Origin of the sequence: Corynebacterium sp. HMSC14H10 (genome assembly GCF_001807105.1) — a bacterium.
Classification (GTDB): domain Bacteria; phylum Actinomycetota; class Actinomycetes; order Mycobacteriales; family Mycobacteriaceae; genus Corynebacterium; species Corynebacterium jeikeium_D.
Genome location: NZ_KV787425.1, coordinates 44085 through 101755 on the forward strand (window position 1 = coordinate 44085; position 57671 = coordinate 101755).

A 57671-nucleotide genomic window follows, 5' to 3' on the forward strand; every position below is an offset into this window, starting at 1 on the left:
TTCCACCGACAAGGTCGACACCGAAATTCCATCTCCGGTCGCCGGTGTTCTCACCGAGATTCTCTTTGAAGAAGACGACACCGTCGATGTTGGCGAGGTCATCGCAAAGGTCGGCGAGCCGGGCGAAGAGCCGGAAGGCACTGACGATTCCGCTGAGGAGACCGAGGAAGAGGCTCCGAAGGAAGACGCTGAAGAGCCAAAGAAGGAAGCACCGAAGGCTGCCTCCGGTTCCGCTACTGATGTTGAGATGCCGGAGCTCGGCGAGTCCGTCACCGAAGGCACGATTACCACTTGGCTGAAGAAGGTCGGCGACACCGTCGAGGTCGACGAACCGTTGCTCGAGGTTTCCACCGACAAGGTCGACACCGAAATTCCTTCCCCGGTCGCAGGCACCCTGCTCGAGGTCCTCTACGACGAAGACGACACCGTTGACGTCGGCGAAGTCATCGCTCGCGTTGGCGATGCAGACGCTGCTCCGGCCGCCAAGGAAGAGGCCGAGGAGGCATCTGCCGCAGTCGAGAAGGACGAGGAGCCAGTAAAGGCTAACGAGGAGACTGAGGAAGACTCCACTGACGTTGACGCTGGCGACGCTACTGACGTTGAGATGCCGGAGCTCGGCGAATCCGTCACCGAAGGCACCATCACCACCTGGCTGAAGAAGGTCGGCGACACCGTCGAGGTCGACGAACCGTTGCTCGAGGTTTCCACCGACAAGGTCGACACCGAAATTCCTTCCCCGGTCGCAGGCACCCTGCTCGAGGTCCTCTACGACGAAGACGACACCGTTGACGTCGGCGAGGTCATCGCTCGCGTTGGCAGTGGCCAGCCAAAGAAGGCTGCACCGAAGAAGGAAGCTCCAAAGGCTGAATCCAAGCCGGAGCCAAAGAAGGAAGAGCCGAAGGCAGAGTCCAAGCCGGAGCCGAAGAAGGAGACTCCGAAGGCTGAGGCTCCGAAGGCTGAATCCAAGCCTTCCGCTAACAAGGACGTTCCTTACGTCACCCCGCTGGTCCGCAAGCTGGCTGACAAGCACGGCGTTGACCTGACTAAGGTCGAGGGCTCTGGAATCGGCGGCCGCATTCGTAAGCAGGATGTTCTGCGCGCTGCCGAGGGCGGCCAGGAGACTACTGCTGAGTCCGGCTCCAACTGGTCCACCAAGGGCGTTCGCCCTGAGCTCGCTGAGCTGCGCGGCACCACCCAGCGTGTCAACCGCATCCGCGAGATTACCGCTGCCAAGACCCTCGAGTCTCTGCAGACTTCCGCACAGCTGACCCAGGTCCACGAGGCCGATATGACTGCCATCTGGGATCTGCGCGCTACTAAGAAGGCTGAGTTCGAGAAGAAGCACGGCGCGAAGCTGACCTTCCTGCCATTCTTTGCAAAGGCAATCGTTGAGGCTCTGGTCAGCCACCCGAACGTCAACGCTTCCTGGAACGAAGAGACCAAGGAGATTACCTACCACGAGCAGGTCAACCTGGGTATCGCTGTCGATACCGAGCGGGGTTTGCTCTCCCCGGTCATCCACAACGCTCAGGATATGTCCCTGCCGGAGCTGGCTGCTGCTATTGCGGACATCGCAGACCGCGCTCGCAACAACAAGCTGACCCCGAACGACCTGTCCGGCGGCACCTTCACCATTACCAACATCGGCTCCGAGGGCGCTCTGACCGACACTCCGATTCTGGTTCCGCCGCAGGCCGCAATGGTCGGCACCGGCGCGATTAAGAAGCGCGCAGTAGTCGTCACCGAGAATGAGGCAGATGCCATTGGTATTCGCGCCATGGTCTTCCTGCCAATTACCTACGATCACCGCCTGATCGACGGCGCTGATGCAGGTCGCTTTATGACGACCGTTGTTGACCGCCTCGAGGTTGCTAACTTCGAATCGGATCTGCAGCTCTAAGCAGCTTGCTCCCTTCCTGGGGTAGTAGCGCCGCGGGAATCTAGCTGGCTTGCTAGCAGGAGGTTCTGCCTCTTCCCTGCCCGCGTTAGTCGCACTTTGCGGCTGACGCGGGTATTTCTTTTGCCGCATTCGTCCCGCAGTTGAACCTAATCAGCGATTCCTTCAAATGCGCAGGCCCCCTATTCTTGGCTAGTGCTCAGATTTCACGTAGCCACACATAGCTAGCAAAGGCTCCATCAGCACAAAGAATTAACGTGCTGTTATTGCGCCGTTAAGCCATTAGCAGACAGCGGGAGGGTCGAACCGAAAGCAAAGCTGCAAGTAGCAAATGTGCATACTTTTTGTCCTGCCGAAATGCGAGAACACCACACACCCCCGCACACAGTTCCGGCTATCGCTTTCAGCTACACCGACGAGAGCTGAAGATAGCGATAATTAAATTCATTATTTGTTAACCTAGCCGTCACCTAGTTAGCAATTAGCCTTTACCAATCTAAGAAATCATTAGACAGCAGGCTTCTTTGGCGTGCCTATTTTTGCTCTCTGTACGTAACTTAGAAAGGTGGAGCATGTCCTCGGCTCCAGCGAATACTAGTTCGTCGACCGGGACCACATCATCTGAGCAATCGAGCTCCTCAGATAAGTGGTGGCACCTCTTCTTCGGCGGGCTTCTCGCAATCAACATCGTAATTTTTGTCTTCTGGGCTTATGACTTTGTGGGCCCGCAGGCAAATACGGCAATCCTTCTGATTACCATCGCGTTCGCCGTCTTCATGGCGTTCAACATCGGCGGTAACGACGTTGCTAACTCCTTCGGTACTTCAGTCGGTGCCGGCACCCTGAGCATGAAGCAGGCGCTTGTTGTCGCTTCAGTCTTTGAGGTTTCGGGCGCCGTCCTCGCTGGTGGCGAGGTTACTGACACCGTCCGTTCCGGCATTGTGGACCTGAACGCAATCCACGGTTTGGACCCGATGGAGTTCGCCTTCATCATGATGTCCGCGCTTCTCGGCGCGGCAGTGTGGCTCCTCGTTGCCACCCGCATGGGTTGGCCAGTCTCCACTACCCACTCCATCGTCGGCGGTATCGTCGGTGCCGCACTGACGGTCGGTTTCATCACCGGCAAGGGTGGCTGGAGCATGGTCCAGTGGGATCAGATTGGTCAGATCGCCGTTTCCTGGGTCCTCTCTCCGCTCCTCGGCGGTTTGGTCGCGTTCCTCCTGTTCGGCGGCATTAAGAACTCGATTCTCGTCTACAACGACAAGGCTTCCAAGCAGCTGCAGGCCATCCACCAGGAAAAGGCGGACCTCAAGGCGCAGCACCGCGACGACTTCGAAAAGCTCCCTGAGCACGATCAGATCTCGTACACCAACGCGATGCTTCGCGACGCTACGACGATGCGTGACAACGACTGGACTCCGGATGACCTGGAGTCTGAGTACTTCCGCAAGCTCGTCCACATCGAATCCAAGGTTGATGATGTCCGCGCTCACCGTGCGCTGGAAGCTTGGGTTCCGGGTCTAGCAGCCCTGGGCTCTATTGTCATCTCCGCGATGATGCTGTTCAAGGGTCTGAAGAACCTTCACCTAGGGCTTTCCAGCCTGGACAACTTCCTGATTATGGGCATGATCGCCACCGCAGTGTGGCTTGCCGTTTACATCTTCGCGCGTACTTTGAAGCGTCAGGATTTGGATCGTTCCACCTTCCTGCTGTTCAGCTGGATGCAGGTCTTCACCGCTGCTGCGTTCGCTTTCTCCCACGGCTCGAACGACATCGCTAACGCGCTTGGCCCGTTCGTGGCAATTCTGGATGTTCTCCGTACCAACGAGATCTCTTCCGAGTCCGGCGTCCCGCTGGCAGTCATGACCACCATGGGTGTCGCTCTCATCTCCGGTCTGTGGTTTATCGGCCGCTTCGTTATCAAGACCGTCGGATCCGGCCTGACTGAGATTCACCCAGCATCGGGTTTTGCCGCAGAGCTTTCCGCTGCTGTGGTCGTTATGATTGCTTCCCTGCTGGGTCTGCCGGTTTCCTCCACCCACATTCTGATTGGTGCCGTTCTCGGTGTCGGTATCGTTAACCGTGCCGCTAACTGGAACCTGATGAAGCCGATTGGTTTGGCCTGGGTTATTACCCTTCCGGCCGCTGCAGGTATCTCGGCAATCACCGTTTCCATCCTCCGCGTCGTCTTCGGCTAAGCCCACAAAAGCACGCCACTTTTACCCCGGCGGTCACTTTCTAGTGACCACCGGGGTATTTTTACGTCTGGCGCTATCCAAGTAAGTTTGGCGCTATCCAAGTAACAAGTAATCTGAGGCCTACAGAATTTCGGCGTATCCTATAGGCCACCATGACTGCCCCAAGAAAACCTTTTACTCGCGCAGATAAATCCATTCGGGAATCAAGCTCCGACATCGAGATTCAACATCTCGGCCTTGTCGACTACGAAGAGACCTGGCACCTACAGGCAGACCTTGCTGCCAAGCGTGCGAAAGACCTAATTCCAGATCAGGTTCTCGTGCTTGAGCACCCGAGTCTTTACACAGCAGGAAAGCGCACCCAGCCGGAGGACCGTCCTACCAATGGGTTGCCGGTCGTCGATGTCGACCGCGGTGGCCGCATCACCTGGCACGGCCCGGGCCAGCTTGTGATGTATCCCATCATCAAGCTCGCTCAGCCGGTCGATGTGGTGGACTACGTCCGCAGACTGGAAGAAGCCCTCATTCAAACCGTTCGCCGAGCCGGCATCGCGGCTGCTGGCCGCATCGATGGCCGCTCGGGGGTATGGGTTCCCGCATCAAACGGACTGAGCGACCGAAAGATTGCGGCACTGGGAATCCGCGTGACCCATGGTGTAACCATGCACGGACTCAGTCTGAACTGCGACAACTCTATGGAGTTCTACAACTACATCATCCCGTGTGGCATCTCCGACGCTGGAGTGACCACCCTATCCCGGGAGCTTGACCGAGATGTTAGCGTGTCAGAGATGACAGAGTCGCTTCTGGCAGATTTGCAAGATGCTTTGGAAGGCCGTTTGACCGTTGCCGACCATTCCTTCGGCTCCGCGCCCGACCCCACGAAGGACCTGCCACACCGGGTGAAGCACAACTCCACCACCGGCATATTCGAGTACTCATCAACAAAAGAGTAGGATGAAACTGTGACTGTTAAGCCAGAAGGACGTAAGTTACTGCGCGTCGAGGCACGAAATGCCGAGACCCCTATCGAGAACAAGCCCCGGTGGATTCGCAACCAGGTTCGTCCGGGCCCCAGCTACAAGGACATGAAAAACCGTGTCTCGGGTGCCTCTTTGCACACGGTCTGTCAGGAGGCTGGCTGCCCGAACATTCACGAATGTTGGGAAGACCGCGAGGCCACCTTCCTCATCGGCGGCGATAAGTGCACCCGCCGCTGCGACTTCTGCCAGATTAACTCAGCCAAGCCCGACCCATTGGATAAGGATGAGCCGCGTCGTGTTGCGGAATCCGTCCGCGAGATGGGTCTTCGTTACGCCACTATCACCGGTGTCGCCCGCGACGATCTGCCCGACGGTGCATCCTGGCTCTACGCTGAGACCTGCCGTCAGATCCACGAACTCAACCCGAATACCGGAGTCGAGCTCCTTGTCGATGACTTCCGTGGCGACGAATCTGCAGCACAGCAGGTATTCGACGCCAAGCCCGAGGTTTTCGCCCACAACGTGGAAACGGTGCCGCGTATCTTCAAGCGCATCCGTCCCGCATTCCGCTACGAGCGTTCCTTGGAACTCATCACTCGCGCTCGCGAAGCTGGGCTAGTTACCAAGTCCAACCTCATCCTGGGCATGGGCGAATCCTACGACGAGATCATCTCCGCTATGCAAGATTTGCACGATGCCGGCTGCGATATTCTGACAATCACTCAGTACCTCCGCCCCACTCCACTGCACCATCCAATTGAACGTTGGGTTAAGCCGGAGGAGTTCGTCAAACTCTCCAAGACCGCTGAAGAGATGGGCTTTGCCGGCGTCATGTCCGGCCCGCTGGTCCGCTCTTCCTACCGCGCTGGACGGCTCTACGCCCGCGCACTGGCGCACCGCGGTCAGGAGCTGCCTGCGCATCTGTCCGCGCTTGCCGACGAAAACGACAACAACCTCGCACTTCAGGAAGCCTCGACTCTGCTTGACCGCTATGGCGCATCGGAGGATACGCCAGTCACTTCGGCTATTCCGGCTTCCTAGAGGCTGACGGCCGCAGCGCCGTCGTAAAGCGAAACGGCGCTACGGCGCGGTCTATTGCCTAAAACTACATCGCATGCCCTAAAGTTGGTGATTATGGCGACCAATGATGCGAAAGAAATGAAGAAGGCGAACCGCGCCGCCAAGCGCGCTCAGCGTAAGCAGACTCGTAGCCAGATGTGGCAGGCGTTTAAGCTGCAGCGCTCGCGGGACAACAAGCTCGTGCCTTACATGGCGCTGGGCTTCTTCGGTCCAATTATCCTGCTGTTACTGCTTGGTCTGCTCATTGGTGGAGTCTGGCCCTGGATTCTGACGATTATTGGTATCTCGATCGGCTTTATGGTCGCGATGTACATCTTCTCTAAGCGTCTTGAGGCGTCCTTCTACACAGAGGCGGAAGGCCAGGCCGGCGCTGCAGCGTGGACGCTGGACAATATGCGTCAGGGCGTTGGCTATGTCTGGCACGTCAAGACCGGTGTTGTCGCTAATCAGCACATGGATGCTGTTCACCGTGTTATTGGTAACGCCGGTGTTGTGCTGGTCGGTGAAGGTGATCCGAACCGCGTCAAGCAGATGATTGCTCGTGAGAAGAAGTCGCTGGCACGCATTGCGGGCGAAGCGCCGATTTACGACATGATTGCTGGTAGCGACGAGGGCCAGGTCCCGCCGAAGAAGCTGCAGCGCGAACTCATGCGTTTGCCGCGCAACCTGAATAAGGATCAGGCCAACGCTCTGAATGAGCGCATCCAGTCGATGGACCGTATTCGCGATGCGCGCGCGAACATGCCCAAGGGGCCAATGCCGAAGGGCGCTAACCCACAGGCCGGCATGAACCGTCGTGCGCGCCGTGCCGCCAATCGCGGCAAGAAGCACTAGAGGTTTTAGCTAGGTTTCACCAGGGTCGGTTGCTCGGGCAACCCGCCGAGGGGCAATCTAGGTTGAAGCAGAAAAAAGGGGCTTTCGGGCCCCCTTTTTTTTGTGCTTTAAAGCTTTAAAACGATGCCTAAAGCCATGTCTTCACACACAGTTATTGATGTCTTGTTGAAGTGATTGCTCTCACTTATCACGCTGTCAGCAAAGGTCGTATCCTTGCTGGAAACAATGCTTAATGAAGATTACTGCTAGTTGTGCCACCATGGGATATGTGCAACTCTTGGCTGAAAATGAACTCTTAGCGCTTCTAGTGATTTTGTTTCTTGGCCTGGCAATTGGCCAGATCAAGATCTTCGGCTTCAAGCTTGGCGTGGCTGCCGTCCTCTTCGTCGGCCTTATCCTCGCGACTATTGAGCCGGAAATTCAAATCTCCCCGTTGATTTACATCGTGGGCCTGGCATTATTCGTCTACACCATCGGGTTGGAGGCGGGCCCCGAGTTCTTCAGCTCGTTACGCTCGCGCGGTATCAAGCACAACCTGTTCGGCATTGGTGTGCTCGCAGTTGTCACTATCGAGTCTTTCTTGCTGATCAAGTTTTTGCCTATCGACCCGGTGGAGGGCGCAGGCGCCTTCACAGGCGCCCTGACCAACACCCCGGCTATGGCCGCAATCGTCGATGCTCTTCCTAGCCTCATTTCGGATAAGGGCGAGCTGGCCGCTGCCCACGATATGCCGGTGATTGGTTACTCCCTGGCCTACCCAATCGGCGTGCTGGCAGTGATTGCCTCTATCGGTATTATGTCGAAGGTCTTCCGCGTCGATCACGACCAGGAAGCTATTGACGCAGGTGTCGCCGCGCTTCCGCTACATACTCGGGACATCAAGATTCTCAAGGACGACCTGCCTTCCATCACTGACCTTCCGTCGAAGTTCGGTTTGGACATCACGGTTTCGCGCATTGAGTACAAGGGCCACCTCTACATTCCGTCTCCGGGTGACACTGTCTCCGTCGGCGATATTATTTCCGTCGTCGGTACAGAGGAAGAAATTGCTCGTGCCGCCGAGTACATTGGCGAGCTTATGCCGGGTGATCCGACACACGACGGTCGCCTGGACTTCCGTCGCATCTTCGTCTCTGCATCTGACGTGGTCGGTGTACCCATTGCGGAACTTCAGACTCGCATGGACGGCATAATCATTACGCGTATTCGCCGCGGCGACCACGACATCGTCGCAGAGCCAAACATGCGCCTAGAGCTTGGTGATCGCGTCCGCGTGGTTGCACCGCCAGAGAAAATCAAGGACGCAACAAAGTTCTTCGGCGACTCCTACAAGAAGCTTTCCGACGTCAACCTCTTGCCCCTCACCCTTGGGCTTACGCTGGGTGTCTTGGTGGGTCTCATCAAGATTCCGCTTCCGGGCGGCAGCTCGCTCGCCCTGGGGTCCGCTGGTGGTCCACTGGTTGTGGCGCTGATTCTGGGTGCTGTCGGTCGCACTGGCCCGTTGGTTTGGCCTATCCCCTACTCGGCCAACCTGGCGTTCCGCACCATGGGTCTAGCACTGTTCCTGGCTGGTATCGGCACCACTGCTGGTAAGGGATTCCAGGCTGCGTTGTCTGACCCGGCATCACTGACAGTTCTGGGTCTTGCCGCCATCATCGCGTTTAGCTCCGCACTGTTGACCCTCATTGTCGGTCACCGTGTGCTGAAGATTCCATTCGGCCAAACTGCGGGTATCCTCTCGGGCTTGCAGACTCACCCGGCAGTGCTCTCATACGTCAACGACCAGGCCAAGAACGAGTTGCCGGCAATGGGATACACAACGGTGTATCCAATGGCCATGATCATGAAGATTATTCTCGCCCAGGTCCTGGTCGTGTTGGTGCTATAGCGCTAACCCAAAATGACGGCCGTGCCAGTGGCACGGTCGTGCATGCCGCGCATATCCGAGTCGGTGATTGCTGGCGGCAGCAAGAAAAGAGTAAGCAAGCTGCGGAAGAAGGCACGAACAAAGCCAACTCGCTCGCCGGGCTTGTCCACGCGAGCGACACCCATCTTCATCATCCACTGGCCCGGAGTGCGGGCGAACAGCCAAACCGACACCGTGCCAATAATGAGGAAGACAACTGGCGAATAGGTCGCAAGGAATGACTGCCAGGCGATAAACGAATCCCCGAACTGGTCAATCTGCGCCTCGCTCGGGCCGAAGAACATCGAAAAAGCGCCGGCAATCATCAAGGAAATAATCCAGTCAATGAGAATGCCGCCGACGCGACGCATCAACGTCGCTTGCGATCCTGGGCCATCGGGGGCAAGACCCAATGCCTGGCCGGGATAGTCCGAGAGCTTGTCCGGATTATCGAACTCTCCCGGAATCTGAGGGCCATCTAGCCAACTGTGCTTTTCTTCCATGGGTTCATAGTCTAATGCAGCAATCCGGCTATCAAATCACGGGCTGGGACAGCCATTCAGCGCGTGCGGGGGTAATCCGGGGGCGATGTTGCGTCGCCTTTTCCATTTTCTTATCAGCATGGGAGCTAAAGGCTCGTCGTAAAGCGTGTGTGGCATGAATGCGCAGGGTATTGCCTCGTTTCCATAAACAGATAACCCGCTCCCTATTTGCGTAACCCATTCCGTATTGGCGAATTTCTCACGCGCCATGCCAGAAATTCGTGGTTCTAATTCCAGAATGAATGCGTGGTTCGTTAAGCTTGAAGGCGTCAACCGGCCAGTCCTTGACAGCGCGGCAGGTGCACGAAACATCGTGCAAGAATTCCCTACTGCGTACTAAACAAGGCCAACTAAGGAGACCGCACATGTCCTTCAAAACTCCCGAGGAAGTAGTCGCGTATATCAAGGAAGAGGGCGTCGAGTTCGTAGACGTCCGCTTCACGGATGTTCCCGGCATCGAGCAACACTTCACCATCCCGGCATCCGCATTTGACGAGGACGCGATGGCCGAAGGCCTGGCATTCGACGGTTCCTCGATTCGTGGATTCACTTCCATCGACGAGTCCGACATGGCACTGCTACCCGACCTGAGCACTGCGCGCATTGACCCGTTCCGCAAGGCAAAGACCCTGAACGTCAAGTTCTTCGTCCACGATCCGTTTACCCTCGAGCCGTTCTCCCGCGACCCGCGTAACGTCGCGAAGAAGGCGGAGGAATACCTCATCTCTACCGGCATCGCCGACACCTGCTTCTTCGGCGCTGAGGCGGAGTTTTACATCTTCGACAACGTCAAGTTCGAGACCGACACCAACCGCGGCTTCTACGAAGTTGATTCCATCGAAGGCTGGTGGAACCGCGGCAAGGACCAGAACCCGGACGGCTCTGCAAACCTGGGTTACAAGACCCGTCTGAAGGGCGGCTACTTCCCTACCGCTCCGTACGACCACTACCAGGACCTGCGCGACAAGATGTGCCTGAAGCTCGCTGACGCCGGCTTCGACCTGGAGCGCGCCCACCACGAGGTCGGCACTGGTGGCCAGCAGGAGATCAACTACAAGTTCAACACGATGTTGCACGCTGCAGACGACCTGCAAACCTTCAAGTACATCATCAAGAACACCGCCTGGGAAGAGGGCAAGTCCGTCACCTTTATGCCGAAGCCGCTGGCTGGCGACAACGGCTCGGGCATGCACGCTCACCAGTCGCTGTGGAAGGACGGCAAGCCGCTGTTCCACGATGAGGCCGGTTACGCAGGTCTGTCGGACATCGCTCGCTGGTACATCGGCGGTATCCTTCACCACGCAGGTGCGGTACTGGCCTTCACCAACCCGACCCTGAACTCCTACCACCGCCTGGTCAAGGGCTTCGAGGCTCCGATCAACCTGGTCTACTCGCAGCGCAATCGCTCTGCCGCTGTTCGCATTCCGATCACCGGCTCCAACCCGAAGGCAAAGCGCATCGAGTTCCGCGCCCCGGCCCGTCGGGCAACCCGTACCTTGGCTTCGCTGCCATGATGATGGCCGGACTGGACGGCGTGAAGAACCGCATCGAGCCGCACGCTCCGGTCGACAAGGATCTCTACGAGCTCCCGCCGGAGGAAGCTGCCGACATCCCGCAGGCTCCGACCTCTCTCGAGGCCGCACTCGAGGCCCTGCGCAATGACCACGAGTTCCTGCTCGAGGGCGATGTCTTCACCGAGGACCTCATCCAGACCTACATCGACTACAAGTACGAAAACGAGATCGAACCGGTTCGCCTGCGCCCGACTCCGCAGGAATACGAAATGTACTACGACTGCTAAAGTTTTCGCTTCACGACGGCCACAGCAAGCACCCCCCCATTGCTCCTCATGGCCGCCCAACGAGCTTGTTAGATGCCGCCTGACCACAGTTAATGTGGTCAGGCGGTTTTTCATTGCGGTCATGCTGGCTGCGGGCGCCTGGGCCCGCATACGCGCGCGTATGTGAGCACGAATTTGTGCGCGGTTCCGGGCCACTCCCCTGAACAGGGTCATACACCACCACAAAAGGGCCGCGACCCCTGCACGAGTAGAGTTGCACACTCTCCGCCCCAGTCTTATCGATGCAATATTCACTTGTCGATGCGCTATAGCGTGGCCATAAGTGAACAGCGCATCGACAAGTGACAGGGTGGGGAGGATACCGTGCGCATAAGTGCCGGACAGCCGTCGATAAGTGACGAAAAATCGTCGATAAGTGAAGGAAAATCATCGATAAGTGCCAGGAAATTGGCCATACGTGCGAGGGTGTCGCTAGGGACAACACGAGGGACGGATGCGAGGGACACCGCAAGGGGGGCGGACACCAAGAGCGGATGGGGCATGCTGCGAAGGTAGGATGCCAGGCAATCACGCCCGTTGAACCAGAAATGTGTCGCAACTTAATGACATGTGACAAAGTTCATAAACATTGATGCGTGGGAGGATAATTCACTCATCTGTAATCGTTCTCAAAAAGTATCAATTGTGCATGTCGAAGTAGTTATTACGGGCAACTTATTGACGGAAATTGGGCTCTGCCGCTGTGACCGTCGTAAAGCGGGAATGTCGTGCTGAAAACTGCGTAAATGCCCCTACGCTGTGGTTTTTCCGTATGGTGGTACGAAATGCCCCCTCGGAAATGGCAACTCGAGAGCCCACGCCGAGGCATTTTGATTGATTCTGGAGAGCATGCATCTGGAATTTCTTAGCTTCGCTCCAGAAGGCTGTCAATTGGATTAAGAACGAGTTCCCACAGCTTGAAGAGGTCCGTATCGTCGAGACCGAAGAAGAGGCCATCCGCGACTTCTCACATCCGTGCCAGTGAAGCACTCATATGCTCTCTTGGCAGGGGCTTTCTCGTCCCCGGAGGATAATCAAAGTCGCCCACTCTATACACGCTCGGGCCACGCCATTTTCTGTAATCAAGCGCGCTGTGTGTTCCAGATCCCCGCGCACTTATGCGCCTTATACTCGGGTGAAAGTGCTACAGAATCGGAAGAGAAATTGGCTAAATTTAAGTCCTTGTCGAAGACGACCATTCCAGACTTAACCATCATCGCAGGTGTCGGCTCCCTCGGTGGGAGTCCGTCTGAAGTAAGTGACGATCTCAGGTTGATTCGATCAGGCCTCCTGTACGCAGACCACATTTCAGTTCTTTCGCTGGGAACTACCCTTTTGCATCAATTCTTGAGGCTCAATGACTTGGACGACACCATGCTCATTGCATTTTTCTTCAACCAAATGTTTGAGGCTGGTGCTCTGTCTGCCGAACAAATGGAACAGTTTGAACGTGTGTTTGACGTGTTGGAGCAAATCGAAAGCCAAAAAGAAAGTGTGAATAGAAAAACTTGGAGGAAGGGGCCCCAATTCGCTGAACAGCGCAAAGTGTGGAATCAACTTCATCCAATTCTTCGTGAAATGACCGAAGGCGTTCGTAGAAACTTCAACGACATGTGGAAGTCCGCGGGTGGCGAAGAAATCGACGCTGCCGAAAAAGCGGGCATCCTGACATTTGATGACGAATGGACGAACGAGCTTTATCAACTGTTCGAGTCTGACAACCTAAAAACCAAAGCGGAATTTCTTGCAAAATCCCTCAACACATCGGGTTCAGCGATCCTTATGGACCCCATGATGCACGATTTATACAAAGCAATGCACAACGAGGGGCATCTAAACATTCCCAAGTTCAGGAAGGACAACATCAGAACCACCAAGCTGGGAACTCAAATGACTATCTCTCTGCCAAACCTGTCGGAGGCACCAGTGCCCGTCATTCTCGACGTGCGAAATCAAATTGAACCTCGCCTTCATCAGTACCGACAAAGCGTGAAGAGTCTGAATACAAAGCTCCACGAAGAGATTTTCAGCGAAAACCTTGATGAAGAAATCGAACAACTGTGGTTCGACGATGTTTTACCGCATGTGCAGGAGCTGGAAATGGCGGTTTACGACAGTAGACTAGGTGCCGTCAAAGATGGAGTCATCGCAGCTTCCAAGGGGGCTGCGGGACTCGCTGCAAATGGTGCGTTGATGTTCACAGTCGCAAACATTGAACAATTGACAAGTTCACCACTCATGCAGGGCGCTAGTCTCCTTGGCAGTGCAGTAGCAGGACTCCCTCTTACCAAGAAGGGGATGGATTCTGGGATAAAGAGCTTCCAGGAACGACAAAACCGGAAGAAGGAAGCCAAAAAAGACGGCCTCTTCTATTTAGCCAATATTAACCGGGTTGGTGCCAATTTAAACTAGGTTGATTCTTGTCCTTCAAGTTAGCCATCGCAAGGGGCTTCGATTCAGTTTGGCGATGAGCGATCTAACGTGGCACAGGCCGCGGAAGACGGCCTTGAGTTCCGTAGCGGGTCGCAGATTAGGCTACGACTGGCTTGGGGCGATGCCCCACCGCGGGGGAGCAAACTTGATGCTACGGGGTAGGTTCCTGGAGGGGCTGCGCAGGTAGAGGTCAGAGAGTTTACTGCCCCCTGCGCCCACCCTCGCCAACCCCCACGCCTCCTAAACTTGTCTCCCATGACCACTAACTCTTTCCCTCCCGCGACACTCACCGCACTAGCCAAGGCCATTGGACACACTGAGCACGGACTCACGGGTAGTGAAATCGGACATCTACTCCAACAGCTCAACATGTTCGACCCCGGTGAAATCACGAAGTGGAAACGCCTGGAAGCCTCTTTTACCCACTCCCAAAACACCCGAAGAAACGCTGACCGCATAGTCACGTTTCTCACTCATGCTTTCGACCCCGCCCGCTACGTGAGTGACCCGGAACTGTTCGACACGCGACGCAGACTCGTTCGCCCCGTACTCGTGCTCCACGGCCTCAAAGTAGGCGCCTCTGGCAAGGTTGTGCGGACCAAGGGCGCGTCGTCGCTGTCGGACGTACAGCGGCTAACTAATACCGTGCGCGAAGAACTCACCCGTCGCGGCACCCACGAAAAAGTCCTCGCCCACTGCGAGGAGGAGATTCTTCGCCACGGATTTCTACACGCGATCCTGGAAGCGTCAAAGTCCGTCTTCCAGCGACTACGGGACATGGTGGGACTCGACTGTGACGGTGCCGAACTGGCCGAGAAGGCATTGTCCGTCAAGAGCGGGGTGCTCGCCATCAATGGCCTCAGCAACCCCACCGAGCGCAACGAGCAGACAGGGCTATGCACCCTCGTCACCGCGATAGGTGGCCTGTACCGCAACCCTGCCGCCCACCAACCGAGGCTCAACCGAACCGTCACCGAAACGGAATTGTACGAGGCGCTTTCGCTGCTGTCGTATGTTCACCGACGACTCGACGACGCTGTTCCACGGGACTGACGGGAGGCTTGGATGGTGGTGGCGTGGGAATTGGCGACAAGGTTTCTTGGGAAATGCTGACCTGCGGATTTACGTTCGTTCAGGTCAGGGAGTTGTTCAGATGTGCCCGCGCCCAGTAAAACTCGCTTGACGACGCCCACACCACTACCCCACCTAACCGTATTGCGGTAGCGGTGTTTTTAGCTGGGACACGCTGTTTTTGGTCGGCACATTTAGTAGAGCTAGCACCAATGCGAACTAAACGGATTGGGGCTACCCTTGATTGTTATGAACAACAAGTCACTGACCCGTTCCACCAATAACAAAATGGTTGCCGGTGTGCTCGGTGGGTTCGCTGAGTATTTCAACTGGGATGCGACTTTGCTGCGCGTTATATTTGTCGCGTCTTTCCTGATGCCTGGTCCGCAGTTTCTTCTCTATCTCGCAGCATGGATCATCATGCCGAAGGAAACTTACGTATAAGCGCGATCTACCGAAATATACTTAAATAGCCATACCTTGGAGTATTTATCTAATGAGCGACGCCGCTCCCGAAAAATCCACCAAGAAGATTTACCGCTCGCGTAATGACCGCCTCCTCGGTGGCGTCCTCGCAGGAATCGCGGAAAGCCAAGGCTGGGATATCACTTTCACACGAATGGTCTACATCATCCTTCCCTGCGTTGGATCGATGCTTGGCTGGAAGATTGGCGCTGGGTTCCTAGCTCTTTACCTCTTGGCCTGGTTCGTCCTGCCAGATGGCGAGTACACGCTTGACGACGATGCCCGCGGCTCCAACCACGCAGAGAAAGAAAATAAGCAATAAACGTCAAGCTTAATAAGATTGATACCTTTCCGTTACTCGCAACGCCCTCACCAGCACTATTCCAATTTCGCAATCACGCAAATTCGGTAACAAATAGAGCATAGAGTGCACGGATTCGCGCCATTTGACTTGCACAGGCTCCAGAATTACCTAGTGTTCTTTCTGTACGGCTTTGAAGCCACACCATCTTCGAATGTCCGATATTCAAAAGAATTGTCAATTTCTCTTTGAATTTAATTCGGACAAATAGTGGAAGATGTCAATAATTGAATAGGTAACTTAGTTAGCTCTCAAGAAAGTGGTTTTGAAATGCAGAACAAGAAGATGACCCGTATCGCTACCGCAATCGTTGGCTCCGCCGCTCTTCTCGGCGGCCTGGCTGCATGTTCTTCCGATGACGCACAGGATGCTGCTAACAACGCCAAGGATCAGGCGGGCCAGGTAGCAACCGACGCCACTGATAAGGCTGGCGACGCTATGGACGGAGCTAAGGACAAGGCCGGCGAGACTGCTGATGGCGCTAAGGACAAGGCTGGCGAGGCTGCTGATGGCGCTAAGGACAAGGCTAACGAGGCTATGAACGGTCTGGGGCTGGGCGACGCTGCTGGCGAGGATGTGGCAGAGGCTGACCTGCCTGAGTCCATCACCGAGGCAGCTTCTTCCTTCACCTCCCCGTACGATTCTGAGGCTGGCGAGTTCAAGTCCGCTAAGAAGGTCGGCGACGCGGTTGCCGCTGAATACGAGAACGTCACCTTCGTTGAGTCCCCAGAGACTAATGGTGCACAGCCGCTGATCGGTAAGATTCGCGAGACCTGGGTTGCCAACGGTGCACTGGAAAACGAGATTGGTCTGCCGACCGCACCGGAGTCGGAGATTGAAAACGGCTGGGAGCAGCCGTTCACTAAGGACACCATGAAGTGGACCTCTGAGGACGGCCAGAACTACTCCGACTCCTACGAGAACAAGTAGTTCTACACGAACCGAAAGATTTTGAGCGTGCCGGGTGGCACGCTCTTTTTCTTTCCCCCTAGCTAGTTAAATCCCCCTTTCCCCTAGTCAAAAACGCCAGAGGCACCGCGCCGATGTGCGCCAACAATGTTGATATCGACAATCCCCACGGCAGCCATTGATGCAAGGACCGTGGTGGGGCCTACGAACTTAAAACCAGCTTTCTTCAATGCCTTGGCAAGCGCCTTGGACTCCTCGGAGTAGCTGGGCACCTCTTCGATTGAACGTGGCTCGGGAGACTTCTCCGGTTTAAACGACCACATCAACTCGGCTAAGCCTCCGTTTTCACGCAGAGCAATCGTCGCCGCGGCGTTATTGATTACCGCGGTAATCTTCCTGTGATTCCGAATGATTCGTTCATCATTCATCAATCTTTCGACATCTTCGTCATCGAAATCAGCAACCGCATCGGGGTCGAAGTTCGCGAAGGCTTCCTGAAACGCGGGCCGCTTCTTCAGCACTGTCTCCCACGACAACCCCGCCTGAAATACCTCCAGGCTGAGCCGTTCGAATAGTCCTTGCTCATCGCGCACCGGCATCCCCCACTCGGTGTCGTAGTACTCTCTCAGCAGCTCACTGTGAGCAGCCCATGCCGGTCGAGCCAATCCATCCTCACCGATGATGAGCCCATTGTTTTCCGTGTAGTCCGATCCAATTTTCATCAGTCTTTCCAATCCCCCAATTCCGGTTTGACTTAGCTGAGCACCGCAGCTCTTAATTCTTATGCTTGTGTTGACGCCCAACCAGAGCGCCATACACCAGATCCAGCGTCGGCGTTTCCACTTTCGCCTTCTGCCCCATCCGGCGGATTGCGCCAATCTGGGCATCGAGCTCATTGGTAAGTCCCGCGGTGTAGTCGCGCTGCATCGACGAGGTGTTGTCGTACCCTTGATCATCAGTAAAGGCCAAGGTCCGCGACACGATGTCCTCTGGCAGCGCAACGCCGCAGGCTCGACCGACTGCCTCGGTTTCTTCAAACATCCGCGTCAAGCTGTCGCGCATTTCCGAACGCAAGTAACCAATCGGACTATCAGCCAGGGCACCTAGGGCACCGAGGTTAGCCACGAACATCGCTTTTGCCCAGATATCGACCCAGATATCCGGGAGCTGTTCGCCACCGAGCCCAGCCATGTGCAATGCCTCGATAACTGCCCCGACCAGGTCATTAGTGGAGTCATCGAATGTGCCGATGTTCAGGCTCATCGGTCCTGGTCGGAAGGTGACTTCTGCCGGGCCAGTGTGGATAAAGAAACCGCGGATAACACCCGGGAACACCTTGTCCTCACCGAACCGCCCCGCTGCCAAATAAGGGATTTCCACCGAGTTATGGGTGGTCACCACTGCTGCACCAGCCGGAACTTGCGGGAAAGGATCGTTGCCCGGCAGCGCCTTGGTTGCCGCAATCACAACATCGACGTCGACGCCATCGGCAGTGAGTTCACCCCAATTGTCGGCTGCTTTGACGGGGATAATGCTGCGTTCCCCGTGCTCGTCGATAAGCGTGAGCCCCACCTCACGAAGACGTGTCAGAGTCTCGCCGCGGGCGAGAAAGACGACATCATAACCCGCTTGCACGAGGCGACCGCCAAACCAGCCGCCGACAGCTCCTACACCTAAAACTCCAATCCTCATAGCTGCCACCTTACGGCTTCCGCACTGAGCGCGAAATAGGTTGCATGCGGTTGTCCACAGGCAATCCAGGCTATCCCCAAATGTGAAATTTGAGCTTGATTTACTACCTTGTCAAAACTATGTAAAGCGGAGTAGGGTCGAAGTTAATAGATATCAACCCAGGGTTGTTACTCTTTTGAGGCAAGACCTGAGGCCCACAGTTTGTGGTGCCTCGGGTCTTTTTGCGTTTAACGGCCCTGCTTACTGTGAAGGAAGGTCACGATGGGGTCGTCAAAAGATTCCAGCGCGAGGGCAATAGTTGAAAACCTCGGTGGACCCGGAAACATCACAAGCATGACGCACTGTGCGACGCGTCTGCGTTTTGAACTCGGTGATGTCTCCAAGATCAACGAGGACAAGATTGACAAGGTGCCGGGCGTACTCGGTGTCGTTCACCAGGGCGATAACCGCTACCAGGTCATCTGTGGCGGTGGCGTCGAATCGATGTACACGGCAATTAAGCATCTACCGGAAATGAAGGGTGCCGGCGCAGTCGCCACTAAGTCCGACGCAGACGTTAAGGCAGAAGCTCGCTCGAAGGCACGCGGCAAGTACTCCTGGCTGGACAATTTCTTCGAGTACCTCTCGGATTCCTTCCGCCCAATCCTGGGCGTGCTGTTGGGCGCATCGCTGATTATCGCGATTGCGGCTGTACTCGACGGCCTGAACATCGTCGACTTCCGCGCTGAGGATAAGTCCGCCACCTGGATTTTCGTCGATGCCATGTGGCGCAGCGTCTTCTACTTCCTGCCAATCATGGTCGCCTACAACGCAGCGAAGAAGCTGCGGGTAGATCCATGGCTGGGCGCAGCCATCATGGCTGCCCTAATGACGCCGGAGTTTATGAGTCTGCAGGATACCGATCGCTTCTCGGACACCATCAAGACAGTCAACGAGGAACTCGGTACCGAAACTTTCACCGCCAACATCTTCGGCCTGCCAATGCAGCTCAATGACTACGGCGGACAGGTCTTTGTACCGCTGATCATGGTCGCCATTCTGGCAGTGGTCTACCACGGGTTGAAGAAAATCTTCCCGGAGAATGTCCAGATGGTCTTCGTACCGTTTATCTCCATGCTGATCATGATTCCGCTGACGGCTTTCCTCATTGGCCCGCTGGGTATCTGGCTGGGTAACGGAATTGGCTCCGGCCTTGCATGGATGAACTCGAACGCACCGTTTGTGTTCGCAATTCTCATCCCGATGCTCTACCCGTTCCTGGTACCTCTGGGTCTGCACTGGCCGCTGAATGCCTTGATGCTGGTCAATATCCAGACTCTCGGCTACGACTTCATCCAAGGCCCGATGGGTGCCTGGAACTTCGCCTGCTTCGGTGCAACTGCCGGTGTGCTGGTTCTTTCCATGCGCGACCGCGACACACAGATGCGCCAGACGGCAACCGGTGCACTCGCCGCAGGTCTCTTCGGTGGTATCTCCGAGCCGTCCCTCTACGGTATTCACCTGCGCTTCAAGCGGATTTACCCGCGCATGCTGCTCGGCTGTTTCGCCGGCGGTCTGACTATCGCCATCCTGTCGGCTCCGTTCGGTGGTGTGACAACCAACGCCTTCGTCTTCACCTCCCTCATCACCACTGTCGTGTTCAAACCGATGTGGGTCTACCTGATTTCCGTCGCCGTGGCATTCTTCGTCGCCATGTTCGCCATCATTCTCACCGACTACCGCACGCCGGAAGAGAAGGCTGAGGCCGAGGCCGCACGCGCCGCAGAGCTTGACGACGAACCCAGCGACGCCACCCCACACGCTGCCACCAGTGGCTCCGATTCGGCTCCAGCTGAGGCTTCCGGTGACGCTGGTACCAACGCCGAGGCTGCCGCACCGGCTGCTGCGGCAGCTGGCGCCGGTGGTGTCGCAACTGCCGTTGATACCAAGCCTGTACAGGTGCAGGCCCCGGTTGCCGGTGAGGTTGTCAGCCTTGCTGAGGCCGGCGACGCGGTCTTTGCCTCCGGTGCTCTCGGTGACGGTGTCGGTATCAAGCCGACCAGTTCTACCGTGGTCGCACCCGTATCGGGCACGTTGATGACTGTGGCAAAGACCGGTCACGCCTTCGGTATTAAGACCGATGACGGTGTAGAGGTACTCGTCCACGTCGGTATCGACACGGTCAAGATGGCCGGTGAAGGCTTCGATGTCCAGGTTTCCAAGAAGCAGCACGTCGAGGCCGGCGATGTTCTTGCCGAAGTCGATTTCGACAAGGTCAAGGAAGCTGGCTACCCAACCACGACACTGATGACCATCACCAATACCAAGAAGCTGACCAAGGTTTCCCCGGTCACCGGCATCTCCGTCCAAGCCGGCGACATGGTCATCGAAGTTCAGCCATAATTGATTTCTAGAAGGCATACCGGCCTGAAATCCCTCAACTTATGGAGGAGTTCACGGTTACCGACATGGAAATCCTGAGAGTATTCAATAACAACGTGGTCCTGGCCAAGGACGCGACCGGCGAGAAAATCATCACCGGCCGCGGCATTGGCTTCAAGGCCCGCCCGGGGCAGCCGGTTGATTCGAGCAAAGTTGTTCGCATCTTTGTCCCAGCGGAAGGCCGTGATCCGGACCATATTGCCACGATGCTCACAGAAATTCCGCTGGCTCACATGACTCTTGTGACCGATGCGGTAACCGCAGCCGGCCTGCCGGAATCGATGACGAAGAACGCTTCCCTCCTTGTGGCGTTAGCCGATCACATTGGTTTCGCCATCATGAGGGCAGCTAACGGGCAGCGAGCAGATTACCCGCTGCTCGCGGAAGTCAGCCAACTTTATAGTGAAGAATACGCGCAGGCGCAGGCGATTTTGTCGCATATCAATCGCGCTCTCAATGACCGTCGTATAGCGCCATTACCCCGCTCAGAAGCGGTGGCGATTACGTTACACCTAGTCAATGCTGGTTTTTCTACGGGTGATTTGAGCTTCACCTACACCATGACGGGCGTCCTGCAGCAGCTGCTCACAATCATTGAAAGTGATTTTGGCATCACGCTGGAGCCAGAGACTGTCAATGTGGGGCGCTTCATCACACACCTGCGCTACCTGTTCGTCCGGATTGCCAAGCATGAGCAGTTGAAAGATCACTCCTCCGCTATTGGCCAGGCCATCCGTGACTCCGCCCCAGAGGCGTTTCGCTGCGCACAGCGTATCTCCGCAGTCATTGAACTGCGTCTGGGGTCGGGGTTGACGGAAGACGAAGTTTCCTACCTCACCCTGCACATTGCACGCATTGTGCAGGCAGCGGCTGTATCTCCCACCGCCTCCAGGGTTTCCCGGAGCGTGCGCGACGTTGATGCTAAGCAAGCACCAGCGGTGGGGTGTACAGGCACTGTGCCTGAGTCAGAAAATTTCACATATTCGACCCGAAAGGATTCAACCATGATTACTCGTACCGCTACCATCGGTTCCTCCGTAGGCCTGCACGCTCGCCCGGCTTCCCTGTTCACTCAGGCTGCTGCTGAGTACGACTACGACATCGTCATTTCCCTTGACGACGAAGAGGCCGATGCCGCCTCGATCCTGGAGGTCATGACCCTCGGCGCTAAGCACGGCGACGAAGTCACGCTGAGCTGCGAGGACGACTCCGCAGCTGCAGCTCTGGACGAGCTTGCAGCCATGCTCGAGCGCGACCTTGATGCCGAGTAAGCCCAGCTAGAACGCTCCTGGATAACACCACGGCACACCACGACCGACGAGTATCCCCGCAGAGGTCCCGAAAAGGAGATCGGAAGCAATGAACGAGCAGCACACTGTCATCTATGGCATCGGTGTCTCGACCGGTACGGCCAGCGCTGAAGTAGTAAAGGTACTCCCCGCCCCGGGAGTTGATACTCAAGAGCCGTCGTCGACCGATCCCGTCGCCGATGGTGAGCGCGTCCGCGCGGCGATGGCCAACGTCGCAGAGTCGCTGAAGAAGCAGGCTGAGCACTCCAGCCCGCAGGCACGTCCGATTCTGGAGGCCACTGCGCAACTGGCTTCCGATAGGGCGCTCGCCAAGGCCGTGGTGAAGAAACTCAAGGCGGGTTCCGGCGTCACCCAGGCCGTTCACGATGCCGTTGAGGACTACGCGCAGCTCCTAACCAGTCTCGGTGGCTACATGGCTGAACGTGTCACCGACCTCTACGATGTTCGCGACCGCACAATTTGCGAGCTGCGTGGCCTGCCAAAACCGGGCGTCCCGGATGTCTCCACCCCAACTATTCTGCTTGCCGACGATCTCGCGCCCGCCGAAACCGTGGGTCTTGACCCCGAGTTGGTCGTAGGCATTGCCACCGCTGGTGGCGGGCCGACCAGTCACACGGCTATCCTCGCAGCACAGCTGGGCATTCCAGCCGTCGTTAAGGCGAAGGGCGTCATGGAACTCGAGGCCGGAACCTTCGTCGCCATTGACGGCGGCGCCGGTGAGGTGATTGCGAATCCGACCGCCGATGAGGTCGCCGCGTTGGAAGAGCGCGCTCGACGCCGGGAAGCAGCCCTAGCGCAGTCTGTGGGCGCAGGCAAGACCGCTGATGGTTACCCGGTGAATCTGCTGGCCAACATTGGTACCGCGGAAGATGGTGAGTCTGCGGCAGCGCAGGATAATGAGGGCACCGGCCTGTTCCGTACTGAGTTCCTTTTCCTCGACCGCGACAAGGCTCCGAGTTTGGAAGAACAAACGGAAACCTACACTCGTGTGCTGAAGGCATTCGGTGAGCGACGCGTGGTTGTGCGCACGCTGGATGCGGGTGCGGATAAGCCGCTGAGCTTTGCCGACCTAGGCGAGGAAGAAAACCCGGCGCTGGGTCGCCGCGGACTGCGCCTGTCGCAGGCTCGGGAAGATTTGCTGGATACGCAGCTGGATGCACTCGCCGCTGCGTTTGACGCCACCGGGCGCAAGGCTGACCTACGGGTTATGGCTCCGATGATCGCAACGGTCGAAGAAACAAAGTGGTTTGCGGACAAAGCGCGTGAGCGTGGCCTGCCGAAGGTCGGCATCATGATTGAGGTCCCCGCAGCAGCGATTCGTGCGAAGCAGCTGCTGTCCATTGTGGACTTTGCCTCCATTGGTACTAACGACTTGTCGCAGTACACTATGGCGGCCGACCGTATGCAGGGGGCTCTGGCGGATTTCCTATCTCCATGGCAGCCGGCTGTGCTGCAAATGATTAAGTCCGCATGCAAGGGCGGCAATGCTACCGGCAAGCCCATTAGTGTCTGCGGTGAAGCCGGCGGTGACCCGCTGCTGGCACTGGTCCTGGTGGGCCTCGGCGTGAGCTCGCTGTCCATGGCTTCCAAGAAGGTGCCGGCCGTCCGCGCCGCTCTCCGCCTCCACGACCGCGCTACCTGCCAGCAGATGGCAGCATACGCTGTCGATGCCGAAACTGCGGCCGATGCGAAGGCCGCAGTGACCGCGCTGGTGGATCCGAAGGTGAAGGATCTGCTGTAGAGCGACGGAATTAGCACTAAGCCTGGCGTACACACGCTGTCAGCGTAAACGTGTGCGCCAGGCTCTTTCTCTTATGTTCGCTGCCCCATCACAGGCAGCAAATTTTCTGGGAAATTTCTTGATTTTCCCTCTCTCGAACGCCCCATTAGGATAAATAGAGTGCCTTCGTCGGCACCACCAACGCCGTCGAAGCCCCTTAATAATTCAAATAAAGACGGATCATACAAGCCGCAACTTAATTCACGCATCAGGCTCCACCCAGCCCGTGAAAATTCACAATTTCACATTAAGAGTGTCAGTTTTCGACATCGTGGCCTTTCATCTACATGGGCACACGAACTGCAATTGCGCTGCTGTAACGGGCGTTTGCGCCACCGCAGCACCGGCAACAATGGCATCGCCACAGCAGCTTGCAGCATCGCCCTTGACCTTACGGGCGACACTAATTTAGAAAGAACACAATTCTCATGACCAAGTCGAGCGGAGTGGAGTCCCCGAAGTCTTTCGCTTCCATTATCGTTGTTACAGCTCTCATGCTGTTTTCGATGTTCTTCGGCGCGGGCAACCTCATCTTCCCGCCGAAGCTCGGAGTGGATTCCGGTACCAATTTTGGCCCCTCAATCACCGGCTTCCTGCTCACCGGTGTGGCGTTGCCAGTTCTGGCCATCATCGCCATCGCCATTTCAGGCAACAACCTGCGTGACCTAGCGTTCCGCGCGGGCCGCATCTTTTCCTTGGGCTTCCCGGTAATCGCATACCTTTCCATCGGTGCTTTCTACGCTCTGCCGCGTACCGGTGCCGTGTCGTACGAAACCGGTGTCCAGCCGATTTTCGGCAGTGATTCACTGGCCGTCGCTGCGGCCTTCTACTTTGTTTTCTTCGGTATCGCCTTAGCACTTGCGTGGAATCCGAATGAAATTGTGTCCAAACTGGGCAAGATTCTCACCCCGGCTTTGCTGATTCTCTTGGTTGTATTGGTTGGAATGTCGGCATTCAAATTCGATGCCGCTCCGGCTGCGCCAATTGAGAAGTACTCCTCTACCCCATTTGCCTCCGGCCTGGTCGAGGGCTACCTCACCATGGACTCCATCGCCGGCCTGGCATTCGGCATTATTGTGATTTCCGCCCTGCGCGTCAGCGGTGTCCCAGAAGGCAAGCGCATGGTTCGCGGAACCATGACCGCAGGACTGTTCGCCGGCATTTTGCTCGCCATCATCTACTTGGGTCTGGGCTATGTCGGCCAGGTGCTGCCGAATGCCGCCTCCTTCGATAACGGCTCGGGCATTCTCGCAGAGGCTTCCAAGCTGGCCATGGGCCAGGTCGGACAGATTGTCTTCGGCCTCATCGTTCTGCTCGCATGTATGACCACGGCTGTCGGCCTAATTGCCGCCACCAGTGAGTTCTTCAACCTGCTGCTTCCGGGCATCAGTTACAAGGCCTGGGCCATTATCTTCACGGTCATGTCCTTCGTAATGGCAACACAGGGGCTGTCTCAGGTACTGGCGATTGCCGCGCCGATCATCACCTTTATTTACCCGCCGGCTATCACTCTGATTGCACTGACTCTTCTCGACCCGGTCATTTCCTACTCCTTCAAGCTGCATTACACCTACCGCCTGGGCGTCTGGGTTGCCACCATCTGGTCGGGTATCTCAGTACTCTCCGGTTTGGGTGTCGGTGGTTCTGCTTTGGCGGACTTCCTCAGTCTCGTACCTGGTCAGACCATCGAGTTCGGATGGTTCCTGCCGACTCTGGCAGCGACGGTGATCGGATACGCAATTGACGTCGTCACGCGAAAGCAGCGCGCAAATCGCCCGGCGAGTGTGCTTGCCGACGAGACCGTTGCAGAAGAGGTAGCCGAAAAGGCGTAAAACCACACCCGGTTATTTGCGTTGCATAACGTAAATACCGCACGCTAGAGAAGTAAATTCCATCCGAACAAGGATTGACTATGAGTACCCGAATGCGTTTTACGCAAACGCTCCTTTTCCGCGTTATTGTCGCGATTATTCTGGGCATTGTCTGCAGCTTTTTCTTCCCGGACTGGCTGGCTCGAATTTTTGTCACTTTCAATGGCCTCTTTGGTAACTTCCTGGGCTTCTTTATCCCGGTGCTGATTTTTGCCCTCATCACGCCGGCGATTGCTAGCCTGGGCCGCGGCGCCGGAAAGTGGCTGGGTATTACCACTGCTATCGCCTACGGCTCGACGGTGTTTTCGGGTCTATTGGCCTACGCCGCCACCCAGGGGCTCTACCCTTGGCTGCTCGGCGCTGATCAGGCCGGCACATCGGTGGATATTGATGAGGGCGCGCTGGAGAGCTTCTTCAATGTAGAGATGCCACCACCGTTTGACGTCATGACCGCCCTGCTGCTGGCTTTCACGGTCGGTGTGGCGATGACCACCGTGAAGTCGGACTCGCTCTACCGCGGTGCGACGCAGCTGCGCGACGTGATTATGAAGATCATCTCGGCATTTATCATCCCACTGCTGCCGATTTACATCTTCGGCATGTTCCTGTCTATGGGCATGAACGGCAACCTGACCACGACGCTGTCGATGTTCTTCAAGGTGCTGCTGCTGGCAGTCATCGGCACCGTGCTCCTGTTGGCAATCCAGTTCTCCATCGCTGGCGCCATCGCTGGCCGCAGCCCGTGGACGTCCCTGAAGAACATGCTGCCGGCTTACGCCACCGCACTCGGTACCTCCTCCTCGGCCGCTACCATTCCGGTGACTTACAAGGCCGCGCTGAAGAATGGTGTCTCGGAGAAGGTCGCAGGCTTTACCGTGCCGCTGTGCGCAACCATCCACCTGGCCGGTTCGATGATGAAAATCACGCTGTTCGCATTTGCCGTGATGTTCATGGCGGACAAGCCGCTTTCGCCGGGCATGGCCATCGGCTTCATTCTCACTTTGGGTATCACCATGATCGCGGCTCCGGGCGTTCCAGGTGGCGCAATTATGGCCGCGGTCGGAGTGCTGCAGTCCATGCTGGGCTTCGATCAGGAGCAGGTCGCTTTGATGATTGCCGCCTACATCGCCATCGACTCCTTCGGTACCGCATGTAATGTCACTGGAGACGGTGCAATTGCCATGATTGTTAACCGCTTTGCCAAGGATGATGTCATCGACCGTTCCGAAGAGCTCAGCTTCGACGCTGAAGAGGCCAATTCCGCATCTTCCACAACCGAGGCCTAACTGGCTTCGGTGCATATGTAAAAATTAAAGAAAACATCCACCGGTCAACCCCGTCGCAATCTTTCAAAAGGCCTTCTTATGGGCCGATGCGGCGGGTGTTGGCATACATGTAAGGGGCCCGCCTTGGACTTCATTTCGACTCGCGACCCAGAGCGCACGCCGCACAAGTTCTCAGACATTCTCCTGGGAGGTCTCGCTAACGACGGTGGCCTCTACCTGCCGGTCGAGTACCCACAGGTTGACGATGCCACTTTGACGCGTTGGCGCTCCGTGCTTGTCGACGACGGTTACGCAGCCTTGGCTGCAGAGGTCGTCAGCCTTTTTGTGGACGACATTCCACTGGAGGATTTGCGCGGTATCTGTGCACGGGCGTACACCTACCCGAAGTTCTCCGATCCGGATATTGTGCCGGTGACGAAGCTGGAAGATCAGCTCTACATCGGTCACTTGTCCATGGGCCCCACAGCGGCATTCAAGGATATGGCGATGCAGCTGCTCGGTGAGTTCTTCGAGTATGAGCTGGCTCGTCGTGGCGAGACCCTGAACATCCTCGGCGCCACCTCTGGTGACACGGGTTCCTCGGCCGAGTATGCAATGCGCGGCCGTGAGGGAATCAGCGTGTTCATGCTAACTCCGGCTGGTCGAATGACCGCGTTCCAGCAGGCTCAGATGTTTGGTCTGCAGGATGCCAACATTCACAACGTCGCCCTCGACGGTGTCTTCGACGATTGCCAGGACATCGTTAAGGCCGTCTCCGGTGACTTGGAGTACAAGGCCAGCCGCCACATTGGTGCAGTCAACTCGATTAACTGGGCTCGCCTGATGGCTCAGATCGTGTACTACGTCTCCTCGTGGATTCGTGTCACTGGCGGCAACGGTGCTGAGGCGAACAACGCGCAGAAGGTCAGCTTCAGTGTGCCGACCGGCAACTTCGGTGATATTTGCGCCGGCCATATTGCGCGCCAGATGGGTGTGCCAATTGACCGCCTGATTGTGGCTACCAATGAAAACGATGTCTTGGATGAGTTCTTCCGCACGGGTGCCTACCGCGTGCGCAGCGCTGCGGAGACTCAGGCTACCTCTTCCCCATCGATGGATATCTCCCGCGCGTCTAACTTCGAGCGTTTCATCTTCGATCTGCTGGGGCGCGATGCTGAGCGCACTGCAGACCTCTTTGGTGTCAAGGTCAAGGAGGGCGGCTTCTCTCTTACTGCTGATCCGATCTTCCCGGAGGCTTCTGCCCAGTACGGTTTCCTCTCCGGTCGCTCGACTCACGCTGACCGCGTCGAGACCATCAAGGACTGCTGGGAGCGCCTAGAGGTCATGGTCGATCCGCACACCGCTGACGGCATCCACGTCGCCCGCGGCCTGGTAGACCAGGTATCCACCCCAATTGTCTGCCTGGAGACCGCTCTGCCGGTAAAGTTCTCCGAGACCATCCTGGAGGCCACCGGACGCGAGCCGGACTGCCCGGAGCGTTTCGCGGACATCATGAATGCCCCGCGCCGCGTTACCGAGCTGCCGAATGATGTCGATGTGGTGAAGAAGTTCATCGACGACAACGTGGCTTAAAACCGGGCATAGCCCAACCCCCCCCCCATCCGCGCAGCAGCGATGTGGAATAGTGCCCTCTTTTTTAAGGGCAAACGGCATTATCTTGGGCTATAGGGCTGTTATTACCCCCGTGATTACCTCACAATTGTTCACATGAGTTTCACTCGAGTTAATAGCCGTCCTATGCCCCACGCGCCCGCATCTTCCCCGCAGGAAGGTTCCCAAAAGACAACCACGGTCTCGCGGGCGCTGGCCGACACACTGGCCCAGCACTGCGACCACTGCTTCGGTCTCATCGGCAACGCGAACTCCCACTTCACGTCAGCCCTTACTGAATCGGGATTCGGCTACTCCTCCGTCCGACACGAATCGGCTGCTGTCGGGGCCGCCGATGCATTCCACCGTGCAGGTGGAGGGCTTGCCATCGCGACCGCCACTTGCGGCGCAGGATTTACCAATGCGCTAACCACTCTGGCCGAGGCTCGAGTAGCCCGTATTCCGCTAATTTTTGTCGTCGGCACGCACCCGGAACGCCCACGTCCCTTTGACCTTAATCAGGCGGCGCTCCTCGACGCCCTCGACGTCTGTCATCGCACCGTTACTCCCGAGTCCGCGCTTGACGACGCAAACTTTGCGGTCCAGCACGCACTGAGTTCTCGGCAGCCTGTCGTGCTGCTGCTCCCCTATGACATCCAAGAAGCACCGATTACGGCATCTGCGTCTGAAACACAGTCGACTAATCAGGAGCATCTGCACACCGGCCGACCAGAATGGTTGGAGTCAACTGTCGCGTCGCTGGCCGAGGAACTGCAAACTGCCCGTCGCCCACTCATTATTGCTGGTAGAGGTGTGTTGCTCTCTGGTACCGCAGATCTAGTTCGCCGCATCGGGGACGGTGCGGGGGCACTGTTTATGCACTCAGCGATGGCTCGTCATGTGCTTTCCAGTCCGTGGCAGATTGGCACCGTGGGCGGTTTTGCGCACGCGTGGCAGGTGGAGCTAGCTCGACAGGCCGATGTGGTGCTGTTCCTGGGAGCAAGCTTCAACGCTTTCCAAAACCGTGGCGGCAACATGTTTGCACCGGACGCGAAGATTATCCAGGTTGTCGACGAGCCCCATCCCGCTGCTCAGCCGTCGGTGACACCGCTATTGGCTAAGTTGGAGGAACTTCTGCCCGTACTGGCAGAGCAGCTGGAGAAGTCCCGGGGGGCGTCGTCAAGCACATGGCGTGCGGAGTTGAAGACACTGCCGACGACAGCGGAGGTCGAGTCGCTGACGTGCGCGGATGGCCGGTTGGATCCGCGGGCGTGCCTGCAGTATCTGAATCGTATCCTGCCCAATCAGCGCGCTGTGTGTACTGACGGTGGCCATTTCCTGGGGTGGGTTCCGAAATATCTTGATGTGCCTGGTCCGCAGCAGCAAGTGATTGTGGGCACGGCGATTCAGTCAATTGGTTTGGGCATGGGGTCACTTGTCGGCCTCGCGGCGGCACGCCCCAAGGACTATTGCGTGCTAGTCGCCGGTGACGGTGGCGGCACGATGGGTATTGCGGATTTACCTGCGGCGATTGAGCAGCTGCGGCGTGGTCGTGGCGGTTGCGTGGTGTTCATTAACGATGCTGCCTATGGCGCGGAGCTGCACCAGTTTGGCGATGTCGGGTTGGACACCTCGTCCATGGAGATTGCCGACTACGACTTCGCCGCAGTCGGACGTGCCTATGGCGCTCACGGTTTCAGTGTCGGCGAACCTGAGGACTTTGCCCAACTCGACGCCTACTTCCATGACGTTTCCAACTCCGATGAGGCTTCCGTTGCCGTAATTGATTTCAAGGTCTCACGGCTGGTGGTCGCGGACTTCGTGAAGGAAGTTCTGGCTAAGGCACAAAGGTAGTTTGCCGCAGGCATGATCGGGGCCATCTAGGCCCCGGTGCGACCCCTCTTCAGGCCGGTTGGTTGATGGGGTCTACAATGTGGCGAGTGGTAAAGCAGCGTAACGGTAAAGATCAGATTTCATCAACAGATCAGCCCGCCACAGCGGTGGCAAAGGACCCGCGCGAGCACGTCACTGGCCGCGCGATTGCCGTCTGGCTGGCGGCGCTGATTACCTACATCGTTGCCATCGTCGGCCGCACCTCCATGGGTGTCGCTGGCGTCGAGGCGCTCGATCGCTTCCATATCAACGCCTCCCAACTCGCGCTGTTCACCGCCGTGCAGGTTGGCGTCTACGCCCTGGCGCAGATTCCGACGGGCATCATCATTGACCGCGTCGGCGCCAAGAAAACGATGGTCGTGGGCGCACTGATCATGGCGCTAGGCCAGGTCATCATCGCGTTTACGACATCGTATCCGCTGGCTGTCATCGCTCGTGTGTTCATCGGCGCCGGCGATGCCACCGCATTCCTCGGTGCGATGCGACTGCTTCCCGCGTGGTTCCCACTGCGCGTCACTCCGCTGTTCACGCAGCTCACGGCTGGTCTTGGCCAGCTCGGCCAGTTCATCTCTGCGGTCCCGTTCCTCGCGATTCTGCACGCCGCGGGGTGGGTGCCCGCGTTCTTGTCGCTGAGCACCGCGGGTCTTCTCATCGCTATCGTAGGCATGATCGCGCTTGCCGACGTCCCGGAGAACTCCTCCACAGCCAAGATGTCACTTCGTAAACGCCGCGCCGCCGAGAAGGCCGCGAAAACGGCTGCCGATGGCGGAGCCTCTGCCGCAGCCGATGAGAAACTAACTATCGGCCAGACTCTGAAGATTGTGACCACTCACCCGGTGTGCTGGCAGGGTTTCTTCACTCACTGGACTGGTTTGATGCATCAGTGCATCTTCACATTGCTGTGGGGCATGCCTCTGATGATGCTAGGTATGGGTCTTAAGCCCTCCGAGGCCAGTGTGGTGCTGGTCGTTAACACGCTGTCAGTAATTATCGCCGGGCCGTTGATGGGCATGGTCTCGGCACGCACCGGCCGCGACCGTATCAAGGTTGTTGTCGCAATCGCGTTTATCAACATGGCCGTCTGGCTTGTGTTCCTGGCACCGAGCAACCCACCAGCGTACTGGGCAATTATCGTAGTCAACATCCTAATGGCCGGTCTTGGTGCAATGTCCAACTTCGGCTTTGACTCAGTGCGCGAAGAGGTCGATCGCAAGGTACTCGCCACCGGCACTGGGTTGGCGAATATGGGCGGTTTTGTGGCCACCATGCTCGCTGCACAAGGTGTCGGCTTCCTGCTGGATATTGCAGCTCCCGATGGAAATTACACCTGGGAGACCTTCCGCATTGGCTGGTTGGCTGTCGTCGGTGTGTGGGTGATTGGTTTCGTTGGCCTGCTGGTTGCAAAGCGTGCGGCGGCACGCTTTGTCGCCCAGCAGAGCCGTTTTGAGCTGGAACCTACGGAGTAGGAACTACAGGAAGTCGAGAGACGGAGCGGCTAGAACAGCGAAAGCTGCTCTGGTCCTTCCAGTCCCTCCGAGTCATCCGAGTCCTCCGATCGCCCAGAGGAGTCTGCGCGGCCGCTATCCGCCGTGCGTTCGCTGCCATCGGTCTGAGCACCATGGGAAGCGCGCTCACCGGTGTCAGTTTCGGAGGCTGCGTTCTCCGGGACGTCGTCAAGCGAAGGCGTTGCTGCTACGGCCTCACGCTCATACATTTCCTGCAGCTTCTCGGTCTTGGTAATGCGGACTAGCTCGGCGTAGATGACCAGCTTCATAGAACTATTGACCAGTGGCCCCAGCTGGGAAAACAGGACATCGACGTCGCCGTCAACCGCGAGGCAAGCGCGACGCAGGCTCTCCTCGGAAATAATCCAGCGAGAAGTTTCCGCGCAGGTTTCGCGGTCGCCGATGAAGTCCAACGCGAGGGCAACCTGGTTGCTGGCGACGCCATCCAATGTGGCAGCCAGGCGCTCGTTAGGTGCGGCATCCTTGAACAGGCGGGCAATCTGGACTGCCTCCGCCGTCGGCACCTGACCAGCGGCATACTCAGCGATGAGTTCGGCCATGCGCTGAGCACCGACGTGCTGATCAGTCAGCCAGATGTCGTGCAAGGCATACATGATGGCCATGGCCTGCCAGGAGGCGTGCCCATGGTAGAGAATGCCCAAGATGCCGGCCTGCTCCAGTAGCCAACCGACCATCGCTTCCCCATCGGCGCCATTGCGAGCGCAGAGGTTGTCGACATTCCAAGCCATATGCCCTTCGACGCAGCAGCCATAGAACTTCTGATCTTCCTCCAGCTGCGCGGCCAGTGACACTACTTCACGCGCGGCATACGGGTAGCCGTAGGCAAGGGTGGCATGCGACAAATCATCGACACCCATGGTCACCCACGGAAACTCGCCGTGCCACGGACCGCGACCAACGAGGAAGCCCGCCGCGAGATACGCCCATCGAGTCGAGGCATCAGCGTTGTACCAGTACTGCAGTGCGCGCGGCGTCGGATGCCCGCTGTCAGCGTGAATCAATCCCGCGTTGACCAGCATCTCCACAATCCAGGGCGCCGCGAAAGCACTCGCCCCTATTGAGGCTGCGAAGTCCTGAATCCACAGCAGGCTCGATTCCTCATACATGTGCAACGGGTCCTTCAGGCGCCCGTCGCCGCTGCCCGCAGCATCCATAAACGCCGAAGCAAACGCCACCGCAGCCACCGAAGCTTCGGTCAATTCCTTTGACTCCAGCGTTGCCGGGAAAGACTCCGTCGGATGCGGCTTACGAATCGACCACATGTCGCCCTTGAGCGCCAACGCGACTGCGCCCACCAGGCGGGCAACCACTGTCGATTCGTTGCGTGCTTCCGATTCTTGCTCAAATGTCGGTATCGCCGGTTCTTCTAGCACAGTCAGCAGCAGACGCTCTTCGGCCCAGCGCACCGCGTCGGCACGTAGTTCAGACCACATATAGGAGGGCAAGTACTTCTCGTCGGTTGCCATCCAGCGCAGCTCATTGCGAATATCCACCGGAGCTGTCATCACCAGAGCCCGCACCTTCACCGGATCGCAGAGGAAGCCTGCAATGTGCTCCACCTGGCGAGCCTGCACATTCCGCACCGTTAAATCGCTGGCGTTCAGAGCTCGCGATGTGCCCTCTCCCGGCGCGTTATCCGGCTCCAGCCCCATGCGCTCCATACGGCGACTCAGCACATCCGCTGGCATATTCGCCACCAAGTCGGCGACGCGGAAACTGAGGCTCGGTTCCGCCGGGAACACCTCCGAAATATGTGGTGGCACATGCCACACGCCCGCCGGTTCCTCCCACACGAGCCCCTGGCGCTGGCCACGGCGTAGCACATGCTCAAGCTGCTGCTTGCCGACGCGACGACGCTTGCGGTCAACGCCCTTCGGCGTATCGTGCGCCATCACGTCCGCATCCGATGCCCAATAAGCCACTTCTGTGAGGGTATCCAGCGATGCGGAATCCTCCAGAATATGAACCAATTGGGCCACATCGAGAACATCGGGATCACAAAAAGACAGCGCCGTATGCGCTGAATCCTGTGACATCAGCAATTCCACCGCCTCTTGTCCAGCAGCTGAGGTGTCAGCTGCTGGACACGTGCGGCTCAATAAAAAACGCAGGTCAGTGCCATCTAGGTTGAGAATGAAATCCTCATACCTAGGGCGTACCGAGTAATCGACGTTGCGTTCCATAGCCCACCATTATGCCCGGTCGCCGTGCTAAGACAAAGGCTGCACCCCGCTGCCACATAATGAGCCTCGCAGCGAGGTGCGGCAGACCTCTGCCCGGCCTACTCGTGGTCGGGGTTCTCCTCACCCCAAAACACACGATTGACGACACGGCTGGAGTGACGAGTCAGACGCAAATAGTGCTCAATAAAACCGTTGGAATCCGATGCTTCCCACCCCGCCGCACCTGCGACCTGAGTCAGCTGACGCCCCGGCTGTGGCAGCTGATCCGTGCGTTTACCACGCGTGAGCACCAGCGCATTGCGAGCATTCGTCGCCATCAGCCAGGCATCCCGAAGTGCGTCGGTATCCTCCTCATCTAGAATTCTGCGGTCTTTCAGCACTTCCAGACACTCCAGTGTCGACGTGTTGTGCAACTCCGGCACTTCGTGGGCATGCAGCATGATTAGCAGCTGCACAGTCCATTCAATATCGGTCAGTGCACCGGAACCGAGTTTGGTGTGGGTACGCCGATCAGCTCCGCGAGGCAGCCGCTCGGAATCAACACGCGCCTTCATACGACGGACATCGCGGACCATCTTGGCATCAGCTCCGCCCTGTGGGTACCTCAGCGGATCGATGGCCTTAAGGAAGCGGGTGCCCAGGTCTTTGTCGCCGGCAATCCAGGTAGCCCGTAGCAGTGCCTGAATCTCCCAGGTTTCACCCCAGCGCTCGTAGTAGGTCACATAGGAATCCAGGGTCCTGACAATCGGGCCCGAGCGTCCTTCTGGGCGCAGGTCCACGTCGACCTCCAATGGCGGGTCCTGGCTTGGCTTTGCCAGCCGACGACGCAACGAGTCACAAATCCTGGTTGCCCACTTGACCGCCTCGGAATCGTCGACAAGCGGCGCTCCATCGGCGTCCTTGCGGGGTTCACAGATGAACATCACGTCGGCATCGGAGCCGTACCCCAGTTCAGCACCGCCGAGTCGCCCCATACCAATCACGGAGATAACGCCCGGGACCTCCGAGTCAGGATGCTCCAGCGACCATGCACGGATTTCGGCGGCGAGGGCAGCTTCGAGTACGTTGTCCCACACCATCGACAGAGAGTGACAGACCTCTTGCACATCCATCAGTCCGAAGAGATCTGCGGAGGCAATGCGCGCGAGCTCTGCACGGCGCAACGCACGTGCCACACCAATGGCCTTAGCTGGACTGTTGTGACGAGCAGCCGCTGCGACCAGCGCACGCCCGACTGCATCGGAGTCGGTATTCAGTAGCTTCGGCCCGGACGCGCCGTCGCCGAACCGTTTAATTACGTCCGGCGCACTCATAATCAGATCAGACGCGTACGGCGAAGAACCGAGCACCCGCATCAACCGCTGGCCGACGACGCCCTCATCGCGCAGCGTACGCAGGAACCACGTTTCGTCGTGGAGCTTCTCAGAGAGCTTGCGATAATTGAGCAGACCCGCGTCGGGGTCTGGCGTCGACGATAGCCACTCCATCAGCGTCGGTAGCAGCATCGCCTGAATACGCGACTTGCGCGAGGTGCCCGCCGCCAGCGCAGAAAGATGCTCGTAGGCGCGATCCGGGTACTGATAGCCCAGCGCGGCCAGCTGGCGCTTTGCCGCATCGGCCGATAGCTGCAGGGTTCCAATGTCCTGCTCCACCACGGAGTTCAGCAGTGGACGGTAGAAAAGCTTGTTGTGCAGGGAGCGGATCTGTGAGCTGGCCAGTCGAACCTGCTTGGCCAGCGGTTTGCTGGCATCGGTGCCGCCCTCACCGACGATGCCAGAGGCGCGACCGAGCCACTGAAGAGCTTCGGTGTCGTCGTCGGCAGGCAACAAATGCGTCCGCCGCATCTTTTGCAGCTGCAGGCGGTGCTCCAGCAGACGGACGAACTCGTAGGCGTTAATCAGCGCGGCACCGTCTTCGCGACCGATATAGCCAGCCTCGACAAGTGCGTCGAGTGCCATCACAGTTGGCAGCACGCGGAGGCTATCGTCATAGCGACCATGGACCAGCTGCAGCAGCTGCACCGCGAACTCGACATCACGCAGACCACCGCGACCGAGCTTGAGCTCTCGGTAGCGAAGCTCTTCGGGGACGTTTTGGACCACACGGGCGCGCATGCGTTGAACATCATCGACGAAGGATTCCCGCTGAGAGGCGGTCCACACCATCGGAGCTAGAGCATCGATGTATTCGCGGCCCAGCTCGATATCGCCTGTCATCGGCCGCGCCTTCAGTAACGCCTGGAACTCCCAGGTTTCGGCCCAACGCTTGTAGTAGGCGACGTGGGAATCCACGGTGCGTACGAGTGCACCCGACTTACCCTCCGGTCGGAGATTCGCGTCGACCTCAAAGAAGCAGTGGCAAGAAATCCGGATAAATTCGCTGGCCAAACGGGTGGCTCGGGCATCCGCCGGCTCTGCGACGAATATGACATCCACATCGGAGATGTAGTTCAGCTCTTCCGCACCGCACTTGCCCATGGCGATTACGGCCAGGCGTGTTGAGACCGGCGACGAAGGAAAGACCTGTTGCACCGCGACAGAGAGTGCAGCCGTCAACGCCGCATCAGCCAGATCACTGAGTGCCTCCGAGACCTGACGGAATGGGACTTGTGGCTGTCCCGGACGGCGAGGACCCCGTGGATACGTGCCAGCCAAGTCGTAGCACGCAATACGCATGATCAAGTCGCGGTAGGCGCACTGCATCGCAACTTCGGCCTCACGGCCGGTTAGCTTCGCACGGTACAAACCGGGGCCTTCAAGCGTGGCGGGCGCAACGACGGGGTTGCGATACTCGGGATCCTCCTGCTTTTCCAGACTGGCCTCATCAGTGAGTTCGATGACCTCGGGCACAGCCCCGACGCTGGAGAGCATCTCGCGGAACATGTCTGCCTCAGTTGGAAACTCAGCTTGGAGCAGAACCCACTTTTCTGGGTGTGCAACCAGGTGATCGCCCAGTGCACTCGAGCCGCCGAGCAGCGCAAACATACGCGTACGTAGCGGCACCTGCTCGCGCATGGCTTCATCGAGACCGGACCAGGTGGCCCAGTTCTCCAGCTTTCCCTGCTGCTCCAGCTCGTCGAGAGCGCCTTTCAGCCGCACTAGCGCCATAAGCGCCAGCTTGGGGTCGCTGGCTCCGGCAAGACCCCACAACAGATGTAGGGACTCCTCGTTGTACCACCCCAAATCTTCCAGGTCAGCCCGCGTCCGATCGTCGTTACGCAAGCCCAGCGCTGCGGGCCGCGGCACTGATTGGCGAGATGTGCGAGGTCGATTCATCACCATTGAAACTGGTCACCCAAAAAACAAATTAAAGACGAAAAAGGAAGGGGGCGGTACGGGGAAACTAGTAATCCAGAGTTGTGCGCAGCTCCCACTGCGTCACCTGACGCTGGAACTCGCGCCACTCGCGCCACTTATTGAGCAGGAAGAACTCGTAGACATGGTCACCGAGAGCATCGGCCACCAGATCGGAGCGTTCCATCTCCTGCAGCGCCACCTCCAGGGATGTCGGCAAATCGCGGTAGCCCATCGCACGTCGTTCCCGCTTGGTCAACTCGGAGATGTTGTCCTCTGCCTGCTCCGGAAGCTGGTAACCCTCCTTAATTCCCTTCAAACCGGCGGCCAAAATCACCGAGTAAGCAAGATACGGGTTACAGGCCGAGTCCAAGGAACGAATTTCCACCCGGCGCGAATGTGCCTTACCCGGTGAGTACATGGGCACACGCACGAGAGCCGAGCGGTTGGCCATGCCCCATGTCGCGGACGTCGGAGCCTCATCGCCAAATGCCGTGCGCTTGTAGGAGTTGACCCACTGATTGGTCACAGCGGAAATTTCGCTGGCGTGAGTCAGAATGCCGGCAATGAAACCCTTTGCGGTGTCGGAGAGCTGGTTTTCATCATCCGGGTCGTGGAATGCATTAGTGTCCCCTTCAAAGAGGGAAATATGAGTGTGCATGCCATTGCCCGGCAAATCCTGGAAAGGTTTCGGCATGAATGTCGCCTGCACACCGTTTTTCATTGCGATCTGCTTAATGATGTAGCGGAAAGACATCACGTTATCCGCCATAGTCAGCGGATCGGCGTAGCGCAGATCGATTTCCTGCTGACCCGGCGCATTTTCGTGATGGGAGAACTCCACAGGGATTCCCATGTCTTCCAACACCGTGATCGCTTCTTGGCGAAAGCGGGGTGCGCGGTCGTAGACCGCCTGGTCAAAGTAACCGCCATTGTCCGTTGGCACCGGCGGCTTTCCATCAGTAGCCAGGCTCTCTACTAGGAAAAACTCAATCTCCGGGTGGATGAACGCGTGGAAGCCCTCGTCGGCAAGCGCCTTAATTTGGCGGCGCAGCACCTGGCGTGGATCTGCCCACGACGGCTGACCGTCGGGCATGACGATGTCGCAGAACATGCGCGCGGACGTGATTGTGTCTTCTTTATGCAGACGCGGCATGACCTGGAACGTCGAAGGATCCGGTTGCGCGATAGTGTCAGCCTCGGAGACGCGGGAAAAGCCCTCCACCGCGGAGCCATCGAAACCAATGCCCTCTTCAAAGGAGCCCTCGAGCTCAGCCGGTGCGACGGCAACGGACTTCAGATACCCCAAAATGTCGGTAAACCACAGACGGATATAACGGATATCTTGCTCTTCGATTGCGCGGAGGACGAATTCCTGCTGACTGTTCATACTTTCCAACGTTACCCAGGTGCCCGGATTCGCGGTACACATTTTGACCATCCGGCGTGGCTAGCCAACTGCCGCACCCGTGCCATAACCGCTGCCCTCGTGGCCTCGAATTGCGGGTGACTATGGCATGCTCTATTGACATGAGCGGAAAAAAGATTCGTCTGAATAATCTGGCCGAATGGAAGGCTGAGTCTCGCCCCTGGGCAATGTTGACTTGCTACGACTACTCCACCGCGCGCGCTTTTTCCGCCGCCGGTGTCGAGCTACTGTTGGTCGGCGACTCTGCAGCAAACGTTGTCTACGGCTACGACACCACCACCGAGATCTCGCTGGAAGAAATGATCCCGCTTGCGCGCGGTGTCGTCCGGGGCGCTGGCAACGCACTTGTTGTTGCCGATCTACCCTTCGGCACTTACGAGGCCTCCGATGAGCAGGCCGTGCTGTCCGCCGCGAAGATGATGCGCGAAACCGGCGCACACATGATCAAGATCGAAGGTGGCGTGCGTATCGCTCCGCGCATCCGTGCGCTGGTCAACGCCGGCATTCCGGTCATGGCGCACATCGGTTTCACCCCGCAGTCCGTCAACGCGCTGTCCGGATTCAAGGTACAGGGGCGCGGTGCGGGGGCGGAACAGCTGCGTGCCGACGCCCATGCGGTAGCCGATGCTGGTGCCGCGGCCGTGGTCCTGGAGATGGTGCCTGCGAATCTGGCCACCGAGATTACCCGCGAGCTATCCATCCCGACCTGTGGCATTGGCGCTGGTAATCAGTGCGATGGCCAGGTTCTCGTCTGGCAGGATGCCTTTGCAGTTCCGGCCGATGGCCGCAGGCCGTCGTTTAGCTCGGTGTTCGAAGAGGTCGGTGAGATGCTGACCAAGGGAGCGAAGCAGTATGTCGACCAGGTGCACTCCCGCGAGTTCCCTACTGAGGCGCAGAACTTCTCGGGTTAGCTCTTCGATTCAGGGGTAGAATTAGTGGTTATGGCATCTAAGTCTGGTTCTAAGTCCAAAACTCCAACTGCGGCGTTGGAGGTGGAATCTAAGTTCTCAGCTACCCCAGAAGTGGTAGCCCCATCGTTCGATTTCGTTCCACAGGTTGGCTCCACCACCACTGAGGTGCGAAATCTCTCCGCGATTTACCTGGACACGGCGGACCTGCGTCTGACCCGGTCCAAGCACACTCTGCGTCGCCGAACGGGCGGCCCCGATGAGGGGTGGCATCTGAAGGCGCCGGGTACCGGCGGTCGCCTCGAATATGGCGTCGGCCTGGAAGAGGGCTCTGTTAACGGTGAAGGCCGCGATGCTGACTACATCGTGCCTACCGAGTTGCTTGCTCCCGTGCGCGCAATTGTGCGCAATCACCCGCTGCAACCAATCGCGCAGGTAGACAATGAGCGCCACGTCACCACGGTGTTTGCCCTCGATGGCACGCCCATGGCGGAGTTTGCGGATGATCACGTCACGGCGACTTCCTTCCTCGATGGCGGCGAAACCACTACCTGGCGTGAGTGGGAGATTGAGCTGCTCGGGGATTGGGCAAATCACCCGGACGGTAAGGCCGTAATGGCAGCGATGTCCAAGGTCGCTGAGGTGGCTGGCGCCGTGCCGTCGGAAAGCCCTTCGAAGTTGGCGACGGCGTTGGGTGACTCCATCGACTCCGCTCCCCTGCCGCCGGTTCCAGCGAAGCTGCCGAAGGGCACTCCGGGGCGCACTGTGGTCGATGCGCTGGCCGCTAACGTGGCCAAGATGGTCGAGTACGACCCGAAGGTACGCCGCGATGAGTTTGACTCGGTGCATCAGATGCGCGTCGCCACTCGTGAGCTACGCAGTCACATGCAGACCTTCCACGGCATTGTTGTGGGCGATAAGGTCGCTGAGCTGGAAAGCAACCTCAAGCAGCTGGCGGGTGTTCTCGGCGTGGCTCGTGACGCTGAGGTCGTCGCTATGCGCTGGGAAGAGCTGCTGGCCAATCGCGAAAGCGCCGCTTTGGGCGAGGAGCTGCGCGCGAACCTTGTCGAGGATGTCCAGAAGGACTACGAGCGCGCCCATCACCGCGTTATTCTCGCGCTGAATTCCGGCGAGTACCTGCAACTTCTCGACGATCTCGATGAGTTCCTCGCCAATCCGCCAATTGCCGCAAATGCGGACGAGGCCGAGGCTGGGGAAAAGAAGTCTAAGAAGAAGGATGATTCGCTTGTCGACGGAGCGGAGAACGCAGACTCCGAGGATACGTCGGCAGCTGGTTCCGAGGTCGCGGCTGAGGCTGATACTGCAGCCGCCGATGCAGCAGCTTCCACAACCTCAGACAAGGCCGCACCGGAGAAGGTAGCGGCCCCGAAGGAACTCGACACCACTGCGGTGCTGCTCGATCACCTGCGCAGCGCGTTTTCGAAGTTCCGTCGTCGCCACAACCTGGTACTCGATGGCCGAGAGGATGCTGACCTTCCAGAGGCAGATTTGGACGAGCGTTACCACGATGTCCGCAAGGCTGCGAAGAAGCTCCGCTACAGCACGGAAGCTGCTCAGAACGCGGACCTGCCGACCGAGAAGCTCTATGCTGCCTGCAAGAACCTGCAGTCGGTTCTCGGTGACTTCCAGGACACCTGTACTGCGCGCGACTTCGTGCTGGCTCGCGCGAAGCGTGCCTCCCGTGCGGGCAGGGACACGTTCGGCTACGGCGTGCTTTACCAGATGGAGTACTACGACGGCCTGAAGGCCCTGACTGAGTACGACGATGCCGTGGCAAAGGTTTTCAAGGCCTTCCGCAAGATGGAAAAGAAGATTAAGAAGGGCAAGAAGGCCTAAAGGCGTAGAGCCTTATTTTTCAGCTACGCCCCAGTCGTCATCTTCTTCATCCCAGTCGTCGGCCGCCTTGTTGCGCTCGGCGACTTTTTCCATGGCAGCGCGGGCTTCCTCTTCGGAATCGTAGGGGCCCATTCGGTCGTCCCAACCGGTTTTCTTCCCCTGAAACACCGTGCCCGTCGACGGCTGGTAGTACCACTTACTGCTGTTGTCGCTCACGATTTTTCTCCTCTTCCACATCGAGAACATGTCGAGTTATCAAGCGGTTCTGCCACCGCCAACTCCACAGATAAGCAAACTTGCAGAGAGGCAACCATTTGACTGCCATGTGCGCTGCGGCGACATAAAATCCCAGTATATAGGTTTGTCACTGTCCCCCGACCCGGGTATTATCGACGGAATTGTTCACCTTAGAACACAAGCGTTGAACGCGAACACTGCACACCAGCACTATGAGTCCGATCTCTGGAGAGGTTTCACCCATGCCCGCCGCACCCGCTGTCGTAAACGACGTCTTCGATGCCGTCGGTTCAAATGCTTCAGTTGCATACGCCCCGGGTTCCATCAACCTGTTGGGTGAGGACTGCGCGTCCTCCGGCGGCATGCTCCTAGCCACCGCCATTCCGGCCTATGCTGCGGTCGGTATCGAGGAAATCGACGAGCAGCAGCTCATTGTCGTGTACAAGCGCGAAACTACCAAGATGGATTTCCCGGATAGCGTCCCCGCCGCTTTTTCTCAGGTGCCGACCGCTGTCGCGGCTGCCATTGTCGCATTGCAACACTCGCTGCATCTCGTTCCGCGCAACAGCAACGGCCTGAAGGTCACCATTGCCTCCACTATCGCGCCAGGTCGCGGTTTTGGAGAAATTCCGGCAATTCAGTGTGCCCTCGCACTGGCTCTCAACGCGCGTTTTGGCGACCGCGATGATGTGCCCACCCGCACGCGTATTGCCACCGCTATCCACGAGACCATGGTGCAGATTAAGGGACAGTCGTGGCCGCTGTACCCCTACACCACGGCACTGCGCAGCCGCCCGGACAGCCTGCTGTGCATCAACCACTCCGATGAGGCAGTCACGCAGACGGCGTTCCCGCAGTCGTTGGCGCTGACTGTCGCTTACTCCCCCGATGTCACCGGCGGTTCGCCCGACGAGGAGCGCTACGAGTTCTTCCAGCAAGCCTGCGCCGCTTTTGGCGTGCCGACTCTCGCTAGCCTCCCCGACTCACAGGAGCGGGTCGCGGACTGGGTGCGTGCTCGTCACGAGGTGCATCCGGACGACGAAGACATCCCCACCATCGGCCGTGCCATTCAGTGGCTTGACGAAGCCGACGCATCCTCCGACCGTGCCCGCGCAGTCATCGGCCACATCCGTCACAGCGATATTCAAGCAGCCATCGCAGGGGTTTCGCGCGATGTCAGTGAGCGTGGCTCCGCGCCGTCGGCAAGCTCTGTGCTGGGGCAGATTTCCGAGCTGACCGACACTATTGACTGCGAGAAGATTGCCCGTTGTGCGCCATGCCCGGGTGCGTCGCTGGTGATGTGGTCCCACGTCGACGACGCCGATCGGATTGCCTCCGCGCTTAACGACGGCGGTTCCGAGACCATCCGTGTGGAGAACACTGCGGCCGGCGCGGTGGTCGAGTAATGAAGCTTGTGTGAACGAGTCGGCCTATGAGCCGGATTCTGTCCCTCGGCGCTCCTTTCGGAAAGCGCCGGGTGGCGATCATCCATCTCGGTCTGCCATTGCTGACAGCCTGAAGCAGCACACCCGCGAGTATCGGACGGGCAGCCCTCAAACACTCGCGCACGCGCACGACGAAGCATGCGCGATTTTGCCTTGCTCCTGGTGGGGTTTACCTAGCCGGTGCAATCACTTGCCCCGCTGGTGCGCTCTTACCGCACCTTTTCACCCTCACCGAATCTCCACAGCTTTACGTCAAAGACATCGGCTGTGCGCCCGGCGGTCTATTTTCTGTGGCACTATTCCCGCAGGTCACCCTGGGTTGCTGTTAGCAACCACCATGCCCAGTGGAGTCCGGACTTTCCTCGACAGCGGCCTGGACACACTCTGTAAAAGAGGCGTCCGGTTCCGTTAACTGCCGCGATCACCCGGCCGGCTCGCTCGAATGGTTAGTGTACCCGCCACAACCGCAATTCAAATAACCCGCCGTGCTCGGCTGCTAACCACGCAGGTAGCTGGTGTCGTTAATCAGCCGCACTGATGTCGGCCCATCTGCGTAGAACTCCGCGATGGAGAGGCTGGCCAGGTCCAAGTGCAGGCGAGTGAAGATTTCAAAGCCGCAGCCGAGCCCCTGGCGCAGCAGCGACTTGATTGGCGTGACATGGCTGACTACCAGCACATCCGAGGCACCGAATTGTTGAGCGATGCGCTCACGCGCGGCGCTCACTCGGCTATCGACCGCGCGGAAATCCTCCCCCTCCGGTGGCGCCACGGCCGGATCCGCAAGCCAGGAACTGTGCAGCTCAGGGGTGGCGTTGTGAGCCTCGGAGAAAGTCATGCCCTCCCACTGCCCAAAGTCGGTCTCGCGCAAATCCTCTTCAACGTGGATGTCCAGCCCGAGCGCTTTGGCAGCCGCCTCTGCGGTCTGCTGTGCACGACGCTGTGGAGAGGCCACAATCGCCGAGAAACTCATGTTGCCGCTATCGACCAACGCCGCCAGGTGACGTGCTGCCGCTTCCGCTTGCTGTCTGCCCACCTCTGTCAGGTCGGGGTTCGAACGGCTTCCCGAGTACTCCCGGCGAATCGACATTGGCGACTGCCCATGGCGCAGCAGCACCAACCGCGTGGGATCCGTAGTCGCACCCGTCCAGCCCGGCGCGCTATCGCGCTTGTCTGCAGCCTGGCTCATCTACTTGCCTTTCACCGCTCCCAGCGTTTCCGCACGCACAATCATCGCGCCACATTCAGGACAGAACGTCACTTCTTCCGGCGCAAGCGTGGTGAATTCATGCACGGTTCCTACATCGAGCTCCATGAAGCAGGAACCGCAGGTGCGTCCGTTCAGGCGTGCAACGGGGATCCCATTAGCAAGCGCTAGACGACGGTAAAGCTTGGCTGCCGAACCATCAATAAGCTTGTCAGCCTCCTCGATTCGGGTCTCAGCGATGGAAATGCGCGCAATGAGGTCAACCTCGGCGTCGTTAAGCCTTTGCTTGGCGGCGACGATGTCATCGTGCGCCTCGTCGGCGTCGTATTCGTGCTCAGCGTCGACCTGATAGGCCTCCTGCATGCGCTCGTACTGCTGGAGTTCCTGTTCAGCGCGTTCGCGGCGGCGCTTGGTGGAGCGCAGGTCGTGCTCGAGGTCACGGCGCGTGGATGCGTCTTCTGCGGCACCGAGCGACAGACGATCAGCCTTTTCGCGGGCTTTCAGCTTGTTGATGTCCGATTCCAGCTTGGCAATATCGCGGCCGATATCGGAGGCGCTGAGCTTGGAGCGCGCTGCCTCACTGGCCTGACGGCTGTGCTTTTTGCGCAGCTCCTGCAACTCGGCACGCTCGGGCAGAACGTTCTGGCGGGCGGTGAGCCCATCCAACAGAGTTTGGTTTTCCGCCTTTTCCAACATCGCAACTTGGATTTGTGGACTAAGCCTCATGGTCTTCACTTCCTTGCCTGTGTCGACGATTCTGCCACTGTCCAGGGATCGGTGCGCACCTCAAGGACCTCGGTCGCGACCCCGAGCCTCTCGGCCAGGATCTCTGCGGCCTGGTAGCACCAGGGGAACTCGCTGGCCCAGTGAGCCGTGTCCACCACGCAGAAGTCCGCGGTTCGCAGTGTCTCATCGACAGGATGATGCCGCAGGTCAGAGGTAACGAACGCATCGACGCCCATCTTTGCCACAGTGTCCAGGAAAGAGTCACCTGAACCAGATGCGACGGCAACCGTGCGAATCATCCGCTCCGGATCGCCTGCGCCTCGCACGCCCCATGCCGTTGCAGGCAGGCGCTCAGCCACACGGGCGACGAATTCCTTAAATGGCATCGGCGTATCCAGCGTGCCCACTCGCCCAATGCCCACAGCCTGCTGCGGATCCAAGCCGGTGGCCTGATTGTCCACGATGTCGAAGGCAGGCTCCTCATACGGATGCGCTGCAACGAGAGCCTTGACAATCGCCGCGCGCACGGACCGTGGCGCGACCATCTCCAGGCGTACTTCCTCGACATACGCAATCTGCCCCTCGGCACCGATGAAGGGATTCGCCCCGCTCAGCGGGCGGAACTGGCCGCGGCCGTTAATGCGAAACGCACAGCTGTCGTAGTCGCCGATAGTGCCCGCGCCCGCCTCAAACATGGCTTGCGCGACCTTATCGACGTGATCTGCCGGAACCTTCACTGTCCAGGTATCCAAGCCGGGAGCCGGCTGCGGAGCTAGCGGCGCACCCGGTTCAACTCCGAGAACCGTGGCCAACTGGTCGTTGACACCCGGTCGGGCGCTGTCAGCGTTGGTGTGCGCTGCAAAGAGAGCCACACCTGCCCGAATCAGCTTATGAATAATCCGACCCTTCGGTGTATCCGCCGCCACGGAATTCACACCACGCAGAAGCAGCGGATGGTGCACAACGAGCATCTGAGCACCGGAGGCAATCGCGCGATCTGCAACCTCGTCAGTGCAGTCCAGCGCCAACGCGATGCGACGCACCTCATCCTGCGGGTCACCGCAGATCAGGCCAACTTTATCCCAGCTCTCCGCCAGTGCCGGCGGGTAGGCCGCGTCCATCGCCGCACGCACGTCGGCAACGGTCACCACCGTGTTATTGCCCTCGGCACGGGTCTGCGCAGAGTCCGTCATACATCCATCCCTTCAACATGCATTTCTCTCCAGCTTCTCTTCCAGCGTAGTGAACTCTGCCCCGCCCCATCAGTTCTGCGACAGCAAATCCGCTACTTCCGCAATAAGCCGCCGCACACTCGTCTCGTCCCGCACAGCCAGCCGCCACCACGAACCGTCCAAACCGGCGAAGGTGTCGCAACGCCGCACGGCTACTCCGCGCGCAGCGAGCCGCTGTCTCAGGCGCTCGTGCTTGACGACGTCAACCTCCGCAGCGTCCGGACCATCATGCGTGCTCAGGGCAACCCCCGGGCGCGCCAGCACAAAGGGAGCCTTGGAATCCAACACCTGCCAGCCGGCGGCTACTAACAGCTGTGTCATAGCCTCGCGCTGCTGACCAATCTCAGCGCGGATTTGTGGCAACAGCTCTGCCTCGCGACGCGCGATTGCCGCCATAGCGGTAAGTTGCAGCGTGCCCAGTGGCCAGTGCGGACGCAGTCGCCCCAACTGCGCCAGGAGCTCAGGGGTTCCCAGCGCGTAACCACAGCGCAGGCCTGCGATTGCCCAGGTCTTAGTCATGCTGCGGAAAACGATGACATTATCGGGGATACTGTTCGCTTCCCCCGGCCTGCAATCAGCTAGCGAGCACCGCCGAATAATCTCACCATCGGCGATGTCCATAAATGCCTCATCCACGACCAAGATCCCACAACGGCTGGCGAGCCCCCGCAGGTCATCCGCTGAATGAGCAACACCGGTGGGGTTAGTCGGATTGCCGATGATGACCATCCGACCGTCAAGCTGCTGGGAATGCGGGGAGGAGGCGTTCTCGTGGACGTCGGCAAGCGTAGGCGTGAGCGTGTACGGCGACGGTAGTACCAGCGAATCCACCCCGACTCCCGCGGCGCGGAACGCGGCTTCAGGTTCGGTGAACTGCGGCTGGACGATGGTGGCGGGCAAGCCCAGGTGCGGCAAGAGCGAAAAGCCCTCGGCGACGCCGTGAAGAAGCAGAACCTCGTCGGCGCTGCGATTGTGATTGGCGGCGATGGCGGCGCGGACGTCGGCATCGAGCTGCGCAGACGGATACGCGGCAAGTTCTCCAAGGGACGTGGCAAGCGAGTCCTGCAGCCACTGCGGTGTGGTGCCGTGAACATTGACGGCAAAGTCCAGGTCAGCGCCATGGGCGGCCTGATCGCCGTGATAGCGCAGCGGGTCGTCTAACATGCCATCCAGCCTAATGACCTTTTAGGATGAACAATATGTCCACTGGCCATCGTCCCACTGTCCTTATTGATGTCGACGGCACCATCGCCGATTCTCTCCCCGCAATCGCACATGGATTCCGCCTTGCGTTGGAGGCAATTGACCACCCACTTCCGCCCGAGAGCTTTATCAACACGATCCCAGGCCCGCCAATGGTGGAGACACTCGCATCCCTCGGGCTTTCCGACGAACAAGTCGACCGAGCCTTCGCTGTGTACATGGAGCATCAACACGCCGGTGCTTGGCAGCGTGCCGAGATGTTCCCCGGCTGGCCGGAGCTCCTGCGCGATTGGCGGGCAGCTGGTGTCCAACTAGCCACTGCGACTTCCAAGGGCGACTACTTCGCCCGTAAAACCTTGGACAATTTCGGGCTTCTCGACGCCTTTGACTTCATCGGCGCCGCCAGCGACGACGGCTCACGACAGACAAAGACTGAGGTCATTGAGTACACGCTCAAGGAGTTGGGCATTGAAACCGATGAAGCAGTGCGTCCGCACGGTTCGGTCGTAATGGTTGGCGATCGCATCCATGATTTTGAGGGCGCCGCACAGTTCGGCATCCCCGCCATCGCTGTTAAATGGGGCTACGGCTCGGAATCTGAGTGGGCATCGGCAGCGGCGGGGGCGTCGTCGCCTGGGGACCTGAATCGTGTTGTGCGGGAAATGTTGTATCTTTAAGACTCGTCAACGATTAGTGACAATCCTATTTTTATTTTCCGAGAAGTTTGGTTTTGCCTATTATGCTTATGAACTCGTCGCATCGTACTGAGTCCGTGTACGTCGTGTTTGTCTGCTCCGGAAATATCTGCCGCTCCCCCATGGCTGAAATCATCGTCCGTGACGCAGTTGAAGCCAATGCGCTTGCCGACGATGTCCTGCTCGCCTCCTGCGGAATCGGCGGCTGGCATGTCGGCGAACCCGCCGACGAGCGGGCACAAGCCGAGCTGGAACATGCTGGCTACGATCCGAACCACACCGCGGCACAGCTGGGCGATGAGCACATGGATGCAACGCTTTTCATCGCCATGGATGAATCGCACATCAATGGTCTACTCCACGCTGGCGTGCCAAAAGAGAAGATTCGCCTGATGCGTTCCTTCGACCCGGCATCCCCGAAGGGGGCCGTCGTGGCCGATCCTTACTACGGCGGCCCGGAGGGATTCGTCCGCACTCGAAACGAAATTGAGGCCGCGACGCCGGGAATCATCGCATGGTTGCGTGAGACTCTGGCGCTGGCCTCTGAGCGCTAAGGTTTCAAAACAACCTTTTCTTTTGTTTTGCTGGCATTGCCCCGGTTTCGAAACGCCCAAATCTTATTCAAGATGAAGTTAGCGGGCGTGCCCAAAATAACGCCGATAAGGTTTGCCCAGTAGAGGCGGTTTCTAAAGCCGGTGGAGTCGTCGAAAATATCCACCGGCAGTGCCAGCGGCGAGGTGGGGTTAGTCAGCAGCGTGATGACTACCAGGTTCACAATCAGCGCTGAGATACCTGCAAATAAAAATGGGAAGAACTGCCTAAACCAGTTCGGGCGATTGTCAGTTCGGAAAGTCCAGGACCGGTTGAGCTGGAAGTTCCAGATGTTAGCCACGACAAACGCCAGAGTTGCATAGACGTGGGAGTAACGGATATTCCACCGCGTTCCGAACAAGTTCATAAACACGTCGTGCTCATTGGTGCCCAGACTGAGACCCAACTTGCGGGCAATAATCACGACAATCAGGTTGACAACCACACCTGTGCCGCCGACCAGACCGAACTTGATGAACTGGCGCGAGACTGTGCTGAAGCGGCGTGAAGGCGAGGATTTCGCTGTTTGCGTGCCCACCACGACACCTCTCTTTCCATCTATCCCCGGGTAGATTCCCCGTCAAATACGCTCAAATAACTTTACCCGAAGTTCACTCAATCTCCGCACCACCAATCACCAGCCGCTCTAGTGCCATCCACACCACCGGGTAAGCTCAATGAATGTGTTTAAGAATGTGCGCCAGTTTCTGACCCCTGGATGGGTTCTCACTGCCATTGTCGCCATTGCGTTTTCCTATCTCGCATTTACTGTTCTGGCTCCGTGGCAGTTGGGTAAGAACACCGCGACGCAGCATCGCAATCAGCAGCTTGAGCACTCATTCGAGCTCGACCCCGTAGATGTCAATGAGCTAATGCCCAAGGGCAAAGGGTTCGTCGAGGGCAACGAATGGCGTCGCGTTACCGCCACCGGGTCCTTCCTGCCGGATACCCGTGTGCTATTGCGTAACCGCCCGGTCAATGGAGCCCCCGCCGTCCAGGTACTTGATGTCTTCGTCGCTAACAATGGCGAAAACTACCTGGTCAACCGCGGCTTTGTACGCCCGACAGACTCCAGCACCCCCAATGTTGAGCCAGCACCGAAGGGCACCTTGACTATCTCGGCCTTTACCCGCCGAAACGAGATTCCCGCTGAGACCGCCCCAATCCCCGGCACCCCGCCGCAGGTCTACGGAATCAATACCAAGGAAGTGTCCGAGCTAGTCGACACCGAACTCAACCCCGATTGGCTTCAGCTCTCGGACAAATCTGATGCCGTCATCGAGGCCATTCCACTGCCGACTCTGGAGTCCGGCCCCTACCTCTCCTACGGCATTCAGTGGATTTTCTTCGGCGCTCTCGTGCCACTGGCCGTCGTCTGGTTCATTCGCGCTGAAATCGTCGAGCGCAGACGAGACCGCGCGGAGCAAGAGGAGATGGCTAAGAACCTCCGCGATGCCGAAGCCGCGGAACCAGTAGATGACGCTGATGACTCCGAGGACGCAACACCCGAATCGGACGATGCCACCCCTCCCACTCCTCCGCAGGCTAAGTCCGAAGAGGATCGCGCCGCCGAGCTGCACCGCCAGCGCATGGCGCAACGCTACGGCAACACTGGCCACCGCGCCGCAGGTTACCGCGACAACCGATACGACGAGCGTTTCTAACTCTCAGCTCGCGCTTTCACGCGCCGGATACATCCGGCGATTACTGCTGCTCCGGCGCAGCTGAGCGCAACAATATTTTGTACTCGCTTGCTCAGCTCAGCCGCACGCCGAACATCTGCCACCGCAGGTCTCCGACCACTGCCGAGTACCGGGCGCATCTCCACTCCACTGGGATACACCGTCGCGCCGCCCAGCTGCAGCCCCAGCGCGCCTGCAGCGCTTGCCTCCACGACGCCTGCGTTCGGACTTGGGTGGTTGCTGGCGTCTCGTCGCCACGCTGCCAATGCTTGACGACGGTCCGGACCTGCAACCACAGTTGCGATAGCTGTAAGTCTCGCGGGGAGGAACCCGGCGACGTCGTCAAGCCGTGCACTAGCCCACCCGAACTGGCGATAGCGAGCGTTGCGGTACCCCACCATCGCGTCGAGGGTATTGGCCGCTCGATGAGCGACCACACCAGGAGCGCCTGCAATGGCACCCCACATGAGAGTGCCGGTGACTGCGTCGGAGGTATTTTCAGCGAGCGATTCGACGGTCGCTCGGGCGATGCCATCAGCGTCGAGAGCTTCCGGATCACGCGAACACAACCACGGCACAAGTTCGCGGGCGGCATCGATGTCGCCGGAGGTGAGTCGGTCAGTCATGCGCTCGCCAGTACGGCGGAGAGTGGTGCCGCCGAGCGAAGCCCACGTGGCGGCAGCCAGCGTGAGACTCGGTGCGACTGTGCTGACTGCGGCGGTAAGCGCTACCGGTGTGGCCACGGCGATTGCGGTGAACGCCACTCCGCGCGCTTTGGAGTCGGCGTAGATTCGGCGCTCAAGTTTGCTGACGGCCTGCCCGTAGAGGGCCACCGGATGGTGATTGGTGGGGTCTGCGAAAATGCGGTCAAGTGCATACCCCACTGCGATAGCCGCACCACGCCGCCAGAGGTGTCGACTTCTGGCATGTGTACGCAATCTAATCAAACTGTCCCTGCAGAACGGCTGCGACATCGAGCGGAGTGACATGCGCTGCCGGATGGCGGTGCTGCGATGCAGCCATCAAGGTGTAATCACAAGTGTGCCGGATACCGAGCAAGTGCCCAAACTCGTGGGCAAGAGTGCTGCGAATTGCATCGGGATAGAGAGTGGAAGTAACGAAAACCGTCATCTCCTTACTAATTTCCGATGCAGAAGCTAAGACTCGCGAGTCCGGCCTTGGCACATAGCGAACGTTCACAGTATCCGAATCAGCCTTGTCCTTGGTCACTTCCCGAAGCACTACCTTGCCACCGAGCTTTTCATTCCACTCTTGAGTAGCAGCATCTAGCTGTGCGCGGTACGGAAAATCCGGGGCAACAACGTAATCCAAAGTGCCGTCGGCAATGTAGGAAGGCATCTGATCCGAGAGATGGAGAATCGACGGATTATCCACCGGCTCTCCCGCATCTGCAGCCTTGACCATTGCTTTACAGGTGGCCGAATCGATTATCGGTTTACCATCCCCGCCGATTGCGTAGGCGGGAGCGCCCGCGAGCAGAGATCCGACAAAAACAATGGTGGCAAGCGATTTTGTAAAACGCACAGACCGGAAGTTTAGCACAAACAAAATCCGCCCGGATTCTCCATTACAAGAATCCGGGCGGATTATGTCTGTGCGGCGAGAGGGTTTCGAACCCCCGACCGCTGGTGTGTAAAACCAGAGCTCTACCGCTGAGCTATCGCCGCGCTGCTGCGAAACTCTAACACACGGCAAACATAGATTGCCAATTGCGCACTACAAACAGCGTTTATGTAGATTGTTTCAACAGCTCAGCTAGTAGCCGATTCAAACGAGACAGCTAAAGCCGGCTAACTAGAGCGCTGCACCAGGCAATTGCCCTGCCAATCCCCCAGCCGGAGCGCCGAGGTGTTGGAGAAACCTGCCAGCTGTGCGGACTCGTCAATCACGCCAGGATCAATGGCACCCGGCTGACCAGCGCCCGGCGTGAGTAGCCAAACGCGACCTTCATCCTCCAAAGGGCGGGAAGCATCCACAAGACCATCGACCAAGTCGCCGTCTTCTTCACGCCACCACAGCAATACGACGTCGACAACTTCATCCGTGTCTTCGTCGAGCAGGTCTGCATCCAGGAAATTCTCGACCGACTCACTGATTGCTGAGTCACAGTCTGTATCCCAGCCAACCTCCTGGACTAGCTGACCTTCCTTGATGCCGAGCCTGCTCGCATATTCATGAGCAGCGCCTGTGGCGTTGACCACTTCCCTTTTCCTCCTCTAGAAAAACTATTCAGCTCGATTTTTCGAACTATGTGCAGGAATTTTACCGCTCAAATACATTTTTCACAGCTGCAAAATAAGAATTTCCCCAAAAAGGTGCAGTTTTCGCAGTGTTCTTCGCAATGTTCGTCGTAAAGCCAAGCGGATTATTCAGTGAAAGCGTGTGTAAGAAACGGCTGGGGGCACAACAAACGATTCAGAAGTAGAGTGGAGAAAAATAACCTTTGCCTTTCCTTCAGGGACTGAAAGGAGCTCACAATGTCCGATACATCGTCAGGTACGCCACAAGCCCACTCTGATGAGTCAAATTTTGCCCTTATCCGTGATGGGGTCGCCTCCTATCTCACGGATGCAGATCCTGAAGAGACCAAGGAGTGGCTTGAGTCTCTCGACGGCCTGTTGGAAGAGGCAGGTCCGGAACGCGCACGCTTCCTCATGCTGCGGCTGCTGGAACGTGCCACGGCAAAGCGCGTGGCCCTACCGCCGCTGACCTCGACAGACCTCGTCAACACCATCCCGACTGAGATGGAGCCAGAATTCCCAGGCGATGAGGACATTGAGCGCCGCTACCGCAAGTGGATCCGCTGGAATGCGGCAATTATGGTCCATCGCGCACAGCGTCCAGGTATCGGCGTGGGCGGACATATCTCCACCTATGCGGGTGCCGCACCGCTTTACGAGGTCGGCTTTAACCACTTCTTCCGCGGCAAGGACCACCCAGGCGGCGGTGACCACGTCTTCTTCCAGGGCCACGCTTCGCCGGGCATGTACGCCCGTGCATTCCTAGAGGGGCGCCTGACCGAAGAGGACCTCGACGGTTTCCGTCAGGAAGTCTCCCTCGGTGAGGGCAATGGCCTTCCCTCCTACCCGCACCCGCATGGCATGCCGGAGTTCTGGGAGTTCCCGACGGTGTCTATGGGGCTGGGACCAATTAACGCTATCTACCAGGCCCGTTTTAACCGCTATCTCCACGACCGCGGCATCAAGGACACTTCCCAGCAGCACGTTTGGGCCTTCCTCGGTGACGGCGAAATGGACGAGCCGGAATCCCGTGGTGCCATTCAGCATGCGGCGCTGAACAACCTGGACAACCTGACATTCGTCATTAACTGCAACCTGCAACGTCTCGACGGTCCGGTGCGCGGTAACACCAGCATCATCCAAGAGTTGGAGTCGTTCTTCCGCGGCGCTGGTTGGAATGTCATCAAGGTCGTTTGGGGCCGCGAATGGGACGAGCTCTTCGCCAAGGACAAGGACGGCGCACTAGTCGACCTGATGAATAAGTTCTGCGATGGCGATTACCAGACGCTGAAGGCTAACAACGGCGCTTGGGTGCGAGAGCACTTCTTCGGCCGTGACCCGCGCACTGCCAAGCTGGTCGAGGACATGACCGACGAGGAGATTTGGAACCTCCGTCGCGGTGGCCACGACTACCGCAAGATTTACGCTGCCTACAAGAAGGCCTTGGAGACCAAGGATCAGCCGACTGTCATCCTGGCGCACACGGTTAAGGGCTATGGCCTTGGCCACAACTTCGAGGGCCGCAACGCGACCCACCAGATGAAGAAGCTAGCACTCGACGACCTGAAGCTTTTCCGCGATAACCAGCGCATTCCAATCTCCGACGAGGAGCTGGAGAAGGATCCCTACCTGCCGCCGTACTACAACCCGGGCCCGGAGTCCGAGGAAGTGCAGTACATGCTGGAGCGGCGTAAGGAGCTCGGCGGTTTCGTGCCGGAGCGCCGCACTAGCTACGAGCCTCTGACAGTGCCAAAGCCTGAGAGCCTGAAGAACCTGCTCAAGGGATCAGGTAAGCAGAAGGTTGCCACCACTATGGCGACGGTGCGTGTTTTCAGGGACCTGATGCGCGATAAAGAACTCAAGGACCGCTTCGTGCCCATCATCCCTGATGAGGCCCGTACTTTCGGCATGGACTCCTGGTTCCCGACGCTGAAGATTTACAACCCGCACGGCCAGAATTACACTCCGGTCGACCATGAGCTGATGCTGTCCTACAAGGAAGCGAAGGACGGCCAGATTCTGCACGAGGGCATCTCCGAGGCGGGCTCTGTGGGCTCGTTTACCGCTGTCGGCTCAGCGTACGCCACCCATGGCGTGGCCATGATTCCGCTCTACATCTTCTACTCGATGTTCGGTTTCCAGCGCACGGCTGACTCCATTTGGGCCGCTGGTGACCAGATGTCCCGTGGCTTCCTGCTCGGCGCTACAGCTGGTCGCACGACGCTGACCGGTGAAGGCCTGCAGCACATGGACGGTCACTCCCAGCTGCTGGCGGCTACGAACCCGTCTGTGGTCTCCTACGACCCGGCGTTTGCCTACGAGATTGCCTACATCGTCTGCGACGGTATCGACCGCATGTACGGGCCAGAGCGCGGCGAAGATATCATCTACTACCTGACTATCTACAATGAGCCGACTTCGCAGCCGGCCGTCCCGGAAGACCTCGATGTCGAGGGGCTGCTTGGCGGTATCTACCGCTTCCGCAAGGCTGAGGGCGACAAGCATGTCAACCTGCTGGCTTCCGGCATTGGCATGCAGGAGGCGCTGCGCGCCGCGGACATCCTGGAAGACTACGGCGTGGCTTCCTCGATTTACTCGGTGACATCGTGGAATGAGCTGGCCCGCGATGGGCACGAGCGTGACACTGAGCGTCTACACAACCCGACTGAAGAGGTCGACGACGCCTTCGTTACCCGCCAGCTGTCCGACACCGATGGGCCGTTCATCGCAGTGACCGACTTCCAGCGTGCGGTCCCGGAGCAGATTCGCAAGTGGGTTCCGGGTGACTACACCGTCCTCGGCACCGACGGCTACGGCTTCTCGGATACCCGTCCGGCCGCTCGCCGCTACTTCAACTCCGACGGCGAGTCAGTCGCTGTTGCGGCCCTGTCCGCACTGGCACGCGCTGGCAAGCTCGACATGGATGTCGCCCAGGAAGCCGCTGAAGAGCTGCAGATTACCGACCCAACTGCAACCATCCAGGACGCTGAATAATGACCTCAAGCCTTGGAGATCAGCTCAGCGCCCTACTGGGCACACAGGTCACCGGCGCCGGTGACGCTGGCGATGCCTCACCTAATGCAGCGAACGGGGGCCCGAAGAAGAGTTCCGCCGACGCTGACCTGCCCGCAGGTCTTCACGGCGAGGTCGCGGCAATCGTCAAAAAGATGGCTAACGACGAGGTGGAGTCCTTAGAGCTCTCCACCCCGCTGACCGACTACGGTTTTGACCGCCTAAGCGTCGTAGAGTTGGCCGTCCGTTGCGAAGAAGAGCTGGGAGCCCGCGTTGAGGACGAGGACATTTCCTCGTTTAAGACCCTCGGCGATGTAGTTGACTACATCGCCGCCCGGCGCGGGTAGAGCTGCAGCACGTTAGCTGCCTCTACCCCACCAAGGTCTGCGTTGCCAGCGGTCGAGTTGCCGCTGGCACTGTCGGTCCCGGCAGGGGTGGACGTCGTAAAGCAGTCTTCGGGGGCGTAGCCTGCCGTCATCATGCGCATCGGCTCTAACACGCGGTCCCACGGCCCACCGATGGCCGCGTCGAGGGCACCTTTGATATCGCCGCCGCGCGCCATGATGGAACGCAGTGCGTCTTCGTTGACCACGATGTTTCCGGCGGCATCGGTCTGTCCGGCGAAAGTCCCCAGCTGCGGGGTATGGCAGTAGCGCATACCGTCGATGGCGTAGCCGTCATCATCCACGGCTGGGTCTTGCGCCAGCTCGAAATAGAGGCGCGGCCACCTAGCCAGGTTGTCCACCAGTGTGGCGATGGTGTCAGCACTTGCAGTGAAAGGCACCTCGGCGCACAAAGTGGCATCCTGGTCGGTCGCACGCCAAATATCCCGGCCTGGCTTAGTGCCATCGGGCATGCTGAGTCGGGCCAGCGCCCACGTGATGTGTGGTTGCAGCGGCCCTGGCATGCTGTGAATCCACAGAACGCCTGAAAGTTGGGTGCGCATAGACGAAGGTCCTCGGAAAAGTTGCGGTCAATTGGTGTAAGACGAGATTCGTCTTCCCCTACGAACTCATCCAACGACACTTGCCACACTGCAGAAAAAGCACTGCGGTAAAACAACACTTCTGAGGTTTACGTTGCACGTGTTTATGATTGTTATTTCCGAGACGGCTGCTGGCAACCCTCAAGTTGTCCTTAATCCCCCAGATGTGATTTAACGCTGAGACGAAAAATCGGCGCCGCAAGCGACGCCGGCTTACTCCACATCCCCTTAATCCTCAGCGTGTTCTTCCAGCTCACTCCAGAGTTCGTCGTTGAAGTCGGCCCATAGAGGCTTTGCCCACTCGCCGAAATCTCGGTCGGTCAGCGCGATTGCCGCCCGTCCGGTTGGACGATGCAGCCACAGGAATGTGCCCGCTTGCCCAAAATGGCCTGCGACATCCTTGGGCATCGAGGCACCAAACCACAGCCCCTGCTTGGAATCGGGGTGCCCGAAGATTTCAAAGCCCAGGCCCCAATCGGCCGGACGTTGCATACCATAGCCAGGCACAACACCATTCAGCCCCGGGAACTGCACCGTCAACGCCTCAGTCACGGTATCGGGATGCAGAAGAGTCGGGGCGAGAATCTCATCGACGAAGGCCATGAGATTAGCGACGCTGCTACGCGCGCCATGCCCTGCCGATCCATCCAGCACGGAATCCGCCATCCCTAGCGGCTCAAACACAGCCTGGCGCAGGTATTCACTAAACGGCATGTCTGCCTCCGCGGCGATTACATCGGCGATGATGTCAAAACCCGCGGAGGAGTAAATACGCCGCTCCCCTGGCTCTTTTTCCAGCTCACGGCTGGCAAACCCCACCCCGCCGGCGTGCGCCAGTAG

The 57671-nt window shown here is 58.4% G+C and carries 44 protein-coding genes, 1 tRNA gene, 1 other RNA gene and 2 pseudogenes (1 of these 48 only partly in view); 29 read left to right on the forward strand and 19 right to left on the reverse strand.

Annotated features, from left to right (window positions below):
• The 6 genes from sucB to HMPREF3135_RS05605 all read left to right on the forward strand — a co-directional run.
• The coding region (sucB, locus tag HMPREF3135_RS05580) for a 2-oxoglutarate dehydrogenase, E2 component, dihydrolipoamide succinyltransferase (RefSeq protein ID WP_246818313.1) at positions 1-1900 on the forward strand (1900 nt) is incomplete at its 5' end.
• A gap of 569 nt (positions 1901-2469) precedes the next feature.
• Positions 2470-4095, forward strand: coding sequence for an inorganic phosphate transporter (locus HMPREF3135_RS05585; RefSeq protein ID WP_016423042.1), 1626 nt, complete (start codon positions 2470-2472; stop codon positions 4093-4095).
• A 152-nt stretch (positions 4096-4247) separates the two neighbouring features.
• Positions 4248-5051: a lipoyl(octanoyl) transferase LipB gene (lipB, locus tag HMPREF3135_RS05590; RefSeq protein ID WP_048732570.1), complete on the forward strand. Its 804-nt coding sequence runs from the start codon at positions 4248-4250 to the stop codon at positions 5049-5051.
• A 9-nt stretch (positions 5052-5060) separates the two neighbouring features.
• On the forward strand, positions 5061-6119 hold the full coding sequence (lipA, locus tag HMPREF3135_RS05595; protein ID WP_069359203.1) for a lipoyl synthase: 1059 nt from the start codon (positions 5061-5063) through the stop codon (positions 6117-6119).
• Between the two features lie 93 nt (positions 6120-6212).
• Positions 6213-6992, forward strand: a complete 780-nt coding sequence (locus tag HMPREF3135_RS05600; protein WP_069359204.1) for a DUF4191 domain-containing protein — start codon at positions 6213-6215, stop codon at positions 6990-6992.
• A gap of 268 nt (positions 6993-7260) precedes the next feature.
• Positions 7261-8880, forward strand: coding sequence for an aspartate:alanine exchanger family transporter (locus HMPREF3135_RS05605; protein ID WP_172954657.1), 1620 nt, complete (start codon positions 7261-7263; stop codon positions 8878-8880).
• Between the two features lie 2 nt (positions 8881-8882).
• Here HMPREF3135_RS05605 and HMPREF3135_RS05610 read toward each other — a convergent pair whose 3' ends face one another.
• On the reverse strand, positions 8883-9401 hold the full coding sequence (locus tag HMPREF3135_RS05610; protein WP_016423046.1) for an RDD family protein: 519 nt from the start codon (positions 9399-9401) through the stop codon (positions 8883-8885).
• A gap of 404 nt (positions 9402-9805) precedes the next feature.
• Between HMPREF3135_RS05610 and glnA the strand changes: the two are divergent.
• The 6 genes and pseudogenes from glnA to HMPREF3135_RS05640 all read left to right on the forward strand — a co-directional run bounded on the left by glnA (position 9806) and on the right by HMPREF3135_RS05640 (position 16540).
• Positions 9806-11241: pseudogene (gene glnA / locus HMPREF3135_RS05615) on the forward strand (type I glutamate--ammonia ligase).
• A gap of 1221 nt (positions 11242-12462) precedes the next feature.
• Entirely contained in the window at positions 12463-13692 is a 1230-nt protein-coding gene (locus HMPREF3135_RS05620; protein WP_141739576.1) for a hypothetical protein, read from the forward strand.
• A 276-nt stretch (positions 13693-13968) separates the two neighbouring features.
• On the forward strand, positions 13969-14766 hold the full coding sequence (locus HMPREF3135_RS05625; protein WP_070438598.1) for a TIGR02391 family protein: 798 nt from the start codon (positions 13969-13971) through the stop codon (positions 14764-14766).
• Between the two features lie 267 nt (positions 14767-15033).
• On the forward strand, positions 15034-15228 hold the full coding sequence (locus HMPREF3135_RS05630; RefSeq protein ID WP_048732581.1) for a PspC domain-containing protein: 195 nt from the start codon (positions 15034-15036) through the stop codon (positions 15226-15228).
• A 52-nt stretch (positions 15229-15280) separates the two neighbouring features.
• Entirely contained in the window at positions 15281-15571 is a 291-nt protein-coding gene (locus tag HMPREF3135_RS05635) for a PspC domain-containing protein (protein ID WP_070438601.1), read from the forward strand.
• 309 nt (positions 15572-15880) lie between these two features.
• Positions 15881-16540 (forward strand): hypothetical protein, encoded by a 660-nt coding sequence (locus HMPREF3135_RS05640; RefSeq protein ID WP_070438604.1) that lies wholly within the window; start codon positions 15881-15883, stop codon positions 16538-16540.
• 83 nt (positions 16541-16623) lie between these two features.
• Here the strand turns inward: HMPREF3135_RS05640 and HMPREF3135_RS05645 are convergent, their stop codons facing one another.
• Together HMPREF3135_RS05645 and HMPREF3135_RS05650 are read right to left on the reverse strand one after the other, a co-directional pair.
• Positions 16624-17241 carry a DNA-3-methyladenine glycosylase I gene (locus tag HMPREF3135_RS05645; RefSeq protein WP_070438607.1) on the reverse strand — a complete coding sequence of 206 codons (618 nt, stop codon included), beginning with the start codon at positions 17239-17241 and terminating at the stop codon, positions 16624-16626.
• Positions 17242-17293: 52 nt separating this feature from the next.
• The gene (locus HMPREF3135_RS05650; protein ID WP_048732590.1) at positions 17294-18211 is read right to left on the reverse strand and encodes a 2-dehydropantoate 2-reductase; all 918 of its coding nucleotides are present in this window, start codon (positions 18209-18211) and stop codon (positions 17294-17296) included.
• A 261-nt stretch (positions 18212-18472) separates the two neighbouring features.
• Between HMPREF3135_RS05650 and HMPREF3135_RS05655 the strand changes: the two genes are divergently transcribed.
• From HMPREF3135_RS05655 to HMPREF3135_RS05690, 9 genes and pseudogenes are all read left to right on the forward strand, one after another.
• Positions 18473-20593: a glucose PTS transporter subunit IIA gene (locus HMPREF3135_RS05655; RefSeq protein WP_070438610.1), complete on the forward strand. Its 2121-nt coding sequence runs from the start codon at positions 18473-18475 to the stop codon at positions 20591-20593.
• Between the two features lie 65 nt (positions 20594-20658).
• Positions 20659-21474 (forward strand): annotated as a pseudogene (locus tag HMPREF3135_RS11565) (PRD domain-containing protein); the annotation flags it as partial.
• A 162-nt stretch (positions 21475-21636) separates the two neighbouring features.
• The gene (locus HMPREF3135_RS11570; protein ID WP_224433282.1) at positions 21637-21903 is read left to right on the forward strand and encodes an HPr family phosphocarrier protein; all 267 of its coding nucleotides are present in this window, start codon (positions 21637-21639) and stop codon (positions 21901-21903) included.
• 88 nt (positions 21904-21991) lie between these two features.
• On the forward strand, positions 21992-23683 hold the full coding sequence (ptsP, locus tag HMPREF3135_RS05665) for a phosphoenolpyruvate--protein phosphotransferase (RefSeq protein WP_049170190.1): 1692 nt from the start codon (positions 21992-21994) through the stop codon (positions 23681-23683).
• Positions 23684-24150: 467 nt separating this feature from the next.
• A complete protein-coding gene (brnQ, locus tag HMPREF3135_RS05670; RefSeq protein ID WP_049170188.1) occupies positions 24151-25554 on the forward strand; it encodes a branched-chain amino acid transport system II carrier protein in 1404 nt (467 codons plus the stop codon).
• 80 nt (positions 25555-25634) lie between these two features.
• Positions 25635-26879, forward strand: a complete 1245-nt coding sequence (locus HMPREF3135_RS05675; protein WP_070438613.1) for a dicarboxylate/amino acid:cation symporter — start codon at positions 25635-25637, stop codon at positions 26877-26879.
• Between the two features lie 123 nt (positions 26880-27002).
• On the forward strand, positions 27003-28451 hold the full coding sequence (gene thrC, locus HMPREF3135_RS05680; protein ID WP_049189589.1) for a threonine synthase: 1449 nt from the start codon (positions 27003-27005) through the stop codon (positions 28449-28451).
• 135 nt (positions 28452-28586) lie between these two features.
• Positions 28587-30323: a thiamine pyrophosphate-binding protein gene (locus tag HMPREF3135_RS05685; protein ID WP_224784053.1), complete on the forward strand. Its 1737-nt coding sequence runs from the start codon at positions 28587-28589 to the stop codon at positions 30321-30323.
• A 77-nt stretch (positions 30324-30400) separates the two neighbouring features.
• Positions 30401-31828 carry an MFS transporter gene (locus tag HMPREF3135_RS05690; RefSeq protein WP_049189591.1) on the forward strand — a complete coding sequence of 476 codons (1428 nt, stop codon included), beginning with the start codon at positions 30401-30403 and terminating at the stop codon, positions 31826-31828.
• A gap of 29 nt (positions 31829-31857) precedes the next feature.
• Here HMPREF3135_RS05690 and HMPREF3135_RS05695 read toward each other — a convergent pair whose 3' ends face one another.
• The 3 genes from HMPREF3135_RS05695 to HMPREF3135_RS05705 all read right to left on the reverse strand — a co-directional run bounded on the left by HMPREF3135_RS05695 (position 31858) and on the right by HMPREF3135_RS05705 (position 38754).
• Positions 31858-34071, reverse strand: a complete 2214-nt coding sequence (locus HMPREF3135_RS05695) for a hypothetical protein (protein ID WP_070438616.1) — start codon at positions 34069-34071, stop codon at positions 31858-31860.
• A gap of 98 nt (positions 34072-34169) precedes the next feature.
• Positions 34170-37346: a bifunctional [glutamine synthetase] adenylyltransferase/[glutamine synthetase]-adenylyl-L-tyrosine phosphorylase gene (locus HMPREF3135_RS05700; RefSeq protein WP_210384705.1), complete on the reverse strand. Its 3177-nt coding sequence runs from the start codon at positions 37344-37346 to the stop codon at positions 34170-34172.
• Positions 37347-37413: 67 nt separating this feature from the next.
• Positions 37414-38754, reverse strand: a complete 1341-nt coding sequence (locus HMPREF3135_RS05705; protein WP_005511085.1) for a glutamine synthetase family protein — start codon at positions 38752-38754, stop codon at positions 37414-37416.
• Between the two features lie 140 nt (positions 38755-38894).
• Here HMPREF3135_RS05705 and panB point away from each other — a divergent pair, with 140 nt between their 5' ends.
• Positions 38895-39704 (forward strand): 3-methyl-2-oxobutanoate hydroxymethyltransferase, encoded by an 810-nt coding sequence (panB, locus tag HMPREF3135_RS05710; protein WP_224784052.1) that lies wholly within the window; start codon positions 38895-38897, stop codon positions 39702-39704.
• Between the two features lie 30 nt (positions 39705-39734).
• Complete coding sequence (locus HMPREF3135_RS05715; RefSeq protein WP_070438622.1) at positions 39735-41558, forward strand: CYTH and CHAD domain-containing protein; 1824 nt, start codon at positions 39735-39737, stop codon at positions 41556-41558.
• 12 nt (positions 41559-41570) lie between these two features.
• Here the strand turns inward: HMPREF3135_RS05715 and HMPREF3135_RS05720 are convergent, their stop codons facing one another.
• Positions 41571-41774: an SPOR domain-containing protein gene (locus HMPREF3135_RS05720; protein WP_016423068.1), complete on the reverse strand. Its 204-nt coding sequence runs from the start codon at positions 41772-41774 to the stop codon at positions 41571-41573.
• A gap of 263 nt (positions 41775-42037) precedes the next feature.
• Between HMPREF3135_RS05720 and HMPREF3135_RS05725 the strand changes: the two genes are divergently transcribed.
• Positions 42038-43201, forward strand: a complete 1164-nt coding sequence (locus tag HMPREF3135_RS05725) for a galactokinase family protein (protein ID WP_070438627.1) — start codon at positions 42038-42040, stop codon at positions 43199-43201.
• A gap of 11 nt (positions 43202-43212) precedes the next feature.
• Here HMPREF3135_RS05725 and rnpB read toward each other — a convergent pair.
• The 5 genes from rnpB to cobC form a co-directional block, all read right to left on the reverse strand.
• An RNA gene (gene rnpB / locus HMPREF3135_RS05730) (RNase P RNA component class A) lies at positions 43213-43677 on the reverse strand.
• 59 nt (positions 43678-43736) lie between these two features.
• Positions 43737-44426, reverse strand: coding sequence for a histidine phosphatase family protein (locus tag HMPREF3135_RS05735; RefSeq protein WP_070438630.1), 690 nt, complete (start codon positions 44424-44426; stop codon positions 43737-43739).
• Complete coding sequence (locus HMPREF3135_RS05740) at positions 44427-45170, reverse strand: zinc ribbon domain-containing protein (RefSeq protein WP_049189597.1); 744 nt, start codon at positions 45168-45170, stop codon at positions 44427-44429.
• Between the two features lie 5 nt (positions 45171-45175).
• The gene (locus HMPREF3135_RS05745; protein WP_070438633.1) at positions 45176-46363 is read right to left on the reverse strand and encodes a Nif3-like dinuclear metal center hexameric protein; all 1188 of its coding nucleotides are present in this window, start codon (positions 46361-46363) and stop codon (positions 45176-45178) included.
• Positions 46364-46432: 69 nt separating this feature from the next.
• Positions 46433-47566 (reverse strand): aminotransferase class I/II-fold pyridoxal phosphate-dependent enzyme, encoded by a 1134-nt coding sequence (gene cobC, locus HMPREF3135_RS05750; RefSeq protein WP_070438636.1) that lies wholly within the window; start codon positions 47564-47566, stop codon positions 46433-46435.
• A gap of 35 nt (positions 47567-47601) precedes the next feature.
• Here cobC and HMPREF3135_RS05755 point away from each other — a divergent pair, with 35 nt between their 5' ends.
• Positions 47602-48282, forward strand: coding sequence for an HAD hydrolase-like protein (locus HMPREF3135_RS05755; RefSeq protein WP_070438639.1), 681 nt, complete (start codon positions 47602-47604; stop codon positions 48280-48282).
• A 62-nt stretch (positions 48283-48344) separates the two neighbouring features.
• Positions 48345-48854, forward strand: a complete 510-nt coding sequence (locus tag HMPREF3135_RS05760; RefSeq protein ID WP_048732627.1) for a low molecular weight protein-tyrosine-phosphatase — start codon at positions 48345-48347, stop codon at positions 48852-48854.
• On the opposite strand, the gene HMPREF3135_RS05765 is transcribed toward HMPREF3135_RS05760, so the two are convergent.
• The gene (locus tag HMPREF3135_RS05765; protein ID WP_016423076.1) at positions 48851-49429 is read right to left on the reverse strand and encodes a GtrA family protein; all 579 of its coding nucleotides are present in this window, start codon (positions 49427-49429) and stop codon (positions 48851-48853) included. The genes HMPREF3135_RS05760 and HMPREF3135_RS05765 overlap by 4 nt on opposite strands.
• A 139-nt stretch (positions 49430-49568) precedes the next feature.
• On the opposite strand from HMPREF3135_RS05765, the gene HMPREF3135_RS05770 reads away from it, so the two are divergent.
• Positions 49569-50555, forward strand: a complete 987-nt coding sequence (locus tag HMPREF3135_RS05770) for an SURF1 family cytochrome oxidase biogenesis protein (RefSeq protein WP_070438642.1) — start codon at positions 49569-49571, stop codon at positions 50553-50555.
• On the opposite strand, the gene HMPREF3135_RS05775 is transcribed toward HMPREF3135_RS05770, so the two are convergent.
• The 4 genes from HMPREF3135_RS05775 to HMPREF3135_RS05790 all read right to left on the reverse strand — a co-directional run bounded on the left by HMPREF3135_RS05775 (position 50552) and on the right by HMPREF3135_RS05790 (position 52795).
• Positions 50552-51511 (reverse strand): cobalamin biosynthesis protein, encoded by a 960-nt coding sequence (locus HMPREF3135_RS05775; RefSeq protein WP_256364752.1) that lies wholly within the window; start codon positions 51509-51511, stop codon positions 50552-50554. The two genes, HMPREF3135_RS05770 and HMPREF3135_RS05775, sit on opposite strands and share 4 nt — an antisense overlap.
• 1 nt (position 51512) lies before the next feature.
• Positions 51513-52118, reverse strand: a complete 606-nt coding sequence (locus HMPREF3135_RS05780; protein ID WP_126108112.1) for a zinc metalloprotease — start codon at positions 52116-52118, stop codon at positions 51513-51515.
• Positions 52119-52189: 71 nt separating this feature from the next.
• Positions 52190-52261, reverse strand: a tRNA-Val gene (locus HMPREF3135_RS05785).
• A 123-nt stretch (positions 52262-52384) separates the two neighbouring features.
• Positions 52385-52795: a DUF3052 domain-containing protein gene (locus tag HMPREF3135_RS05790; RefSeq protein ID WP_005511050.1), complete on the reverse strand. Its 411-nt coding sequence runs from the start codon at positions 52793-52795 to the stop codon at positions 52385-52387.
• A gap of 276 nt (positions 52796-53071) precedes the next feature.
• On the opposite strand from HMPREF3135_RS05790, the gene aceE reads away from it, so the two are divergent.
• On the forward strand, positions 53072-55828 hold the full coding sequence (aceE, locus tag HMPREF3135_RS05795; RefSeq protein WP_049170155.1) for a pyruvate dehydrogenase (acetyl-transferring), homodimeric type: 2757 nt from the start codon (positions 53072-53074) through the stop codon (positions 55826-55828).
• A complete protein-coding gene (locus HMPREF3135_RS11140) occupies positions 55828-56193 on the forward strand; it encodes an acyl carrier protein (protein ID WP_049170153.1) in 366 nt (121 codons plus the stop codon). Before aceE ends, HMPREF3135_RS11140 begins: the two co-directional genes overlap by 1 nt.
• Here the strand turns inward: HMPREF3135_RS11140 and HMPREF3135_RS05805 are convergent.
• Together HMPREF3135_RS05805 and HMPREF3135_RS05810 are read right to left on the reverse strand one after the other, a co-directional pair.
• A complete protein-coding gene (locus tag HMPREF3135_RS05805) occupies positions 56169-56792 on the reverse strand; it encodes a DUF3145 family protein (protein ID WP_049170151.1) in 624 nt (207 codons plus the stop codon). The genes HMPREF3135_RS11140 and HMPREF3135_RS05805 overlap by 25 nt on opposite strands.
• A gap of 267 nt (positions 56793-57059) precedes the next feature.
• Positions 57060-57671 carry the 3' portion of a serine hydrolase domain-containing protein gene (locus tag HMPREF3135_RS05810; RefSeq protein ID WP_049170149.1) on the reverse strand. 243 nt of this gene lie beyond the right edge of the window, so 612 of the gene's 855 nt are visible here — the last part of the coding sequence; its start codon lies beyond the right edge, outside the window — the gene reads right to left on this strand; its stop codon occupies positions 57060-57062.

Coding starts and splice junctions, on each gene's coding strand:
- HMPREF3135_RS05585 (WP_016423042.1), top strand. CDS start 2,470: ATGTCCTCGGCTCCAGCGAATACTAGTTCGTCGACCGGGACCACATCA.
- lipB (WP_048732570.1), top strand. CDS start 4,248: ATGACTGCCCCAAGAAAACCTTTTACTCGCGCAGATAAATCCATTCGG.
- HMPREF3135_RS05600 (WP_069359204.1), top strand. CDS start 6,213: ATGGCGACCAATGATGCGAAAGAAATGAAGAAGGCGAACCGCGCCGCC.
- HMPREF3135_RS05610 (WP_016423046.1), bottom strand. CDS start 9,401: ATGGAAGAAAAGCACAGTTGGCTAGATGGCCCTCAGATTCCGGGAGAG.
- HMPREF3135_RS05625 (WP_070438598.1), top strand. CDS start 13,969: ATGACCACTAACTCTTTCCCTCCCGCGACACTCACCGCACTAGCCAAG.
- HMPREF3135_RS05630 (WP_048732581.1), top strand. CDS start 15,034: ATGAACAACAAGTCACTGACCCGTTCCACCAATAACAAAATGGTTGCC.
- HMPREF3135_RS05635 (WP_070438601.1), top strand. CDS start 15,281: ATGAGCGACGCCGCTCCCGAAAAATCCACCAAGAAGATTTACCGCTCG.
- HMPREF3135_RS05640 (WP_070438604.1), top strand. CDS start 15,881: ATGCAGAACAAGAAGATGACCCGTATCGCTACCGCAATCGTTGGCTCC.
- HMPREF3135_RS05645 (WP_070438607.1), bottom strand. CDS start 17,241: ATGAAAATTGGATCGGACTACACGGAAAACAATGGGCTCATCATCGGT.
- HMPREF3135_RS05650 (WP_048732590.1), bottom strand. CDS start 18,211: ATGAGGATTGGAGTTTTAGGTGTAGGAGCTGTCGGCGGCTGGTTTGGC.
- HMPREF3135_RS05655 (WP_070438610.1), top strand. CDS start 18,473: ATGGGGTCGTCAAAAGATTCCAGCGCGAGGGCAATAGTTGAAAACCTC.
- HMPREF3135_RS11570 (WP_224433282.1), top strand. CDS start 21,637: ATGATTACTCGTACCGCTACCATCGGTTCCTCCGTAGGCCTGCACGCT.
- ptsP (WP_049170190.1), top strand. CDS start 21,992: ATGAACGAGCAGCACACTGTCATCTATGGCATCGGTGTCTCGACCGGT.
- brnQ (WP_049170188.1), top strand. CDS start 24,151: ATGACCAAGTCGAGCGGAGTGGAGTCCCCGAAGTCTTTCGCTTCCATT.
- HMPREF3135_RS05675 (WP_070438613.1), top strand. CDS start 25,635: ATGAGTACCCGAATGCGTTTTACGCAAACGCTCCTTTTCCGCGTTATT.
- HMPREF3135_RS05685 (WP_224784053.1), top strand. CDS start 28,587: ATGAGTTTCACTCGAGTTAATAGCCGTCCTATGCCCCACGCGCCCGCA.
- HMPREF3135_RS05690 (WP_049189591.1), top strand. CDS start 30,401: ATGTGGCGAGTGGTAAAGCAGCGTAACGGTAAAGATCAGATTTCATCA.
- HMPREF3135_RS05695 (WP_070438616.1), bottom strand. CDS start 34,071: ATGGAACGCAACGTCGATTACTCGGTACGCCCTAGGTATGAGGATTTC.
- HMPREF3135_RS05700 (WP_210384705.1), bottom strand. CDS start 37,346: ATGAATCGACCTCGCACATCTCGCCAATCAGTGCCGCGGCCCGCAGCG.
- HMPREF3135_RS05705 (WP_005511085.1), bottom strand. CDS start 38,754: ATGAACAGTCAGCAGGAATTCGTCCTCCGCGCAATCGAAGAGCAAGAT.
- panB (WP_224784052.1), top strand. CDS start 38,895: ATGAGCGGAAAAAAGATTCGTCTGAATAATCTGGCCGAATGGAAGGCT.
- HMPREF3135_RS05715 (WP_070438622.1), top strand. CDS start 39,735: ATGGCATCTAAGTCTGGTTCTAAGTCCAAAACTCCAACTGCGGCGTTG.
- HMPREF3135_RS05725 (WP_070438627.1), top strand. CDS start 42,038: ATGCCCGCCGCACCCGCTGTCGTAAACGACGTCTTCGATGCCGTCGGT.
- HMPREF3135_RS05735 (WP_070438630.1), bottom strand. CDS start 44,426: ATGAGCCAGGCTGCAGACAAGCGCGATAGCGCGCCGGGCTGGACGGGT.
- HMPREF3135_RS05740 (WP_049189597.1), bottom strand. CDS start 45,170: ATGAGGCTTAGTCCACAAATCCAAGTTGCGATGTTGGAAAAGGCGGAA.
- HMPREF3135_RS05745 (WP_070438633.1), bottom strand. CDS start 46,363: ATGACGGACTCTGCGCAGACCCGTGCCGAGGGCAATAACACGGTGGTG.
- cobC (WP_070438636.1), bottom strand. CDS start 47,566: ATGTTAGACGACCCGCTGCGCTATCACGGCGATCAGGCCGCCCATGGC.
- HMPREF3135_RS05755 (WP_070438639.1), top strand. CDS start 47,602: ATGTCCACTGGCCATCGTCCCACTGTCCTTATTGATGTCGACGGCACC.
- HMPREF3135_RS05760 (WP_048732627.1), top strand. CDS start 48,345: ATGCTTATGAACTCGTCGCATCGTACTGAGTCCGTGTACGTCGTGTTT.
- HMPREF3135_RS05770 (WP_070438642.1), top strand. CDS start 49,569: ATGAATGTGTTTAAGAATGTGCGCCAGTTTCTGACCCCTGGATGGGTT.
- aceE (WP_049170155.1), top strand. CDS start 53,072: ATGTCCGATACATCGTCAGGTACGCCACAAGCCCACTCTGATGAGTCA.
- HMPREF3135_RS11140 (WP_049170153.1), top strand. CDS start 55,828: ATGACCTCAAGCCTTGGAGATCAGCTCAGCGCCCTACTGGGCACACAG.
- HMPREF3135_RS05805 (WP_049170151.1), bottom strand. CDS start 56,792: ATGCGCACCCAACTTTCAGGCGTTCTGTGGATTCACAGCATGCCAGGG.